This window comes from Streptomyces sp. NPDC002776 (assembly GCF_053592195.1).
The window spans coordinates 1-57671 of the sequence record NZ_JBSFVG010000021.1; the positions used below are offsets into that span (position 1 = coordinate 1).

At 70.9% G+C, this 57671-nt stretch carries 43 protein-coding genes and 2 tRNA genes; 12 read left to right on the top strand and 33 right to left on the bottom strand.

The window, feature by feature from the left end; all coding sequences use genetic code 11:
* Positions 1-68: 68 nt before the first annotated feature.
* The 14 genes from ACWD11_RS30585 to ACWD11_RS30650 all read right to left on the bottom strand — a co-directional run bounded on the left by ACWD11_RS30585 (position 69) and on the right by ACWD11_RS30650 (position 21784).
* Entirely contained in the window at positions 69-4085 is a 4017-nt protein-coding gene (locus ACWD11_RS30585) for an Rne/Rng family ribonuclease (protein ID WP_451286860.1), read from the bottom strand.
* 262 nt (positions 4086-4347) lie between these two features.
* Positions 4348-5109: a TIGR03936 family radical SAM-associated protein gene (locus ACWD11_RS30590; RefSeq protein ID WP_389416048.1), complete on the bottom strand. Its 762-nt coding sequence runs from the start codon at positions 5107-5109 to the stop codon at positions 4348-4350.
* Positions 5110-5155: 46 nt separating this feature from the next.
* Positions 5156-6235, bottom strand: coding sequence for a hypothetical protein (locus ACWD11_RS30595; RefSeq protein WP_451286862.1), 1080 nt, complete (start codon positions 6233-6235; stop codon positions 5156-5158).
* 137 nt (positions 6236-6372) lie between these two features.
* Positions 6373-8337, bottom strand: a complete 1965-nt coding sequence (locus ACWD11_RS30600) for a TIGR03960 family B12-binding radical SAM protein (protein WP_451286864.1) — start codon at positions 8335-8337, stop codon at positions 6373-6375.
* 88 nt (positions 8338-8425) lie between these two features.
* Positions 8426-9931: a CYTH and CHAD domain-containing protein gene (locus tag ACWD11_RS30605; RefSeq protein WP_451286866.1), complete on the bottom strand. Its 1506-nt coding sequence runs from the start codon at positions 9929-9931 to the stop codon at positions 8426-8428.
* Between the two features lie 81 nt (positions 9932-10012).
* Positions 10013-11212, bottom strand: coding sequence for a rod shape-determining protein RodA (rodA, locus tag ACWD11_RS30610; RefSeq protein ID WP_389416044.1), 1200 nt, complete (start codon positions 11210-11212; stop codon positions 10013-10015).
* Complete coding sequence (gene mrdA, locus ACWD11_RS30615; RefSeq protein ID WP_451286868.1) at positions 11209-13464, bottom strand: penicillin-binding protein 2; 2256 nt, start codon at positions 13462-13464, stop codon at positions 11209-11211. The genes rodA and mrdA overlap by 4 nt, the downstream gene beginning before the upstream one ends.
* A 122-nt stretch (positions 13465-13586) precedes the next feature.
* Complete coding sequence (gene mreD / locus ACWD11_RS30620) at positions 13587-14264, bottom strand: rod shape-determining protein MreD (protein ID WP_389416042.1); 678 nt, start codon at positions 14262-14264, stop codon at positions 13587-13589.
* A 12-nt stretch (positions 14265-14276) separates the two neighbouring features.
* Positions 14277-15227 (bottom strand): rod shape-determining protein MreC, encoded by a 951-nt coding sequence (gene mreC, locus ACWD11_RS30625; RefSeq protein ID WP_389416041.1) that lies wholly within the window; start codon positions 15225-15227, stop codon positions 14277-14279.
* 159 nt (positions 15228-15386) lie between these two features.
* On the bottom strand, positions 15387-16406 hold the full coding sequence (locus ACWD11_RS30630) for a rod shape-determining protein (protein ID WP_004001297.1): 1020 nt from the start codon (positions 16404-16406) through the stop codon (positions 15387-15389).
* 266 nt (positions 16407-16672) lie between these two features.
* Positions 16673-17086 carry a nucleoside-diphosphate kinase gene (gene ndk / locus ACWD11_RS30635; protein ID WP_389416040.1) on the bottom strand — a complete coding sequence of 138 codons (414 nt, stop codon included), beginning with the start codon at positions 17084-17086 and terminating at the stop codon, positions 16673-16675.
* 129 nt (positions 17087-17215) lie between these two features.
* Positions 17216-17572, bottom strand: a complete 357-nt coding sequence (locus ACWD11_RS30640; protein ID WP_451122738.1) for a DUF4233 domain-containing protein — start codon at positions 17570-17572, stop codon at positions 17216-17218.
* An 11-nt stretch (positions 17573-17583) separates the two neighbouring features.
* Entirely contained in the window at positions 17584-19068 is a 1485-nt protein-coding gene (gene folC, locus ACWD11_RS30645) for a bifunctional tetrahydrofolate synthase/dihydrofolate synthase (protein ID WP_451286871.1), read from the bottom strand.
* Positions 19069-19159: 91 nt separating this feature from the next.
* Entirely contained in the window at positions 19160-21784 is a 2625-nt protein-coding gene (locus tag ACWD11_RS30650) for a valine--tRNA ligase (protein WP_451286873.1), read from the bottom strand.
* A 136-nt stretch (positions 21785-21920) separates the two neighbouring features.
* Between ACWD11_RS30650 and ACWD11_RS30655 the strand changes: the two genes are divergently transcribed.
* The gene (locus tag ACWD11_RS30655) at positions 21921-22841 is read left to right on the top strand and encodes a hypothetical protein (protein WP_451286875.1); all 921 of its coding nucleotides are present in this window, start codon (positions 21921-21923) and stop codon (positions 22839-22841) included.
* A gap of 75 nt (positions 22842-22916) precedes the next feature.
* On the opposite strand, the gene clpX is transcribed toward ACWD11_RS30655, so the two are convergent.
* From clpX to ACWD11_RS30680, 5 genes are all read right to left on the bottom strand, one after another.
* Complete coding sequence (clpX, locus tag ACWD11_RS30660; protein WP_250079212.1) at positions 22917-24206, bottom strand: ATP-dependent Clp protease ATP-binding subunit ClpX; 1290 nt, start codon at positions 24204-24206, stop codon at positions 22917-22919.
* A gap of 160 nt (positions 24207-24366) precedes the next feature.
* The gene (locus ACWD11_RS30665) at positions 24367-25047 is read right to left on the bottom strand and encodes an ATP-dependent Clp protease proteolytic subunit (protein ID WP_389416035.1); all 681 of its coding nucleotides are present in this window, start codon (positions 25045-25047) and stop codon (positions 24367-24369) included.
* Between the two features lie 87 nt (positions 25048-25134).
* On the bottom strand, positions 25135-25743 hold the full coding sequence (locus ACWD11_RS30670; RefSeq protein WP_250079236.1) for an ATP-dependent Clp protease proteolytic subunit: 609 nt from the start codon (positions 25741-25743) through the stop codon (positions 25135-25137).
* Positions 25744-26050: 307 nt separating this feature from the next.
* The gene (gene tig, locus ACWD11_RS30675; RefSeq protein WP_389416034.1) at positions 26051-27445 is read right to left on the bottom strand and encodes a trigger factor; all 1395 of its coding nucleotides are present in this window, start codon (positions 27443-27445) and stop codon (positions 26051-26053) included.
* 167 nt (positions 27446-27612) lie between these two features.
* A tRNA-Pro gene (locus ACWD11_RS30680) sits at positions 27613-27689 on the bottom strand.
* 130 nt (positions 27690-27819) lie between these two features.
* Here ACWD11_RS30680 and ACWD11_RS30685 point away from each other — a divergent pair.
* Positions 27820-27893: transfer RNA gene (locus ACWD11_RS30685), tRNA-Gly, on the top strand.
* Positions 27894-27953: 60 nt separating this feature from the next.
* On the opposite strand, the gene ACWD11_RS30690 is transcribed toward ACWD11_RS30685, so the two are convergent.
* Entirely contained in the window at positions 27954-28148 is a 195-nt protein-coding gene (locus ACWD11_RS30690) for a hypothetical protein (RefSeq protein WP_150949237.1), read from the bottom strand.
* Positions 28149-28558: 410 nt separating this feature from the next.
* On the opposite strand from ACWD11_RS30690, the gene ACWD11_RS30695 reads away from it, so the two are divergent.
* A complete protein-coding gene (locus tag ACWD11_RS30695) occupies positions 28559-29695 on the top strand; it encodes an acyltransferase family protein (RefSeq protein ID WP_451286878.1) in 1137 nt (378 codons plus the stop codon).
* A gap of 21 nt (positions 29696-29716) precedes the next feature.
* Here the strand turns inward: ACWD11_RS30695 and ACWD11_RS30700 are convergent, their stop codons facing one another.
* Positions 29717-30160 (bottom strand): HD domain-containing protein, encoded by a 444-nt coding sequence (locus ACWD11_RS30700; protein WP_389416032.1) that lies wholly within the window; start codon positions 30158-30160, stop codon positions 29717-29719.
* Positions 30157-31347: a PP2C family protein-serine/threonine phosphatase gene (locus ACWD11_RS30705; protein WP_389416031.1), complete on the bottom strand. Its 1191-nt coding sequence runs from the start codon at positions 31345-31347 to the stop codon at positions 30157-30159. Before ACWD11_RS30705 ends, ACWD11_RS30700 begins: the two co-directional genes overlap by 4 nt.
* A 162-nt stretch (positions 31348-31509) precedes the next feature.
* Between ACWD11_RS30705 and ACWD11_RS30710 the strand changes: the two genes are divergently transcribed.
* Positions 31510-32766, top strand: a complete 1257-nt coding sequence (locus tag ACWD11_RS30710) for a GNAT family N-acetyltransferase (RefSeq protein WP_451286880.1) — start codon at positions 31510-31512, stop codon at positions 32764-32766.
* Positions 32767-32858: 92 nt separating this feature from the next.
* On the opposite strand, the gene ACWD11_RS30715 is transcribed toward ACWD11_RS30710, so the two are convergent.
* Both ACWD11_RS30715 and ACWD11_RS30720 read right to left on the bottom strand, forming a co-directional pair.
* Positions 32859-33668 (bottom strand): Fpg/Nei family DNA glycosylase, encoded by an 810-nt coding sequence (locus ACWD11_RS30715; protein ID WP_451286882.1) that lies wholly within the window; start codon positions 33666-33668, stop codon positions 32859-32861.
* 73 nt (positions 33669-33741) lie between these two features.
* A complete protein-coding gene (locus tag ACWD11_RS30720; RefSeq protein ID WP_389416028.1) occupies positions 33742-34227 on the bottom strand; it encodes a ribose-5-phosphate isomerase in 486 nt (161 codons plus the stop codon).
* Positions 34228-34411: 184 nt separating this feature from the next.
* On the opposite strand from ACWD11_RS30720, the gene ACWD11_RS30725 reads away from it, so the two are divergent.
* Positions 34412-35872, top strand: a complete 1461-nt coding sequence (locus ACWD11_RS30725) for an amino acid permease (RefSeq protein ID WP_451286884.1) — start codon at positions 34412-34414, stop codon at positions 35870-35872.
* A 49-nt stretch (positions 35873-35921) separates the two neighbouring features.
* Here ACWD11_RS30725 and ACWD11_RS30730 read toward each other — a convergent pair whose 3' ends face one another.
* The gene (locus tag ACWD11_RS30730; RefSeq protein ID WP_451286886.1) at positions 35922-38492 is read right to left on the bottom strand and encodes a protein kinase domain-containing protein; all 2571 of its coding nucleotides are present in this window, start codon (positions 38490-38492) and stop codon (positions 35922-35924) included.
* A gap of 250 nt (positions 38493-38742) precedes the next feature.
* On the opposite strand from ACWD11_RS30730, the gene ACWD11_RS30735 reads away from it, so the two are divergent.
* On the top strand, positions 38743-39468 hold the full coding sequence (locus tag ACWD11_RS30735) for a hypothetical protein (RefSeq protein WP_451286888.1): 726 nt from the start codon (positions 38743-38745) through the stop codon (positions 39466-39468).
* An 82-nt stretch (positions 39469-39550) separates the two neighbouring features.
* Here the strand turns inward: ACWD11_RS30735 and ACWD11_RS30740 are convergent, their stop codons facing one another.
* Positions 39551-40132, bottom strand: coding sequence for a biotin transporter BioY (locus tag ACWD11_RS30740; protein ID WP_451286890.1), 582 nt, complete (start codon positions 40130-40132; stop codon positions 39551-39553).
* 354 nt (positions 40133-40486) lie between these two features.
* Here ACWD11_RS30740 and ACWD11_RS30745 point away from each other — a divergent pair, with 354 nt between their 5' ends.
* Both ACWD11_RS30745 and ACWD11_RS30750 read left to right on the top strand, forming a co-directional pair.
* Positions 40487-41869 (top strand): amino acid permease, encoded by a 1383-nt coding sequence (locus ACWD11_RS30745; RefSeq protein ID WP_389416023.1) that lies wholly within the window; start codon positions 40487-40489, stop codon positions 41867-41869.
* 192 nt (positions 41870-42061) lie between these two features.
* Positions 42062-42703: a superoxide dismutase gene (locus ACWD11_RS30750; RefSeq protein ID WP_451286892.1), complete on the top strand. Its 642-nt coding sequence runs from the start codon at positions 42062-42064 to the stop codon at positions 42701-42703.
* Positions 42704-42822: 119 nt separating this feature from the next.
* Here ACWD11_RS30750 and ACWD11_RS30755 read toward each other — a convergent pair whose 3' ends face one another.
* Positions 42823-43473 carry a mycothiol-dependent nitroreductase Rv2466c family protein gene (locus tag ACWD11_RS30755; RefSeq protein ID WP_389416021.1) on the bottom strand — a complete coding sequence of 217 codons (651 nt, stop codon included), beginning with the start codon at positions 43471-43473 and terminating at the stop codon, positions 42823-42825.
* A gap of 136 nt (positions 43474-43609) precedes the next feature.
* On the opposite strand from ACWD11_RS30755, the gene pepN reads away from it, so the two are divergent.
* Positions 43610-46186: an aminopeptidase N gene (pepN, locus tag ACWD11_RS30760; RefSeq protein WP_451286894.1), complete on the top strand. Its 2577-nt coding sequence runs from the start codon at positions 43610-43612 to the stop codon at positions 46184-46186.
* Positions 46187-46392: 206 nt separating this feature from the next.
* Complete coding sequence (locus ACWD11_RS30765) at positions 46393-47454, top strand: hypothetical protein (protein WP_451286896.1); 1062 nt, start codon at positions 46393-46395, stop codon at positions 47452-47454.
* 86 nt (positions 47455-47540) lie between these two features.
* Here ACWD11_RS30765 and ACWD11_RS30770 read toward each other — a convergent pair whose 3' ends face one another.
* The 4 genes from ACWD11_RS30770 to ACWD11_RS30785 form a co-directional block, all read right to left on the bottom strand.
* A complete protein-coding gene (locus tag ACWD11_RS30770; RefSeq protein ID WP_451286898.1) occupies positions 47541-48683 on the bottom strand; it encodes a serine hydrolase domain-containing protein in 1143 nt (380 codons plus the stop codon).
* A gap of 134 nt (positions 48684-48817) precedes the next feature.
* The gene (locus tag ACWD11_RS30775) at positions 48818-50590 is read right to left on the bottom strand and encodes a TIGR03767 family metallophosphoesterase (RefSeq protein ID WP_451286900.1); all 1773 of its coding nucleotides are present in this window, start codon (positions 50588-50590) and stop codon (positions 48818-48820) included.
* A 248-nt stretch (positions 50591-50838) separates the two neighbouring features.
* The gene (locus ACWD11_RS30780) at positions 50839-51717 is read right to left on the bottom strand and encodes a pyridoxamine 5'-phosphate oxidase family protein (protein ID WP_389416016.1); all 879 of its coding nucleotides are present in this window, start codon (positions 51715-51717) and stop codon (positions 50839-50841) included.
* A 2-nt stretch (positions 51718-51719) separates the two neighbouring features.
* Positions 51720-52163 (bottom strand): VOC family protein, encoded by a 444-nt coding sequence (locus ACWD11_RS30785; RefSeq protein WP_451286902.1) that lies wholly within the window; start codon positions 52161-52163, stop codon positions 51720-51722.
* 110 nt (positions 52164-52273) lie between these two features.
* Between ACWD11_RS30785 and ACWD11_RS30790 the strand changes: the two genes are divergently transcribed.
* Both ACWD11_RS30790 and ACWD11_RS30795 read left to right on the top strand, forming a co-directional pair.
* The gene (locus ACWD11_RS30790) at positions 52274-52822 is read left to right on the top strand and encodes a CGNR zinc finger domain-containing protein (RefSeq protein WP_451286904.1); all 549 of its coding nucleotides are present in this window, start codon (positions 52274-52276) and stop codon (positions 52820-52822) included.
* Between the two features lie 166 nt (positions 52823-52988).
* Complete coding sequence (locus ACWD11_RS30795; RefSeq protein ID WP_451286906.1) at positions 52989-56279, top strand: S8 family serine peptidase; 3291 nt, start codon at positions 52989-52991, stop codon at positions 56277-56279.
* Between the two features lie 49 nt (positions 56280-56328).
* Here ACWD11_RS30795 and ACWD11_RS30800 read toward each other — a convergent pair whose 3' ends face one another.
* The gene (locus tag ACWD11_RS30800; protein ID WP_451286908.1) at positions 56329-57063 is read right to left on the bottom strand and encodes a hypothetical protein; all 735 of its coding nucleotides are present in this window, start codon (positions 57061-57063) and stop codon (positions 56329-56331) included.
* 1 nt (position 57064) lies between these two features.
* Positions 57065-57604, bottom strand: a complete 540-nt coding sequence (locus ACWD11_RS30805) for an RNA polymerase sigma factor (protein WP_389416430.1) — start codon at positions 57602-57604, stop codon at positions 57065-57067.
* Positions 57605-57671: the final 67 nt, after the last annotated feature.

The window sequence follows — 57671 nt, forward strand, 5'->3', positions numbered from 1 at the left end:
CCGCTCCAAACCGGGCCCGGCCCCGGGGTTGGTGCGCCGGTACCCGCGCCCCCCCCACCCCCGAGGGGTCAGTCCTCGTCGGTGGAGGCCGAGACGGAGGGCGGCGTCTGCTGCGCCGCCGCCGCGGTCTTCTTCGACGTCGCCTTCTTGGCGGCCGTGGCGGTCTTGGCCGCCTTCTTGGCCGTCGTCTTCTTGGCCGCCGTCTTCGTGGCCGCGGTCTTCTTGGTGGCGGCCTTCTTGGCCGTCGCCTTCTTCGCCGTCTTGCGCGCCGCGGTCTTCTTGGCCGGGGCGGGCTCCTCCTCAGCCGCCGGGGCCTGCTCGGCCGCCACGGTCTCCGTCGCCGCGGGGACGACCACGACGGCCGCCTCCTCGGACGCGGTGGGCGCGGTGGCCTTGCGGACGGCACGGCGGCGCGGACGGGCCGGGGCGGCGCTCTCGGCGGGCGCCTCGGCGACCGGCACCGGCTCGGGGGCCGGGGCCTCCTCCGCCTTCGGCTCGGGCGCCGTCTCGCTGACGGTCACCACGGCCGCCTCCGCCCCCGCGGGGGAACCGGCGGGCGCGGTCGCCTTACGGGTCGCACGCCGACGCGTACGGCCCTTGGGCGCGGCCTCCTCGGCCGGGGCGGCCGGGGTCTCGACGACCGCGTCCTCCACGGCGGCGGGCGCGGCCTTCGCCTCGGCGGCCGACTCCGGCTGCACCGGACGCTCGACCTCCTCCTCGACGGTCACGTCCTGAGCGGTGGGCGCCTCGGCCTCGAACGCCTCCGCCTTCGGCGCACCGGCCGGGGCCGACGCACGACGGCTCGCCCGGCGCCGGCTGCGGCCGCCGCGGGTGACCGCGGCCTCCGCCTCGGCGACGCTGCTGTACAGCTCCTCGTCCACCGCGAAGGCGGGCTCCGGGAGCGCGACCGGCTCGGCGGCCTCGGCGGCCACCTCGGCGGCGCTCTCCGTCTCCGGCTCCACCGGCTCGACGGCCGCCGCGGTCTCGTGCTCGTGCACGTCGCCGCCCCGCCCGCGCTTCTTGCGCTTGCCGCCGCCACCGGCGGAGGTCGGCTGCTCCATGTGCACGATGACACCGCGGCCGTTGCAGTGGACGCACGTCTCGGAGAACGACTCCAGCAGACCCTGGCCGACCCGCTTGCGGGTCATCTGGACGAGCCCCAGCGAGGTCACCTCGGCGACCTGGTGCTTCGTACGGTCCCGGCCCAGGCACTCCAGCAGGCGCCGCAGCACCAGGTCCCGGTTGGACTCCAGCACCATGTCGATGAAGTCGATCACGATGATGCCGCCGAGGTCGCGCAGCCGGAGCTGACGCACGATCTCCTCGGCCGCCTCCAGGTTGTTCCTGGTGACCGTCTCCTCCAGGTTGCCGCCCTGGCCGGTGAACTTGCCGGTGTTGACATCGACGACGACCATCGCCTCGGTCCGGTCGATCACCAGCGAACCGCCGCTGGGCAGCCAGACCTTGCGGTCCAGCGCCTTGGCGAGCTGCTCGTCGATCCGGTAGGTGGCGAAGACGTCGACCTCGGAGGTCCACCGCTGCAGCCGCTCGGCGAGGTCGGGCGCGACATGCGCGACGTAGCCGTGGATGGTCGACCACGCCTCGTCGCCGCTGACGACGACCTTGGAGAAGTCCTCGTTGAAGATGTCCCGGACGACCCGGACGGTCATGTCCGGCTCGCCGTAGAGCAGCGTCGGGGCGTTGCCGCTCTTGGCCTTCTTCTGGATGTCCTCCCACTGCGCCTGCAGCCGCTCCACGTCACGGCGCAGCTCGTCCTCGCTCGCGCCCTCGGCGGCGGTGCGCACGATGACGCCCGCGTCCTCGGGGACGATCTTCTTGAGGATGGTCTTCAGCCGCGCCCGCTCGGTGTCGGGCAGCTTGCGGCTGATGCCGGTCATGGAGCCCTCGGGGACGTACACGAGGTAGCGGCCCGGCAGGGAGACCTGGCTGGTCAGACGCGCGCCCTTGTGCCCGATCGGGTCCTTGGTGACCTGGACGAGGACGGACTGGCCGGACTTCAGCGCGGACTCGATGCGCCGCGGCCCGTTGGCCATGCCCAGCGCCTCGAAGTTGACCTCACCGGCGTACAGGACGGCGTTGCGCCCCTTGCCGATGTCGATGAACGCGGCCTCCATCGAGGGGAGCACGTTCTGGACCTTGCCCAGGTAGACGTTGCCGACGTACGAGGTCGACTGCTCCTTGTTGACGTAGTGCTCCACGAGCACGTTGTCCTCGAGGACGCCGATCTGCGTACGGTCGCCGTGCTGGCGGACGACCATCACGCGCTCGACGGCCTCGCGGCGGGCCAGGAACTCGGCCTCGGTGATGATCGGGACGCGCCGGCGGCCCTGCTCCCGGCCCTCCCGGCGGCGCTGCTTCTTGGCCTCCAGACGGGTCGAGCCCTTGATGGACTGCACCTCGTCGGACGGCTCGGCCTTGGCCCGCGGCTCGCGCACCTTGACGACGGTGCGCTCCGGGTCGTCGGCGGACGGCTCGGCCTCGGGGGAGGCGTCTCCGGCCCTACGGCGACGGCGGCGCCGGCGACGGCTGCTGGAGCTCGAACCACCGGAGTCGTCACCGCCGTCCTCGGCGTCCTCTTCCTCCTGCTCGGCGGTGTCCTCGGCGTCCTGCGCGGCCTGCGCGGCGACGGCCTCGTCGGAGTCGGCGTCCGCGGAGTCGCCGCCCTCGTCGGAGTCGGCGGACTCACCGCGGCGACGGCGGCGGCCGCCCCGGCGACGGCGGCGGCGCGACCCGGTCTCCTCGGTCTCGTCGCCGTCGACGGAGTCCTCGGCCTCGTCCTCCTCGTCCTCCTCGTCGACGGTCTCGTCGCTGAGGGCCTCGGCGCCGCGCGTCTCGGCGGTCCGGGCCTCGGCGGTACGGGTCTCCGCCTCGTCGGCTGCCGCACCCCGGCGGCGACGACGGCGACGGGCGCCGACCGGCTCCTCCGGGAGCTCCTCGGCCTCTTCGACCTCTTCGACCTCGTCGACCTCTTCGGGCTCGTCCAACGGCCCGGCGGCGGCCGCGGCGGCGGCGCGCTCGGGGGTCTGGAACCTCGGCTCGGTGAAGACGGGCGGCTGGAAGACGGCGACGGCGGGCCGCGCCGGACGACGCGGGGCGTCGGCCTCCTCGGCCTCCTCCTCCACGGCGGGCCGCGCGGGCTCGGAGAACCCGGTGGCGGCCTTGCGGGCGACCCGGCGACGGCGACGCGGGGCGGCGTCCTCGGCGGGCCGGTCGGTCTCGACGGCTTCGACGGTCTCGGCGGGGGTCACGGCCTCGGCCGCCCCGCTCTCCTCGGCAGTGGTCACGGGCGCCTCCACGTTCTCGGGCGCCCCGGCGGGCGCGGACACGCGACGCGTGGCACGCCGGCGGGTACGACGGGGGGCGACGTCCTCGGACGCGTCCGGGGTCACTTCGGCCGGGGCCGGGGCCTGCTCGACCGGGACCTCTTCGGCCGGGGTCTCGGCGATGGGCTCGGTGACCTCGGCGGGCGCGGCCACCTTGCGGGTCGCACGGCGACGCGTACGGGGCTTCGGCTCGGCGTCCTCGGCCGCCGGCACCTCGACGGCCTGCTCGACCGGCGCGGCCTCCACGGGGGCGACGACCTCCGCGGCCTCGGGCGCCCCGGCGGGGGCCGACACCTTGCGGGTGGCACGGCGGCGGGCGCGGCGCGGGGCGGCGTCCTCGACGGCACCGGCGGACGAGGCGGTCTCCACGCTCTCGGTGGCGGGCGCCTGCTCCTCCGCGGAGTTCGTGGCGGGCACGATGGTCTCGGCCGCCTCGGCGGGCGTGGCTGCCCCGGCGGGCGCGGACGCCCGGCGCACCACACGGCGACGCGTACGGCCGGCGGGGGCCTCCTCGACGACGGCGGCCGGGGCCTCGGCCTCGGCGGTCTCCGCAGTCACCGCGACCACGGTCTCCTCGGCCTCGGCCTCGGTCTTCTCGACCTCGGTCGCGGGTCCGGCGGACGCCTTGCCGACGGGGGGACCCGCCGGCCGGGAAGCGGCCCGGCGCCGACGACGCGGCGGCAGGGTGTCGCTGGGGGTATTCGGTTCGGAACCCTCTGTGGGTTCGATCGGCTCGAGCATGCGGGCGTTTCTCCCGTCAGGCTCCCGGGCGCCGCGCCTGGTCCGGCGGTGTGCCGGTGACGTCCGCGGCTCGCGTCGTGCGCGACTGCCGCCGTCCGGGGCGCGGGCGCCGCACGGGAGCTCTCTGTGTCCTGTCTCGCCGGTTCCGTACACCGAATGCGTACGGCCTGGCGAAAGTCTTGTGGTCGGTGCGCTGCCCGACCCAGGTGGCTCCCGAGTACGAGGGCGGCGCTTCGACGTCCGTCCCTTCGCGGGACCTTCCTTACGCCGACGCCTTCGCGGTGGCAGCGGATTCGGCCGTTAGGGCCGCCGCCGCCTCGCGGTCGGGCGCGAGCGGGTCGGTCACCGTGCCGCTCTCTGCATCGAACAGCCCCTGCGCCAGCCTGGTCACCGCTGCGGGGACCGGCGGCGCCAGGTCGGCCACGGCGCGGAGACCGGACAGGACGTCGTCGGGTCGTACGGCAGGCGTCACGTGCCGAACAACCAGCCGCAGTATCGCACAGGGCTGGTCGGTCGGCCTATCAGCCGTCGAACTGTGCGTTTCAAGATCTGCGACCGCGGGGCGGGCGTCGAAGGTCCGGACGCCGTTCTTGGTCATGCGCTGGACCTCGACGGACTCGGCGGCCTTGAAGGCGGCGACGGCCTGTTCGGCCTGGGCCGGCTCCACGCCGTCCAGCCGCAGCTCCCACACGGAAGCGGTCAGCCGGTCGGCGAGCCCGGAGGTCCGGGCCTCGACCGCGTCGATGACGTCGAGCCCGGCGGGCAGCGATTCATCGAGCGTCCGCCTGAGCTGCTCAGGGTCCCGCGCCGCGGTGAGCGCGATCTCCAGGTACTCCGCCTCACTGCCCGTGCCGGTGGGTGCGGCATTGGCGTACGACACCTTCGGATGCGGCGTGAACCCCGCCGAGTACGCCATCGGTACGTCGGCACGGCGCAGCGCACGCTCGAAGGCGCGCTGGAAGTCTCGGTGGCTGGTGAACCTCAGGCGGCCGCGCTTGGTGTAGCGCAGTCGGATGCGCTGCACCGCAGGTGCGGGCGGCGGGCCTTCGGGCTGTCGCTTGCCCAGTGTCCTAGTCCTTCGTGAGAGCGGTCGTACTCCTACCAAGAGTACGTGCCTCGGCGCCGAGAGGTTCCCGCCGGGCCACCGCGGCCCGCTCACGGGGCTCCCCGAACACCATCCGCCGGATGTCGGCACGGGCCTGACGCGCGGACTCCCGCGCCGCGGCGAGCGCCTGTCGGCCGATCCGCCCCGCACCGCGCGCGGCCTCGGCACAGGGCCGCAGCACCGCGTCCCGCACGACGTGCCCGACAGGTGTGAGAACCGTCCGGTAGGCCCATCGCACCGGTTCCACGAAGATCCACCGGAAGAGGGTCCCGAGGAACCGTCCGACGGCCGACGAGATCCGCCCGGCCACCCGCCAGGCATGCCCGAGCGCGCCCCAGGTCTCCCGCCCGAGCACGGCGAGCACCCGCCCGACGGGCACCAGCACCCAGCGCCACAGGGCCAGCGCGGGCAGCACGAACAGCACCCGGGTGATCCAGTACAGCGCGAGCCCGATCCCCCGCACGACCCACAGGAAGGCGTGCCCGACCGGCGTGAGCACCCACTGATAGACCCACAGCGCGGGCACGACGAGCAGGTACCGCACCAGCCAGGCGACCGCGGTGTACAACCCGATGCCGAGGGCGGCGAGCCCGGCGCCGATCCCCCGCAGCACCCCCATGCAGCCCTGCCCGATCGGCGTGAGCACGCGCGCGTAGACCCATGCCAGCCCGGCCCAGATCCACCGCCCGGCCCAGGCGAGCGCATGCCCGACCGGGGTCAGCACCCAGCGGTACGTCCAGACGAGCGGTACGACGACGAGCACCTTCCCGAGCCAGGCCAGCCCGCGCCCGAGCGGCACCAGCGCGTACCGCCACAGCCCCACGAAGGGCCACACGAACAGCGCCCGCCCGATCCACAGCAGCGCCCGCCCCGCGGGCCGGAACACGGTGTCGGTCAGGAACCGCCCGGCGACGACCAGCGCGTCCCACACCATGCGCACGGGCACGACCAGCACCAGCACGACGATCCGCACCGGGAGGCGGATCGCCGCGACGAGGCAGCCTTCCGGCTGCCGGGGCTCGGGCAGTGACTTCTGCGGCTCCATACCGCCCAAGACGCCACGGCCCGCGAGGGGGATGCGCCCCGTGGGTTGCGATGCCGTCACAACGCCGGTGCTCCACGAGTCCCCGACGAGCGGCAGAGGGGACGCCCGCCCACCCGCGTCCGCCGCTGCCGCCTGCCTCAGTGCGCGTGCCCGCCAGGCGTCGGCGCCGCGTTCTTGACCGCCAGGGGCAGCAGCTTCTTGCCCGTGGGGCCGATCTGGATGTGGGTGTCCATCTGCGGGCACACCCCGCAGTCGAAGCACGGCGTCCAGCGGCAGTCCTCGACCTCCGTCTCGTCGAGGGCGTCCTGCCAGTCCTCCCAGAGCCAGTCCTTGTCGAGGCCCGAGTCCAGGTGGTCCCAGGGGAGGACTTCCTCGTACGTCTTCTCGCGGGTGGTGTACCAGTCGACGTCCACGCCGAAGGGGGCCAGCGCCTTGTCGGCGCACCGCATCCAGCGGTCGTAGGAGAAGTGCTCGCGCCAGCCGTCGAAGCGGCCGCCGTCGTCGTAGACCGCGCGGATGACCGCGCCGATCCTGCGGTCACCGCGCGAGAGCAGGCCCTCGACGATGCCGGGCTTGCCGTCGTGGTAGCGGAAGCCGATGGAGCGGCCGTACTTCTTGTCGCCGCGGATCTTGTCCCGGAGCTTCTCCAGGCGCGCGTCCGTCTCCTCGGCGGAGAGCTGCGGCGCCCACTGGAAGGGGGTGTGGGGCTTGGGGACGAAGCCGCCGATCGAGACCGTGCAGCGGATGTCGTTCGCCCCCGACACCTCGCGGCCCTTGGCGATCACCTTCGTCGCCATGTCCGCGATCTGCAGGACGTCGTCGTCGGTCTCCGTGGGCAGGCCGCACATGAAGTACAGCTTCACCTGGCGCCAGCCGTTGCCGTACGCCGTCGCGACCGTCCTGATCAGGTCGTCCTCGGAGACCATCTTGTTGATGACCTTGCGGATGCGCTCCGAGCCGCCCTCGGGGGCGAAGGTCAGGCCGGAGCGGCGGCCGTTGCGCGTCAGTTCGTTCGCGAGGTCGATGTTGAAGGCGTCCACGCGGGTGGACGGGAGGGACAGGCCGATCTTGTCCGCCTCGTACCGGTCCGCCAGGCCCTTGGCCACGTCGCCGATCTCGGAGTGGTCCGCGGACGACAGGGACAGCAGGCCGACCTCCTCGAAGCCGGTCGCCTTCAGGCCCTTCTCGACCATCTCGCCGATGCCGGTGATCGACCGCTCGCGCACCGGGCGGGTGATCATGCCCGCCTGACAGAAGCGGCAGCCGCGGGTGCAGCCCCGGAAGATCTCGACCGACATGCGCTCGTGGACCGTCTCCGCCAGCGGCACCAGCGGCTGCTTGGGGTAGGGCCACTCGTCCAGGTCCATCACCGTGTGCTTGGACACCCGCCACGGGACACCCGACTTGTTGGGTACGACACGCGCGATCCGGCCGTCGGGCAGGTACTCCACGTCGTAGAAGGCCGGGATGTACACCCCGCCCGTCTTCGCCAGCCGGAAGAGGACCTCCTCGCGGCCGCCGGGGCGGCCCTCGGCCTTCCACTCGCGGATGATCCGGGTCATGTCGAGCACGGCCTGCTCGCCGTCGCCGATGATCGCGGCGTCGATGAAGTCGGCGATCGGCTCGGGGTTGAAGGCCGCGTGGCCGCCGGCCAGCACGATCGGGTCGTCGACCGTGCGGTCCTTGGACTCCAGCGGGATGCCGGCGAGGTCGAGGGCGGTGAGCATGTTGGTGTAGCCGAGCTCGGTGGAGAAGCTCAGGCCCAGCACGTCGAAGTCGCGCACCGGGCGGTGGCTGTCCACCGTGAACTGCGGGACGCCGTGCTCCCGCATCAGGGCCTCCAGGTCCGGCCAGACGCTGTAGGTGCGCTCGGCGAGGACGCCCTGCTGTTCGTTCAGGACCTCGTAGAGGATCATGACGCCCTGGTTGGGCAATCCGACCTCGTAGGCGTCGGGGTACATGAGCGCCCAGCGGACGTCGCAGCTCTCCCACGGCTTGACCGTGGAGTTGAGCTCTCCGCCCACGTACTGGATCGGCTTCTGCACATGCGGGAGGAGGGCTTCGAGCTGCGGGAACACCGACGCAGCGACTTCGGCAGGCATGTCGCGTACCTTCGTGAGCTGGACTGAACGGACAGGGGTGACCATCTAGCCTAACGCGGCGGTGGACACCCCCCGTCCGTCCGAAGGCTCACAGGGCGTCCGCAGCGTCCTTGTTCCCGGCCCAGAACCCGGGCAGCTCGGCCTCCACGGCCGCCGCCCGTTGCTCCTCGCGCCCGTACAGCAGCCCGTAGGTGAAGGCGCTCTCTCCCCCCGCGTGCGCGACGGCGGACAGCTCGCGCAGGGTCTGGCGGGCCATGACGCTGTCCTGGTGTTCGCCGAGCAGGGTCTGCAGCGCCTTCATGGTCTTGATCAGGGACTTCGCGGAGGCGCCCAGGACGGGCTTGGCGGCCTCCGCCGCGTAGCGGGTGCGCTTGGTCTTCTTGCGGGCGTCGTGTAGGGCGGTGTCCCGGTCGGTGCCGGGGTCGAGTTCCAGGGCCTGCTCGACGAGCGCGGACACCTTCCCGAAGTCCTTCCGCACCGCCTTGCCGAGGACCTTGCCCGGCTTCTTCCCGGCCGCCTGCAGCAGCGGCGGATCCTTGAGCACGCCGTCCAGGGCGTCGAGCAGGGCCAGGTAGCGGCGGGAGTCGAGGATCCCGATCAGCCGGCTGCTCGCCCCGCCCGGCCGCTCCCCCGCCCAGCGGTTCAGCCGCTCGGCGACCGGGCCGTAGACCAGCGCGGAGGGCACCTCGTCGAGAGCGGCCGACAGGCGTTCGGTGAGCACCTCCCGGTCCCGGTCCACGCCCAGCTCGCCGGCCAGCCACTTCAGCTCGTCGGCGATCGGGTCGGTGACGTCCCGGTCCAGGATCGTGCGGAAGGACTTGAAGGTGCTGCGCATCCGGCGGGTGGCGACGCGCATGCTGTGCACGGAGTCCTCGACGTCCCGGCGCACGGCGGGGTCGAGCGCGACGATCGCGTCCCGCTGGGTGCGCAGATAGGCGAGGACGTGATCGCCCGCGGTGACGGGTGCCTCGGAGGTCTTCTCCTTGCGCCGCTTCTTCTTCGGGGCGGTCTCCGCCAGGGCCCGGGCCAGCTTCGAGGCCGCTGCCGAGGGGCGTACCCCGGCCTTGCGCAGCCGCTTGTCGAGCGTGGCGAGGAGGGCGGGGTCGCCGCCGTCGGCGAGCTCGACCTCGATCTCGGTCCACTGGGCGCTCGCCCCGGTCCCGAGGCGTTCGGCGCGTACGGCGTCCACGCTCACCTCGGCGAGCAGCAGGCCGTCGGCGTCGACGAGGTGGCGGAGGTCGCGGTCGGAGCGGAGCCGGACCAGGGGGAGCAGTTCGGTGTCACGGACCCGGGAGCGGACCAGGCCGGTGAGGCTGCCGGGGACGGTGCCGGACAGCGGCGCCTGGATCTCGTCGCGGACGCCGGGGGCGACGGGGAACTTCAGGTGCCAGCCCGCGTCGGTTCCTCCGGTGCGGCGGCGCAGCGTGATGGAGGACGCGGCGAGGCGTTCGTCCTCGGTGTCGTAGTAGGTGGCGTCCAGGTGGGCGACGCCCTTGTCGATGACGGCCGCGACACCGGCGACGCCGGTCAGGTCGGGCAGACCGCTCTCGTCGGACTCGTACTTTCGCTCGATCTCACGCTTGGTGTCCGCCATGACCCGAATCTAATCGGAGTCATGGCGGTACAACAGGGCCACCGGTGTCCAACCCCAGGGAAAACGGGGGGTGACCAGCGGCTATGCGGACATCGGGCGTTGCACCCGGATCGACTGCAGCAGCCCGACCGCCACCCACACCGCGAACATCGACGAGCCGCCGTACGACACGAAGGGCAGCGGCAGACCGGTGACCGGCATGATGCCGAGGGTCATGCCGATGTTCTCGAAGGACTGGAAGGCGAACCAGGCCACGATCCCGGCCGCGACGATGGTGCCGTAGAGCTCGGTCGTCTCGCGGGCGATGCGGCAGGCCCGCCAGATCAGGATGCCGAGCAGGACGATGATGAGCCCGCCGCCGACGAAGCCCAGCTCCTCCCCCGCGACCGTGAAGACGAAGTCGGTCTGCTGCTCGGGCACGAACTGGCCGGTGGTCTGCGAGCCGTTGAAGAGGCCGGACCCGGTCAGTCCGCCGGAACCGATGGCGATCCGGGCCTGGTTGGTGTTGTAGCCGACGCCCGACGGGTCGAGGCTGGGGTTGGCGAAGGCGGCGAAGCGGGCGATCTGGTAGTCGTCCAGGATGTGCAGCTGCCACACCGCGATCCCGCCGATCGCGCCGGCCGACAGCAGGCCGAACACCCAGCGGTTCGAGGCGCCGGAGGCGAGCAGCACGCCCAGCACGATGACGACCATCACCATGACCGAGCCGAGGTCGGGCATCAGCATCACGATCAGCATCGGCACGGCGGCGAGCCCCAGCGCCTGGAGCACCGTGCGATGGTCGGGATAGGGCTTGTCGCCCGCGTCGACTCTGGCGGCGAGCAGCATCGCCATGCCGAGGATGATCGTGACCTTCACGAACTCCGAGGGCTGCAGCGAGAAGCCGGCGCCGAGCGCGATCCAGGAGTGCGCGCCGTTGACCGTGGTGCCGAGCGGGGTGAGCACCAGCAGGATCAGGAACAGCGAGGCGCCGTACAGGATCGGTACCGCGGTGCGCAGGGTGCGGTGGCCGAGCCAGACCGTGCCGATCATCAGCGCGAGGCCGATGCCGGTGTTCAGGATGTGCCGGACCAGGAAGAAGTACGGGTCGCCCTGGTTGATCTCGGTGCGGTTGCGGGTCGCGGAGTAGACCAGGACCGAGCCGATCAGCGACAGCGCGAGCGCCGCGAACAGTATCGGCCAGTCCAGCCGGCGGGCGAGCGAGTCCCGGGCGAACAGCCGGGTCCAGCCCGCCCGCTCGGGGCCGTACCCGGATACCTGGAAGCTGTTGGCGCCGGTCACGTCAGCCTCCTCGGGCCGCGTCGGCGCTGCCGCCGGCGACGCGTCTCACGGTTCTCCGTCGTGGGTGCCCCCACGGTCGCCGCCTGTCCGTCCTCGCCGGGGACGCCTCCCTCGGGGACGCCCTCCTGGCTGGCCCGCTGGTCCTTCGCCGGGTCCTTGGCAACCTTCGGGGAGAGGATCGACCCGTCGGTCTGGATCTTGGGCAGGTTCTTCTGCGGGGTCGGCAGCAGCGCGTTCTTCTTGTTGATGGCGCCGTCGTCGGAGACGCCGTACAGCGCGTCGTAGACGTTGCGGACGGCGGGGCCGGAGGCGCCGGAGCCCGTACCGCCCTGGGAGATCGTCATGACGATGGCGTAGTCCTTGGTGTACGTGGCGAACCAGGACGTCGTCTGCTTGCCGTAGACCTCGGCGGTACCGGTCTTGGCGTGCATCGGGATCTCGTCCTGCGGCCAGCCCTCGAACCGCCAGGCGGCGGTGCCGCGGGTGGCGACGCCGGCCAGGGCCTCGTCCATCTGGGCCAGGGTCTGTTTGCTGACCGGCAGCTTGCCGTGCGCCTTGGGCTCGATCCCGGAGACCTGCTTGCCGTCGGCGCTGACGATGGCCTTGCCGACCGTCGGGTCGTAGAGGGTGCCGCCGTTGGCGATGGCCGCGTAGATGGTGGCCATCTGGATCGGGGTCACCAGGGTGTCGCCCTGGCCGATGGAGTAGTTGATCTCGTCACCGGCGCGCATCTTGTTGCCTTCGAGGCAGTTCTCGTAGGCGATCTTCTCGACGTAGTCGCCGTCCTTCTTGCCGGTCTTGCACCAGGCGTCCTTGTTGGCCTTCCAGTAGGACTGCTTCCACTCGCGGTCGGGGACCCGGCCGGTGACCTCGTTGGGCAGGTCGATGCCGGTCTCCGCGCCGAGACCGAACTGGTGGGCGGCCTTGTAGAAGTAGTCCTTCGGCTTGCCCTTGGGGTTGATGCCGCCGTCCTTCTTCCACTCGCTGTGCGCGAGTTGGTAGTAGACGGTGTCGCAGGAGACCTCCAGGGCGCGGCCGAGGTCGATCGGGCCGTGGTTCTGGGACTCGAAGTTCTTGAAGACCTGTCCGCCGACGGAGTAGGAGCTGGAGCAGTTGTAGCGGCCGTCGAAGTCGTAGCCCGCCTGGACCGCGGCGGCGGTGGAGACCACCTTGAAGATGGAGCCGGGTGCCGCCTGACCCTGTATGGCGCGGTTCAGCAGCGGGTAGTTGGACGCCTTGCCGGTGAGCTGCTTGTAGTCCTTGGCGGAGATGCCGCCCACCCAGGCGTTCGGGTCGTAGGTCGGGTTGGAGGCCATGGCGACGACCCGGCCGGTCTTGGCCTCCATCACCACGATCGCGCCCGCGTCGGCCTTGTAGCGCTCCTGGGTGTTGCGGTCCCACTCCTTGCGGGCCGCCTTCATCGCCTCGTTCAGCTCGTACTCGGCGACCCGCTGGACGCGGGCGTCGATGCTGGTGACGAGGTTGGATCCGGGCTGGGCGGGGTCGGCCTCGGCCTCGCCGATGACCCGGCCGAGCTTGTCGACCTCGTAGCGGGTGACGCCGGCCTTGCCGCGCAGCTCCTTGTCGTACTGGCGCTCGACGCCGGAGCGGCCGACCTGGTCGGACCGGAGGTAGGGCGAGTCGGTGTTCTGCGCCTTGGTGATCTCCTCGTCGGTGACCGGGGAGAGATAGCCGAGGACCTGGGCGGTGTTGGAGCCGCCGGGGCCGGGGTAGCGGCGGACGGCCTGCGGTTCGGCGGTGATGCCGGGGAAGTCCTCGGCGCGCTCGCGGATCTGGAGGGCCTGCCGGGGGGTCGCCTCGGCGGTGACGGGGATCGGCTGGTACGGCGAGCCGTTCCAGCAGGGCTGGGGGGTCTCGGCGTCGCACAGCCGGACCTTCTCCCGCACTTCCTTGGGCGTCATCCCGAGGACACCGGCGAGCTTGGTGAGGACGCCCTTGCCGTCGTCCTTCATCTTCAGCAGTTCGGTGCGGGAGGCGGAGACGACCAGCCGGGTCTCGTTGTCGGCCAGCGGTACGCCGCGGGCGTCCAGGATCGAGCCGCGCACCGCCGGGTCGACGACCTGCTGGACGTGGTTGCCGGAGGCCTCCTCGGCGTACTCGTCGCCTTCCCGGATCTGGAGGTACCACAGCCGCCCGCCGAGGGTGCCGAGGAGGGACAGGACAAGGATCTGGATCACGATGAGCCGGATCTGGACCCGTGGGGTCCGCCCGGTCTCGGGGATGTTGGTCACTGCGGCTGCCGCCCCCTCTCAGTGCGCCGGAGTGTGTGCGCGTACGAATGATGAACGGCCGGCCGGTGAGGCCGCGTTCCGCCTCGGCGAACCCGTTCGGGTGAACTCGAACCCGCGTGCCCTCACAGTCGCTTGACCCCCTTGATGCGGCCGGCGCGGGCGGTGCGCGCCCGCGCCGCCTTCACCCTCAGACCGCCGAGGCCGCCGCGCTGGCCGCCGATGCGCAGTCCGGTGCCGCCGGCGAGCCAGCCGGTGGAGATGTCGGCCTTCGCCGCGGAGTTGGTCTCGACGAGCGGATCGTTGTCCGCGCGCCGCGCCAGGGCCATGATCCCGGGGACCACGAAGGGGGCGAGCAGCAGGTCGTAGAGCAGCGCCGTGAACAGCAGGCTGCCGAGGCCCACATGGCGGGCGGCGGTGTCGCCGACGAGGGCGCCGACCCCGGCGTAGAGCAGCGTGGAGCCGACCGCCGCGGCGGCGACCACGACCATGGGTCCGGTCGCCGATTTCAGCCGGCCGTTGTCCGGCTTGATGAGCCCGGCGAGGTAGCCGATGACGCACAGCACCAGGGCGTAACGGCCGGCCGCGTGGTCGGCGGGCGGGGCGAGGTCGGCGAGGAGTCCGGCGCCGAAGCCGACGAGGGCGCCGCCGACATGGCCGTAGACCATGGCGAGGGCCAGGACCGTCAGCAGGAGCAGGTCGGGGACGGCGCCGGGAAGGTGGAGCCGGGCGAGGACGCTGACCTGGAGCACCAGGGCGACGACGACCAGCGAGGAGGAGAGCAGGATCCGGTTGACGCGCATGGGCTTCAGCTCCTACTGCTCTTCTTGCGGGTACTGGCCGTCGACCGGTGCCTGGGCGGACGGGGTGACCGTCACCGTCACCGTCGGTCTGGGGGTCGGCTTGGGCTTGTCGGGGAGCACCGTGTCGCGCGGGTCCTTCTTCGGGGCCTCGACGACGACGCCGACGATGTCGAGCTTGGTGAAGCTGACGAACGGCGTGACGTAGAGGGTGCGGGTCAGGTCGCCGCCGGAGGGGTCGACGCGGTTGACCACGCCGACCGGGACACCCGGCACGAAGGGCCGGTCGGCCTGCGAGCCGAAGGTGACCAGGCGGTCGCCCTTCTTGATCTGCGCCTTGCCGTTGAGGAGTTCGACGCGCAGCGGGCGGTCGCCCTGTCCCGAGGCGAAGCCGAGTTCGTCGTTGCCCTCCATCCGGGTGCCGACGGTGAAGTCGGGGTCGCTGGCGAGCAGCACGGTCGCGGTGTCGGGGCCGACGGTGGTGACGCGGCCGACCAGGCCGTCGCCGTTGAGGACCGTCATGTCGCGCTTGAGGCCGTCGTTGGCGCCGGCGTCGATGGTGATGGTCCAGGAGAAGCCCTGGGCCGCTCCTATCGCGATGACCTCGGCGCCCTTGATGCCGTACTGGCCCCGGCCCGCGATCTTCATCATCTTGTCGAGCTGCGCGAGTCTGCTGCGGTTGCGGTCGTCGCTGCCGAGCTTCGCCTTGAGAGCGGCGTTCTCCTTCTCCAGCTCGGCGATGCGGTCGTGCCGTTCGCCCGAGTCGCGGATCGCGGAGACCGCGTTGCCGACGGGGTCGACCGCGCTCGAGACGCCGTTCTCGATCGGCCCGAAGACGGTGGCCGCGGTCTGCCGGGCACCGTCGACCGGGGAGTCCTCCCCGCCGCGGATGTCCACCGTGATCAGCGCGAACGCGACGGCGATCAGCAGCACCAGGAGCAGCCGGCTCTCTCGTGTGTCCCTCACGTGCGGCGGCCGTGCCCTTCCTCATAGGAATTCGGGAAGCCCCAGGGAGGCCCGGGGGCTGCTTTTGCGGGAGCTTGTGTCTCTGGATCGACTGTCTCTATATCAACGATCCGCCGCACGAGAGGAGATCGTCTCGTACGGCGGAATCGAAGGGTTGCGTCATCTGCGCGGCTGGGCGTCGAGGACCTGCTGGAGCGCCTCGAACTCCTCGACGCACTTGCCGGAGCCGAGCGCCACGCTGTCCAGCGGGTCCTCGGCGATGTGGATCGGCATGCCGGTCTCCCGGCGCAGCCGCTCGTCCAGGCCGCGCAGCAGGGCGCCGCCGCCGGTCAGCACGATGCCGCGGTCCATGATGTCGCCGGACAGCTCCGGCGGGCACTTGTCGAGGGTCGTCTTGACGGCGTCGACGATGGCGTTGACGGGTTCCTCGATCGCCTTGCGCACTTCGGCGGCCGAGATGACCACGGTCTTGGGCAGCCCGGAGACCAGGTCCCGGCCGCGGATTTCGGTGTGCTCGTCGGAGTCGAGGTCGTACGCCGAACCGATCGTGATCTTGATCTGCTCGGCCGTGCGCTCACCCAGCAGGAGCGAGTACTCCTTCTTGATGTGCTGGATGATCGCGTTGTCCAGTTCGTCGCCCGCCACGCGGATGGACTGCGCGGTGACGATGCCGCCGAGGGAGATGACCGCGACCTCCGTGGTGCCGCCGCCGATGTCGACCACCATGTTGCCCGTGGCCTCGTGGACCGGCAGGCCGGAACCGATGGCCGCGGCCATGGGCTCCTCGATGATGTGCACCTGACGGGCGCCGGCCTGGGACGACGCCTCGATGACGGCGCGGCGCTCGACGCCCGTGATGCCCGAGGGCACACAGACGACGACCCGCGGACGAGCCAGATACCGCCGCTTGTGGATCTTCAGGATGAAGTAGCGGAGCATCCGCTCGGTGATCTCGAAGTCGGCGATCACGCCGTCCTTCAGCGGGCGTACGGCAACGATGTTGCCCGGCGTGCGCCCGATCATCTTCTTCGCTTCGGCGCCGACCGCGAGGATGCCACCGGTGTTGGTGTTGATCGCGACGACGGACGGCTCGTTGAGTACGATCCCGCGACCCCTGACGTACACCAGCGTGTTGGCGGTCCCGAGGTCGACAGCCATGTCACGGCCGATGAACGACATTGAGTTCCCCATCAGGATTCGTCTGGCCTTCCCACGAGCTTTTGAGGGCTTTTCAGGTCGGCGAGGTGGGTGCTGTGACGTGAAGGGTTCCATCGTAGACGCGCCTTCGCGAACACGGCGTGAGGGTCCTTCGCCATTGTCAGCAGATGATGTGCGGGTTCGCTCTCGGAGACGAGCGTTTGGGGCCTGTCGTTCCCCCGAACGCCCGGCATGTGCCGGAAAGTCCGGGGGCGGCGCCCCCGGGCTCTCCGAACCGCCGCTGAACGTCAGGCGCGACCGGGGAAGAAGATCTTCACCTCGCGCTCGGCCGACTCCTCGGAGTCGGAGGCGTGGATGAGGTTCTCACGGACGATCACACCGAAGTCGCCGCGGATGGAGCCGGGCGCGGCGGCGATCGGGTCGGTCGGGCCAGCCAGCGCGCGCACGCCCTCGATGACCCGCTCGCCCTCAACGATCAGCGCGACGACCGGCCCGGAGGACATGAACGCGAGCAGCGGCTCGTAGAACGGCTTGCCCTTGTGCTCGCCGTAGTGCTGCTCCAGCGTGTCCTGGTCCAGGGAGCGCAGCTCCAGCGCGGTGATCTGCCAGCCCGCCTTGCGCTCGATGCGGCTGATGATCTCGCCGGTCAGGCCACGACGGACGGCGTCGGGCTTGAGGAGGACGAGGGTGCGCTGGGTCACGACGGGCTCCTTAGTGCATCACGTGTGCGGGAAGAGCAGGTTACCCGGCGTGTCCGGGCGTCTGTTACGCAGCGTCAGGTGTAGAGGATCAGCCGCGCCCGGTACAGAGGCCGCCTCAGACGGAGAGGATCAGGCCGCGTCCGGGGCGGAGGCGTCGGCCTGCGCCGCGAACCTCGCCTTCGCCTCGTCGATCTTCCTCCCGTAGTGCACCGACGCCCACCACAGGGCCGCGAAGGCCGCGCCCAGGACGAACATCGACGGCACGACGAACCCGGAGGCGATCAGCACGACCTGGAGCGCCCAGCCGAGGGCGATGCCGCCGGGCCGGGTGACCAGACCGCACAGCAGCAGGCACGCGAACATCGCGATCCCGCAGACCGTCCACACCGTCGACATGGACAGATCGGGGTCCTTCATGGCGACCAGACCGGCGAACCCGATGACGAAGAACTCGCCGATCAGCGTCGACGCACAGAGCGTACGCATCCTTGAAAACCTCAGCCCTTCCCCAGCAGCAGCCGGGCCTCTCCCACGGTGATGACGGAACCGGTGACCAGCACCCCGCCGCCCGCGAACTCGCCCTCGTCCTCGGCCAGCGTGATCGCGGCCTCCAGCGCGTCCGGCAGCCGCGGCTCGACCTGCACCCGCTCGTCGCCGAACACCTCGACGGCGATGGCGGCCAGCTCGTCGGCGTCCATCGCGCGGTGGCTGGAGTTCTGCGTGATGACGACCTCGGCGAAGATCGGCTCGAAGGCCTCCAGCAGCCCGCGTACGTTCTTGTCGCCGCTGGCCCCGACCACGCCGATCAGCCGGCTGAAGTCGAAGGCCTCCCCGATCGCCTCGGCGGTCACCCGGGCGCCCGCCGGGTTGTGCGCGGCGTCCAGCACGACGGTCGGCGAACGCCGTACGACCTCCATGCGGCCCGGCGAGGAGACGGCCGCGAAGGCCTTGCGGACGGTGTCGAGGTCGAGCGGCTCGGCACGCTGGGCGCCGACCCCGAAGAACGCCTCCACCGCGGCCAGCGCCACGGCGGCGTTGTGCGCCTGGTGGGCGCCGTGCAGCGGGAGGTAGACCTCGCCGTACTCGCCGCCCAGGCCCCGCAGGGTGACCAGCTGGCCGCCGACCGCGACCTGCCGGGAGACCACCCCGAACTCCAGGCCCTCGCGGGCGACCGTCGCGTCGACCTCCACGGCCTTCTTCAGCAGCACCTGCGCCGCGTCCACCGGCTGCTGCGCCAGGATCACGGTGGCGCCCTGCTTGACGATCCCGGACTTCTCCACGGCGATCTCGGCGGGCGTCCCGCCGAGCCGGTCGGTGTGGTCCAGGTCGATGGGGGTGACGACGGCGACGTCACCGTCGATGACGTTCGTGGCGTCCCAGGTGCCGCCCATGCCGACCTCCACGACGGCCACGTCGACGGGCGCGTCCGCGAAGGCGGCGTACGCCATGCCGGTCAGCACCTCGAAGAAGGACAGCCGGTACTCCTGCTGGGCGTCGACCATCTCCACGTACGGCTTGATGTCGTGGTACGTCTCGATGAACCGCTCGGCGGAGATCGCGGCGCCGTCCAGGCTGATCCGCTCGGTGACCGACTGGACGTGCGGGCTCGTGTACCGGCCGGTGCGCAGTTCGAAGGCGCCGAGGAGCGCCTCGATCATGCGGGCGGTGGTGGTCTTGCCGTTGGTCCCCGTGATGTGGATCGAGGGGTACGAGCGCTGCGGCTCCCCAAGGACGTCCATCAGCGCGGCGATACGGCTGACCGAGGGCTCCAGCTTGGTCTCGCCCCAGCGGGTGGCGAGCTCCGCCTCGACGTCGCGCAGGGCCTTGTCGACCTCGGGGTCCTCGGGGCGCGTCGGTACATCCGCCTGCGGCGGGCCGCCCTGGGTGCGCAGGGTACGGCTGCCGGCCTCGATGACCGCGAGATCGGGGTCGCGGTCGGTCTCTTCCGCGATGATCTCGTCGAAGGGGTCGCTGTCACTCACGGGGCCAGTCTACGGAGGGGGACCGGCAGACGGAGGCCAAGGCCCCCGGAGCCGGGTGGCTGCGGGGGCCTTGGCACGCGCCTACTACGGCTTACGCCTCGGGGAGACGGTCCAGCTGGGCCTGGATGCGGGCGATGTCCTCGTCCGCCTTCGCCAGCCGGCCGCGGATCTTGTCCACGACGTTGTCCGGGGCCTTCGCCAGGAAGGCGTCGTTGCCGAGCTTGGCCGTGGCCTGGGCCTTCTCCTTCTCGGCGGCGGCCAGGTCCTTCGCGAGGCGCTTGCGCTCCGCCGCCACGTCGATCGTGCCGGAGAGGTCCAGCGCGACCTCCGCGCCCGCGACCGGCAGGGTCGCCGTGGCCGTGAAGGCGTCGCCCTCCGGCTGCAGGCGCAGGAGCTGGCGGATGGCGGCCTCGTGCGGGGCCAGTGCCGTGCCGTCCAGGCTCAGCCGGGCGGGGACCCGCTGGCCCGGCTGCAGGCCCTGGTCGGCTCGGAAGCGGCGGACCTCGGTGATGACCGACTGGAGGCTCTCGATCTCCCGCTCGGCCGCCTCGTCCCGGAAGCCACTGTCTTCGGGCCACTCGGCGATGACGACCGACTCGCCGCCCGTGAGGGTGGTCCACAGGGTCTCCGTGACGAACGGGACCACCGGGTGCAGCAGCCTGAGGGTGACGTCCAGGACCTCGCCCAGGACCCGCTGGGAGACCGCGGCCGGCTCGCCGCCCGCCTGGAAGGTGGTCTTGGACAGCTCGACGTACCAGTCGAAGACCTCGTCCCACGCGAAGTGGAACAGCGCGTCGGAGAGCTTCGCGAACTGGAAGTCCTCGTAGAGCGCGTCGACTTCGGCGACGACGGAGTTGAGGCGCGAAAGGATCCAGCGGTCGGTCGCCGACATGCGGGAGGCGTCCGGGAGTTCACCTTCGAGCGTCGCGCCGTTCATCAGCGCGAAGCGGGTGGCGTTCCAGATCTTGTTGGCGAAGTTGCGCGAACCCTGGACCCAGTCCTCGCCGATGGGGACGTCGACGCCGGGGTTGGCGCCGCGGGCCAGCGTGAACCGGAGTGCGTCGGAGCCGTACTTGTCCATCCAGTCCAGCGGGTTGACCGCGTTGCCGAAGGACTTCGACATCTTCTTGCCGAACTGGTCGCGGACCATGCCGTGCAGGGCGATGGTGTGGAACGGCGGGGTGCCGTCCATCGCGTACAGGCCGAACATCATCATCCGGGCGACCCAGAAGAAGAGGATGTCGTAGCCGGTGACCAGGACGGAGTTCGGGTAGAACTTCGCGAGCGAGTCGGTCTGTTCGGGCCAGCCGAGGGTGGAGAAGGGCCACAGGCCGGAGGAGAACCAGGTGTCGAGGACGTCGGTGTCCTGGTGCCAGCCCTCGCCGGTGGGCGCCTCGTCGTCCGGACCGACGCAGACGACCTCGCCGTTCGGGCCGTACCAGACCGGGATGCGGTGGCCCCACCACAACTGCCGCGAGATGCACCAGTCGTGGAGGTTGTCGACCCAGTCGAAGTAGCGCTTCTCCATCTCCTGGGGGTGGATCTTGACGCGGCCGTCGCGGACCGCGTCGCCGGCCGCCTTGGCCAGCGGGCCGACCTTGACCCACCACTGCATGGACAGCCGCGGCTCGATGGTGGTCTTGCAGCGCGAGCAGTGGCCCACCGAGTGGACGTACGGCCGCTTCTCGGCGACGATCCGGCCCTCGGCGCGCAGGGCGGCGACGATGGCGGAGCGGGCCTCGAGCCGGTCCAGGCCCTGGAAGGGGCCGTGGGCGGTGATGACGGCGTGCTCGTCCATGATCGTGACGGCGGGCAGGTCGTGCCGCTGGCCGATCTCGAAGTCGTTCGGGTCGTGGGCCGGGGTGACCTTGACGGCGCCGGTGCCGAACTCGGGGTCGACGTGCTCGTCGGCGACGACGGGGATACGGCGGCCGGTGAGCGGCAGCTCGATCTCACGGCCGACGAGGTGGCGGTACCGCTCGTCCTCGGGGTGGACGGCGACGGCGGTGTCGCCGAGCATCGTCTCGGCGCGGGTGGTGGCCACGACGATGGCGTCGTCGCCCTCGCCGTACCGGATGGAGACGAGCTCGCCCTCGTCGTCCTGGTACTCGACCTCGATGTCGGAGATGGCGGTCAGACAGCGCGGGCACCAGTTGATGATGCGCTCGGCGCGGTAGATGAGCTCGTCGTCGTAGAGCCGCTTGAAGATGGTCTGGACGGCCTGCGAGAGCCCCTCGTCCATGGTGAAGCGCTCGCGGGACCAGGCGACGCCGTCGCCGAGCCGCCGCATCTGCCCGGAGATCTGGCCGCCGGACTCGCCCTTCCACTGCCAGACGCGCTCGACGAAGGCCTCGCGGCCGAGGTCGTGCCGGGATTTGCCTTCCTTGCCCAGCTCGCGCTCGACGACGTTCTGCGTGGCGATGCCGGCGTGGTCCATGCCGGGCTGCCACAGCGTCTCGTAGCCCTGCATGCGCTTACGGCGGGTCAGGGCGTCGATGAGCGTGTGCTCGAAGGCGTGCCCGAGATGGAGGCTGCCGGTGACGTTCGGCGGCGGGATGACGATGGTGTACGGCGGCTTGTCGCTCTTCTCGTCCGCCTCGAAGTAACCCCGCTCCACCCAGCGCTCGTACAGCGGCCCCTCTACGTCGGCCGGCGCGTACTGGGTCGGCAGTTCGGTGTGGGGCGCTGGTGGCTGCTGCTGAGCGTTCTCGGTCACGGAGTCAGTTTAGGGGTGTCGCGGCGGTGTCCCGAAACGGCTTTGTTCTGTAACGGTGGGGGCCCCGATGCACCGCGCGCCCCCCGGCTGGGCCAGGATGTCAGGACCACATAAGCATCTGGAGGGGAACCCAGTAATGAGCTACAACCAGCCGGGCCCGTACGGCGGGCAGCCCCAGCAGCCCGGACCGTACGGCCAGCCGGGTCCGTACGGCCAGCAGCCGCAGGCTCCGCAGCCCGGCTATGGCTACCCCCAGCAGCCGCAGGCCCCGCAGCCGGGTTACGGCTACCCCCAGCAGGGCGGCGTCCCGCCCCAGCAGCCCCCTTACGGCCAGCAGCCCCCCTACGGCGCCCCGATGCCCCCGGCCCCGAGCGGCGGCAAGAAGAAGACGGGCCTCATCCTGGGCGCGGTAGCGGTCGTGGCGGCGATCGGCGTGGGCGTGTATTTCGTGGTGGGTGGGAGTGGGGGCAGCGGTGATGCCGCCGGGGACGACGGCCCGCACAAGCTGACCACGCCGGCCACGGTCCTCACGGAGTACAAGAAGGCCGAGGACAACGGCTCGGACAGCGCGATGACGAAGGACGACCTCCAGAACGCCGAGGACTGGGGCGTCAAGAACCCCAAGGACGTCAGCGCGAACTACCAGTCGGGCGACGAGAGCAACCCGCTGGCGGGCAAGCTGGTGACCTTCGGCGGCGTGTACGGCGAGATCGAGGACCCCGAGAAGGCTGTCGACGGACTCCTCGCGTACATGAAGAAGGACGCCGAGAAGGAAGACGTCACCATGAAGGGCGAGCCGAAGGCGTACACCCCCGAGGGGTTCGACGGCACGGTCCTGAAGTGCCAGCAGGCCAACATGCAGAACCCCGACGCCACCGCGGGTTCGGGTGAGCCGTCCGAGATGAACATGACGTACTGCGTCTGGGGCGACTACAGCACGATCGGCTTCGTGATGCCGATGGAGATCGCCGACATCGCGGCCGGCAAGGAGACCGACCCGACCCAGGCGGCGGCCCTCACCGCCAAGTTCCGCAAGGACGTCCGCGTCAAGATCTGACGCCTGCCGTCGGACAGCAACCACGACAGGGGCCCCGGTCGACCGACCGGGGCCCCTGTCGTACGTCTGATGCTGTTACGCCGTCTTCTGCTCCCCCGGCCCCCGGCCGTTCCGGGCGTCCCTCGGGATCAGGGTGGGGTTGACGTTCGAGTGGACGACGTCGGCCGTGATGACGACACGGGCCACGTCCTTGCGGGACGGGACCTCGTACATCACCGACATCAGGACCTCCTCCATGATGGCGCGCAGGCCGCGCGCGCCGGTCTGGCGGAGGATCGCCTGGTCGGCGATGGCTTCCAGCGCCTCGCGCTCGAAGTCCAGCTCCACTCCGTCGAGTTCGAAGAGGCGCTGGTACTGCTTGACCAGGGCGTTGCGCGGCTCCACCAGGATCTGCAGGAGCGCCTCGCGGTCGAGGTTGTGGACCGAGGTGATCACCGGCAGACGCCCGATGAACTCGGGGATCATGCCGAACTTGACCAGGTCCTCGGGCATGACGTCCTCGAACTGGTCCTTCGCCTCCAGCTCCCGCTTGGAGCGGATCGTCGCGCCGAACCCGATGCCCTTCGCACCGGCCCGCGACTCGATGATCTTCTCGAGACCGGCGAAGGCACCGCCCACGATGAACAGCACGTTCGTCGTGTCGATCTGGATGAACTCCTGGTGGGGGTGCTTGCGCCCGCCCTGCGGCGGCACCGAGGCCGTCGTGCCCTCCAGGATCTTCAGCAGCGCCTGCTGGACGCCCTCGCCCGAGACGTCTCGCGTGATCGACGGGTTTTCACTCTTCCGCGCGACCTTGTCGATCTCATCGATGTAGATGATCCCGGTCTCGGCCTTCTTGACGTCGTAGTCCGCCGCCTGGATCAGCTTCAGCAGGATGTTCTCGACGTCCTCGCCGACATAGCCCGCCTCCGTCAGCGCCGTCGCGTCCGCGATCGCGAACGGGACGTTCAGCATCCGGGCGAGCGTCTGCGCCAGCAGGGTCTTCCCGGAGCCGGTGGGGCCCAGCAGCAGGATGTTGGACTTCGCCAACTCGATGGCGTCCTCGCGGCTTTGACCACCGCCGTGCTCGCCGGCCTGGACCCGCTTGTAGTGGTTGTACACCGCGACCGACAGGGCCTTCTTGGCGGCCTCCTGGCCGACCACGTACCCCTCGAGGAACTCGTAGATCTCGCGCGGCTTCGGGAGCTCCTCCCAGCGCACCTCGCTGGTCTCCGCGAGTTCTTCCTCGATGATCTCGTTGCAGAGATCGATGCACTCGTCGCAGATGTACACACCGGGCCCTGCGATGAGCTTCTTGACCTGCTTCTGGCTCTTGCCGCAGAACGAGCACTTGAGCAGATCGCCGCCGTCACCGATGCGTGCCACGGTGTGCTTCCCCTTCGCCTGGGAGACGCCTAGGTCCAGCGGCTCCTGGTGCTGCCTTCATCCGACGGTACCTTGCCGGGGCCCTTGTTCGGGCCCCCCTTGGCACGGTTCACTTTGTCGTGCACCGTGCCAAGGAGCGGCCGACGATACAGCCTCCGGCTCAGCGCACCTCTGCGTTGTTCATCTTCCGGGTGGAGATGATCTGGTCGATCAGGCCGTACGACAGGGCGTCCTCGGCCGTGAGGATCTTGTCGCGCTCGATGTCCTCGCGGATCTTCTCGATCGGCGTGGTGGAGTGCTTGGCCAGCATCTCCTCCAGCTGCGCACGCATCCGGAGGATCTCGTTCGCGGCGATTTCCAGGTCCGAGACCTGACCTCGGCCCGTCTCGCTGTACGGCTGGTGGATCAGCACGCGCGCGTTCGGCAGCGCCATGCGCTTGCCGGGCGTACCGGCGGCCAGCAGGATCGCGGCGGCGGAGGCCGCCTGGCCCATGCAGACCGTCTGGACGTCCGGCTTCACGAACTGCATCGTGTCGTAGATGGCCGTCAGCGCGGTGAAGGAGCCACCGGGGCTGTTGATGTAGACCGAGATGTCCCGGTCGGGGTCCATCGACTCCAGGCACAGCAGCTGCGCCATGACGTCGTTGGCGGAGGCGTCGTCGATCTGCACGCCGAGGAAGATCACGCGCTCCTCGAAGAGCTTCGCGTACGGGTCGTACTCACGAATGCCCTGCGACGTGCGCTCGACGAAGCGCGGGATGACGTAGCGGGACTCGGCGACAGGGCCGGTGTACTCGGCCTGCGGGCGGTCCTGGAAGCCGCTGCCGGGGAAGGTGTTCACGGTGTCTCCAAAAAGGGGCTGTAGCGGGGGCTGGGGGCGGGTGGAGGCTCGTACGGCCCTGGGGTGTCCCGGGGGCCGGTACCGGCCCTACGCCGCTCCGGTACCGCCGCCGCCCGGCATACCGGCGGCCGTGGGGATGACGTCGTCGATGAGGCCGTACTCCTTGGCCTCGAAGGCGTCGAACCAGCGGTCGCGGTCCGAGTCGCGGGTGATCTGCTCGATCGTCTGGCCCGTGTGCTGGGCGGTGAGCTCGGCCATGCGCTTCTTGGTGTGCAGCAGCCGCTCGGCGTGGATCTTGATGTCCGAGGCCGAGCCGGCGAGGCCGGCGGACGGCTGGTGGATCAGGATCTCGGCGTTCGGCAGCGCGAAGCGCTTGCCGGGGGTGCCCGCACTGAGCAGGAACTGGCCCATCGAGGCGGCGAGGCCCATGGCGATGGTGACCACGTCGTTCTTGATGAACTGCATGGTGTCGTAGATCGCCATACCGGCCGTGATCGAACCGCCCGGGCTGTTGATGTAGAGGTAGATGTCCTTGTCCGGGTCAGCGGCAAGGAGCAGCAGCTGTGCGGTGATCTTGTTCGCGATGTCGTCGTCGACCGGCTGGCCGAGGAAGATGATCCGCTCGTTGAGCAGCCGGTTGTAGACCTGGTCGCCGAGGCCACCACCGATGGAAGGCTCGCCGGCGGCGGAGGGCATCAGATTCGTCACGTATCCACCTGCTCGTCTTACGACGGCGCCGGGCCGTCTTCACGTTTCCCTGCCGGGGGCCTCCGGCGGTTTCGCCGACTCCCCTGCCCCCGTACTCATGGACCCTAACGCGCTGGTCCCTTCAGGGAATCCCGGAGCGGGGGGTGTTCGCCGGGGGCGTAGAGCCTGCGGCGGGTGGGCCGCCGCCTACGCCCCGTGACCGCCCGCGAGCGCCCCGCCCACCGGATGCCGGAAAGGCCCCGGGGATCGTCCTCCCCGGGGCCTTCCTACGGCGTCACAGGCGCCGAAGGCGTGCTCAGCCCTCGGTCTTCTCGTCGGCCTCGGCCTCGGTGGCGTCGGCCTCCGTGGCCTCGGCGGCGATGTCGGTGGCGGCCTCGTCCTCGTCGTCCAGGTCGATGATCTCGCCGTTGGTGTCCTTGACCGTGGCCTTCTCGACCACGACGGCCAGGGCCTTGCCGCGGGCGACCTCGCCGACCAGGAGCGGAACCTGGCCGCCCTCGACGACGGCCTGGGCGAACTGGTCGGGGGACATGCCGGAGGAGGCCGCGCGCCGCATGAGGTGCTCGGTGAGCTCCTCCTGGTTGACGTTGAGCTTCTCCTGCTTGACGAGCTCGTCCAGGACGAACTGGGTCTTGATGCCCTTGACCGCGGCTTCCTTGGTCTCGGCGTCGAACTCCTCGACCGTCTTGCCCTGGATCTCGAGGTACTTCTCGAGGTCGAGGCCCATCTGGCCGAGCTGGTGGTGCTCCAGGTTGTGCTTGCGGGTGTTGATCTCGTCCTCGAGCAGCTTCTCGGGGACGGGCACCTCGACGAGCTCCAGCAGCTTCTCCAGGACGCGCTCCTGGGCCTGCGTGGCCTGGTCGTACTGCTTCATGTTCTCGAGGCGCTTGCGGCTGTCGGCCTTGAGCTCGTCGAGGGTGTCGAACTCGGAGGCGAGCTGCGCGAAGTCGTCGTCCAGCTCGGGCAGTTCGCGCGCGGCGACCTGGGTGACCTTGACGGTGACCTCGGCCTCCTTGCCGGCCGCCGAGCCGCCCTTGAGCTCGGAGGTGAAGGTGGCCTCGCCACCGGCCTCCAGGCCCTTCACGGCGTCGTCGATGCCCTCGAGGAGCTCACCGGAGCCGATGGTGTAGGCGACACCCTCGGCGACGCCGTCCTCCAGGACCTCGCCCTCGACCTTGGCCTGCAGGTCGATGGTGACGACGTCGCCGTCCTGGGCGGGGCGCTCGACCGGGGAGGTCGAGGCGAAGCGCTCGCGGAGCTGCTCGACCGACTTCTCGATGTCCTCGTCGGTGACCTCGACGGCGTCGACCTCGACCTCGATGCCGGAGTAGTCCGGGATCTCGATGGCCGGGCGGACGTCGACCTCGGCGGTGAAGTTCAGCGTCTCGCCGTCCTTCAGCTCCGTGATGTCGACCTCGGGCTGGCCCAGGACGTTGAGCTCGGCCTCGTTGACCGCCTCCGTGTAGAACTTGGGAAGCGCGTCGTTGACGGCCTCCTCCAGCACGGCGCCACGGCCGAACCGCTGGTCGATGACCCGGGCGGGAATCTTGCCCTTGCGGAAGCCCTTCACCGTGACCTGCTGGTTGATCTTCTTGTACGCCGCGTCGAGGCTGTCCTTGAGCTCCTCGAAGGGCACCTCGACAGTGAGCCGAACCCGAGTCGGGTTCAGGGTCTCCACGGCGCTCTTCACGGTTCGGTCTCCTTGTGGCTGACTTCTTGGGTTTGCCGGGCCAGACTGGTCCGGCGGATTCGCTGCCCGGAGGACTTCGGTAAGTGAGAGACACACGGGCGCGCAGCTTGCATAGTAACCGCAGCCGCTGAACGACCCAAAGGCGATCACCTGGATGATCAGGCAGGTGGTCGGGGTGGCGGGATTTGAACCCACGGCCTTCCGCTCCCAAAGCGGACGCGCTACCAAGCTGCGCCACACCCCGTCTGGTGCGACACGTAGGGTACATGCCCGCAGGCCATGGGGCCGCCGCATTTATGGGGTGTGCGCCGAGGGGGGCCGACCCGCTACGATGCCTTCAGTGCCGCGGTCGGCTGACCTGCGGCGCGTCCTGTGCGGGCGTAGCTCAATGGTAGAGCCCTAGTCTTCCAAACTAGCTACGCGGGTTCGATTCCCGTCGCCCGCTCCAGTTCGGCCGCCGGCCCGGTTCCTCGGAACCGGGCCGGCGTCGTTTGTGCGGTCCGGCGTTCTAGAACTGGATCGAGTTGATCGTCTCGGCTATCGAGTCGAGGAACCGCTGGATGTCGTCGGCCATGCCGGTGGAGGCGAGGAAGAAGCCGAAGAGCACGGCGACCACCGCGGGGCCGGCCTTGAGGGAGCCACCTCGGATCAACACCACCAAGATGATCGCCAACAGCAGCACCACTGACAGCGAAATGGCCACAACTGATCACACCCTCGGTCGGTCCGCTCTCCCGGCCCGGGGGTGCCTGCCCCGCGCACCCCCGCCAGAACCATCGTGCCACCAACAGGGCCGCCGTATGCGGCGGGTGGGGCATCAGTGGTCACAACTCCGGCCGGTGCGGGCGGCTCCGGGCCCCGCGGGGGCCATCCCGCGCACTCCGCACGGGAATTCGAAGTGACACTCGTAAGAGAAATTCGGTGTGATCGTTTCCATGTCCACACAAGGTGTTCGCGGGTAATTCGAATTGTTGTCACAGGTGACCCCAACTCCGGCCCACACCTTGCGTTATGTACGATTTAGCATGGATTAAACATCACAAGGCAGGCACATAAGTGGTAATGGCGTCCCGCGTTTTACTCATCCGCACAGCCGCCGCTAAGGTGCCTCAGATGTTCCACGCTGCCTCGCCACCCGCACAGTCGCAGGCCCCGGGAGTGCCGAGTCCGCGCTCCCCCGAGAAACAGCAGAGACCGAACACAAGAGCAGGCAAGCGCGACGCCTTCTTCGACAACGCGAAGTTCCTGGCGATCGTGCTGGTGGCCGTCGGTCATGCCTGGGAGCCCCTGAAGGGCGACAGCCGGATCCTCGAAGGCCTGTACATGGCCGTGTACGCCTTCCACATGCCGGCGTTCATCATCATCTCCGGCTACTTCTCACGCAGTTTCGACATGCGCCCGGACCGGCTGCGCCGGCTGATCACCGGTGTCGCCGTGCCGTACATCGTCTTCGAGACCGCGTATCCGCTGTTCAAGCGGGTGATCGACGACGACCCGAGCATGCCCGTCAGCCTGCTCGACCCCTGGTATCTCACCTGGTTCCTGGCCGCGCTGTTCGTCTGGCGGCTGACCACCCCGATCTGGAAGTCGATCCGCCGGCCGCTGCCTGTCGCGCTCGGCATCGCGGTGCTGGCGTCCGTCACGCCGGAGATCGGCGACGACCTCGACCTCCAGCGTGTGCTGCAGTTCCTGCCGTTCTTCGTGCTGGGCCTGCACATGAAGGCCGAGCACTTCCAGTGGGTGCGCCGGCGTTCCGTGCGGATCCTGTCCGTGCCGGTGTTCGCGCTGGCGCTCGCCGTCAGCTGGTGGGCGGTGCCGCGCATGAACACCGGCTGGTTCTACCACCGTGACTCCGCGCAGGAGCTGGGCGCGCCGTGGTGGACCGGGCCCGTCATGGTGTTCGCGCTGTTCGGCTGCTCACTGGTGCTGACGGCGTGCTTCTTCGCCTGGGTGCCGCGCCGGCACATGTGGTTCACGGCGCTGGGCGCGGGCACGCTGTACGGCTATCTGCTGCACGGCTTCGTGGTGAAGGCCGGTGACTACCAGGGCTGGTTCGACCACGACTGGCTGCACCGGCCGCTCGGCCAGATCTTCGTCACCGTGCTCGCGGCGGCGGGTGTGACGCTGCTGTGCACCGCGCCGGTGCGGCGGGTCTTCCGGACGGTGATGGAGCCCGAGATGAAGTGGGCGTTCCGGCGGGACCCCGCGGAGGCGGCCCGCGAACGCGAACGTCAGAAGACCGCCGCCTAGTTCAGGGGTGCGGTGCCCGGCTCAGGGCTGCAGGCCGAGAAGTGCGCGCATGCGCGCGTACTTCTCGGTCAGGCGTACGCGCGTCGCCTCGTCCAGGACCGCGAGGCGGGCCGGGTCCGCGTTGTGCGCCAGGTCCGCCTCCTTCACCAGCAGCGCGCCCGGCGTGGCGAGGATCCGCCCGGCGTACGCCTCCGGCGTCTCCCCCGCGCGCTTGGTGAGGGCGAGGACGATGTCCTTCGTACGGCGGCTCAGCGCGGCCTCGTGCAGCCACCGCTCGGTGAGGGCGTCGTCCTCGACGGCGTCGTGCAGCCAGGCCGCCGCGATCTGGTCGTCGTCGCCGCCCCGGGCACGGACGCCGTCGGCCACCGCCTTCAGGTGCTCGGCGTAGGGCCGTCCCGCCTTGTCCGTCTGGCCCTCGTGGGCGGCGCGGGCGAGGGCTTCGACCTCGGGAACGGCGAGCGTCAGGCGTGGCCCCCCGCCTGTGACGTCACCGTAGGGCCCTCGCGGCAGATCAGCAGCAGCGCGCGGTCGTCGTTGACGTCCTTGGCCACCGCCTCGATGAGATGCCAGGCCGCGCCGTGGAAGCCGCCCGCGACATAGCGGTCCGCCTCGCCGGTGAGGCGGTCGATGCCCTCGACGATGTCGCGGTCGGAGGTCTCCACCAGACCGTCTGTGAACAGCATCAACACATCCCCGGGCCGCAACGAGCCCTTCACGGGGTCGAACTGGGCGCCGTCGTACACACCCAGCAGCGGGCCCTCCGCGGCCTTCTCCTCCCAGCGGCCGCTGCCCGCGCTGAGCTGGAGGCCCGGCGGGTGTCCGGCGGAGTAGAGCTCGTAGTCGCCGGAGTCCAGGTCCAGGACCAGGTGGATGGAGGTGGCGAAGCCCTCCTCCCAGTCCTGGCGGAGCAGGTAGCCGTTGGCGGCCGGGAGGAAGGCGTGCGGGGGCAGCGAGCCGAGGAGTCCGCCGAAGGCGCCCGACAGCAGCAGGGCCCGCGAGCCCGCGTCCATGCCCTTGCCCGAGACGTCCGTGAGGACGACCTCCAGGGTCCGGCCGCCGTTCGTGCGGGCCGCGACAACGAAGTCACCGGAGAACGACTGGCCGCCCGCCGGGCGCAGCGCCATCTCGCGGTGCCAGCCGTTGGGCAGCTGCGGCAGCTTGCTCTGCACCCGGATGCGTTCGCGCAGGTCGAACAGCATGGTTCCGCCGCGCCGCCAGGGCACGCCGACGCGGCTGCGGAACTGGGCGATCAGCAGGCCGACGAACCCGCAGGCCGCGACCACCAGGACCACGCCCGGAGTGACCCGGGCGGCGCCCTCGGTGTACGGGCCGAGCTGCACCGACTCCACGATCAGGGCGGTGGCCGCGGCCGCGTACAGGCCGAGCAGGCTGGCCGGGCGCAGCAGCAGACCGCCGGCGACGATGGGCAGGACCAGCGCGGCCGGAGCGCACCAGACCGAGTTGGCCAGGGTGGTGGCGGTGATGAGCGGGACGGTGAGCAGCAGTGCGGCCAGCGCGACCCAGTCGGAGCCGTCGCCGCGGAAGTAGTCCACGGCACTTCTGCGCAGGCCGACGCGGACCCGGTGCCACTGGATACGCAACCGGGCCGCGAGCGTGTCGGCGGCCGCGCGCCGCTGTCGTCCTGCTGCCATTAGTTCGGGACCCTATCCATCGGACCAGCCGCTTGGCACGGGAGGTCCACCTTGTCCCCCGTCCGAGGCTCAACTCCACAGTGAACTTCACGAGAAGCCATCGCGCGGCCCCCCGGCGGAAATTCCGTGGCTCGTCCCGCATCGCCCTGGTAGGCATGGCGCATGGGGACACACTTCACGACCGGTTCCGCGACCGAGCTGCGGCGGCTGGCGCCCGAGCATTGGGACATCTGGTACGACGTGCTGCTGCGCGCCTTCGGCGGGGTGCCGGAGCCCACCGAGGAGCGTGAACTGTACCGGGGACTCACCGAGTTCGACCGGTTCCTCGGCGCCTGGGACGGTGACCTGTGCGTGGGGTCGGCCGGGGCGTTCCGGTTCGGGGTGACCGTGCCCGGCGGGGCCTCGGTGCCCGCGGCGGGGGTGACGATGGTCGGGGTCGCCGGCACGCACCGGCGACGCGGGGTCCTTACGTCGATGATGCGCAGGCAGCTGGACGACGTGCGGTCCTGGGGCGAGCCGCTGGCGGTGCTGACGGCGTCCGAGCCGGCGATCTACGGGCGGTTCGGGTACGGCGTGGCGACCCTTCAGCTCGCCACCGAGATCGACACGACCCGGGTGCGGTTGTCGGTGCCGGCCGGGACGGACGACGTACGGCTGCGGTACGCGGAGCCGGTGGACGTCATCGACGCGTGCGAGCAGGTGTACGCGGCGCTGGTGCCCGTCCGGCCCGGGATGCTGGCCCGGGTGCGGCCCGGCTGGGAGCGGGTGGGGGTGCTCGATCCGGAGGGCGGGCGGGGCGGGGCGTCGCCGTTGCAGTGCGTGCTGGCGGAGCGGGACGGGGAGACCGTCGGGTACGCCCGTTACGCGGTCAAGCCGGAGTGGGGGGTCGCCGGGAACGACGGGGTGGTGCAGCTGCGGGAGCTGGCCGGGGTGGACGCGGCGGCGCAGGCCGCGCTGTGGCGGTTCCTGTTCGACCTGGACCTGACGGCGACGCTGAAGGTGCACGGGCGGCCGATGGACGAGGCATGGCAGCACCAGGTGTCGGACCTGCGGCGGTGCCGGCCGCGGTACCGGGACGGGATGTTCGTCCGGCTGGTCGAGGTCGGGGCGGCGCTCTCGGCCCGGACCTATCAGGCGCCGGTGGATGTGGTGCTGGAGGTCGAGGACGCCTTCTGCCCCTGGAACTCCGGGCGTTGGCGGCTGTCGGGGGACGCGAAGGGGGCGTCCTGCGAGCGGACCCGGGACGCGGCGGATCTGGCCCTGTCCGTACGGGAGTTGGGGTCGGCGTATCTCGGCGGGGTGAGCCTGGTGTCGCTGGGGGCCGCCGGGCGGGTACGCGAGGTCCGGCGGGGGGCGCTGGCGGAGGCGTCGGTGGGGTTCGGCTCGGCCGTCGCGCCCTGGTTGCCGCACGGGTTCTAGAACAGCGGTTCGCGGGGTTCCGGAACGGCGGCTCACGGGTTCTGGAACCGGCCAACAGGTTCTCGAACCGGCTCACAGGTCCTCGAACCGGCTTACCGCTTCTGGCAGTTGGGGCACCAGAAGAGGTTGCGGGCGGCGAGATCGGCGGTGCGGATCTCGCCGCCACAGATGTGGCAGGGCAGGTTGGCCCTGCGGTACACGTAGACCTCCCCGCCGTGGTCGTCCACGCGGGGCGGGCGGCCCATCGCCTCGGGGGTGTGGTCCGGGCGGACGGTGTCGATGCGGTTGTTGCGGACGCCCTCGTGCATGAGGTCCACCAGGTCGGCCCAGATGGCTTCCCACTGCCGGGGCGTGATGTCCTTGCCCGCCCGGTAGGGGTCGATGCCGTGCCGGAAGAGGACCTCCGCGCGGTAGACGTTGCCGACGCCCGCGATGATCTTCTGGTCCATGAGCAGGGCGGCGATCGTGGTGCGGCTGCGGGAGACGCGCCGGTAGGCCGTCTTCGGGTCCGCGTCGTCGCGCAGCGGGTCCGGACCGAGGCGGTCGTGTATGGCCTGCTTCTCGGCGGGGGTGATCAGGGCGCAGGTGGTGGGGCCTCGGAGGTCGACGTACGCGGTGGTGTTCGCGAGGCGGAGGCGGACCGTGTCCGTGGGCGGGGGTGCGGGGGCGGGGCCGAAGGTGACCTTGCCGAAGAGGCCGAGGTGGATGTGGACCCAGTCGCTGTCGCGGAAGCCGAGGAAGAGGTGTTTGCCGTGGGCCTCGGTGGCGGTGAGCTCGGTGCCGGTGATCAGGGCGGCGGCGTCGGAGAACTTGCCCTGGGGGCTGGTGGCCTGGGGGGCGGTACCGGCGAAGGCGGCGGCGTAGTCCTTGGCCAGCCGGTGGATGGTGTGCCCCTCAGGCACGGTGGCTCCTCTGGACGGGCTGGAAGGCGCCGACCGGCGTCGCTGTGCGCGGACGCCGGACGGGCTGAAAGGCTTACTGCTGCGGGTGGTGCGGGGGGATCGGGGGGAGGTCGCCCGTGGTCTCGTAGGACGCCAGCATGTCGATGCGGCGGATGTGGCGCTCGTCGCCCGAGAACGGGGTGGCGAGGAAGGTCTCCACGAACTTCGTCGCCTCGTCCTGGGTGTGCATGCGGGCGCCGACCGCTACGACGTTGGCGTCGTTGTGCTGGCGGCCCAGGGCCGCGGTCTCCTCGCTCCAGGCCAGTGCCGCACGGACACCCTTGACCTTGTTCGCCGCGATCTGCTCGCCGTTGCCGGAGCCGCCGATCACGATGCCGAGGGCGTCGGGGTCGGCGGCGGTGCGCTCTGCGGCGCGGAGGCAGAAGGGCGGGTAGTCGTCCTGGGCGTCGTAGAGGTGAGGGCCGCAGTCGACGGGGTCGTGCCCCGCCGCCTTCAGCCACTCGACGAGGTGGTTCTTGAGTTCGTAGCCCGCATGGTCGGAGCCGAGGTACACGCGCATGCGACGAGTGTGACACGCCTGTTCCCGGGCAGCCGCCCCGGGGGTTGATCCCGAAAAGCCTGAGCAACAGTACAGAACCTCAGGCAAACCTCAAGTAACGATCCGGAATCAAAGGTTCAATTACTCCTTTGCCTCAGATTCACTGGACCAACTTGTTAGGCACCGGCACGAAGGAATTCCCCCTATGACCTCGCAGCCGACCCTGTCGAAGGCTGAAAAGGACCCTGGAGCCCCCGGCGATCCCGGTAACGGCCTCCAGGCAGGGCTCAAGAACCGCCACTTGTCGATGATCGCGATCGGCGGTGTCATCGGCGCCGGACTCTTCGTCGGGTCCTCCTCCGGTATCGCCACCGCGGGCCCCGGCATCCTCCTGTCGTACGCACTCGTCGGCACGCTCGTGGTGCTGGTGATGCGGATGCTCGGTGAGATGTCCGCGGCCAACCCGACCTCGGGTTCGTTCTCGGCGCACGCCGACCGTGCGCTCGGCCGCTGGGCCGGTTTCTCCATCGGCTGGCTGTACTGGTTCTTCTGGGTCGTGGTGCTGGCCGTCGAGGCGACCGCCGGCGCGGTGATCCTCGAAGGCTGGATCCCGGCCGTACCGCAGTGGGCCTGGGCGCTCATCGTGATGGTGGTGCTGACCGCCACCAACCTGGTCTCCGTCGGCTCCTACGGCGAGTTCGAGTTCTGGTTCGCCGGTATCAAGGTCGTCGCGATCGCCGCGTTCATCGTGATCGGCGGGCTCGCCGTCTTCGGCCTGCTGCCGGGCGTCGACAGCGATCAGGCCGGGCTGGGCAACCTCACCGAGCACGGCGGCTTCCTGCCGAACGGGCCCGGCGCGATCCTCACCGGTGTGCTGCTCGTCGTCTTCTCCTTCATGGGCAGTGAGATCGCCACGCTGGCCGCCGGCGAGTCCGAGGACCCGCAGCGGGCCGTCACCAAGGCGACCAACAGCATCATCTGGCGCGTCGCCGTCTTCTACCTCGGCTCGATCTTCGTCGTGGTCACGTTGCTCCCGTGGGACAGCAAGTCGATCGCCGAGGACGGTTCCTACGTCGCTTCCCTCGACTCCCTCGGCATCCCGCACGCCGGTCAGATCATGAACTTCATCGTGCTGACCTCGGTGCTGTCCTGCCTCAACTCGGGTCTGTACACGGCGTCCCGCATGGCCTTCTCCCTCGGCCGGCGCGGGGACGCGCCCAAGGCGTTCGCGAAGACCACCGGCCGGGGGGTGCCGCTCGCGGCGATCCTCTCCTCCGTCGTCTTCGGCTTCGTCGCCGTCTTCTTCAACTACCAGTACCCGGACACCGTCTTCCTCTTCCTGCTCAACTCCAGCGGTGCGGTGGCCCTGTTCGTCTGGCTGGCCATCTGCTTCTCGCAGCTGCGGATGCGGAAGATCATCCAGGCCGAGGCGCCGGAGAAGCTGGTCGTCCGGATGTGGCTGTACCCGTATCTGACCTGGGCCACGGCCGCGATGATCGTGTTCGTCCTGGGATACATGCTCACCGACACCGAGCACGACGGACGCCGGACGGTGCTGTTGTCGCTGCTGGTCGCGGCGATCGTGCTGGCCATCGCGTTCGTCAAGGAGAAGCTCCGGGGCGACGCCGACGAGGTCGACGAGGTCGACGAGGTCAAGGTCGGCTGATCCGCTCGCACATGCGTGAAGGGGGCCCCTCGGGGCCCCCTTTGCGTGTTCAGAGGAGGGTGAAGCTGTCCTTGACCTTCTCGTAGGTGCGCAGGGCCCGGTCCTCGATGTCCGGCTGGTACCAGGTGTTGATCTGGTACGACTTCCCCTTCTCGTTGAAGCCCAGCAGCCTTGCGTGCCAGGGGACTCCCTCCAGCGTGAAGGTGTACTCCCAGACGACCGCGGGAGAGCCGCGGAACGTCGTCTCCTCCAGGCGGATCTTTTGGTACGCCTGCCCCTGGTGGGCGTTCTGTTCCGAGGTCTCCCAGGTCTCCATGAGGTCGCCGCGGGCGAGGGAGGACTTCGTGACGAGTTCCTGTCTGCCGTCGGGCGAGGTGTAGTGCACCTCCGCGCCCGTCTTCACGTCCCGCCGCCAGCCCTCGGGGGGCACCCAGGCGAACCCGCCGGCCTCCGCGCGCGCTCCCGGCGGCAGGGTCTGCGGGCGGGCGGTGCCTTCCACGGTGGGCGAGGGGGAGGTGGGTGAGGGCGAGTACGCGGAGGAGGAGGAAGCCGAGCCGCCGGCCTTGTCGTCCTCGGGGGACCCGCCGGCGTTCATGAGCAGGACGACGGCCACCACGGCTCCGGCGGTGACGAGCCCCGCTGCGGCAAGGAGGGCGGGCCCGCGGCGCCCCGGGCGGGGGCGGACGGGGGCTGCAGGGCCGGGCAGCTCGCCCGGGGGCATGGGGCGGGGGCCGGGCAGCTCGCCCGGGGGCGCGGGGCCCGGGCCGGGGGCGAAGGCGGGGCCCGGCCGCCGTTCCGTCTCGGCCTCGTGGCGCAGGACGGCGGGGGGCTGGGGCTCGTGGCGCGGCACGGCGGGGGGCTGGGGCTCATAGCGCGGCACGGCGGCCGGATCGGCCGCGTGGCGCAGGACCGCGGCCGGGTCGGGCGCCTGCCGCGGCACCGCAGCTGGGTCGGGCTCGTGGCGCGGCACCGCCGCTGACTCGGGCACCTGCCGCAGCACCGCGGCCGGGCCAGCATCGTGGTGCGGCACCGCCGCTGACTCGGGTTGCTGTGGCAGCACGGCGGTGGGCTCGGGCCTGTGGCGCGGCACCCCGGCCGGGTCGGCCTCGTCGCGTGGAACCCCGGCCGAACCAGGCTCCTGCCGCAGCACCGCAGCCGACTCAGGCTCATGGCGCGGCACCCCGGCCGACTCAGACTCCTGCCGCAGCACCGCGGCCGGGCCAGCATCGTGGCGCGGCACCGCCGCCGACTCGGGTTCCTGTGGCAGCACGGCGGCGTGCTCGGACCTGCGGCCCAGCACCCCGGCCGGGCCGGCCTCGTCGCGTGGAACCCCGGCCGAACCAGGCTCCTGCCGCAGCACCGCAGCCGACTCAGGCTCCTGCCGCAGCACCGCGGCCGGGCCGGGCTCGTGGCGCGGCACCGCCGCCGACTCGGGTTCCTGTGGCAGCACGGCGGCGTGCTCGGACCTGTGGCGCCGCGCCCCGGCCGGGCCAGCATCGTGGCGCGGCACCCCGGCCGACTCAGGCTCCTGCCGCAGCACCGCGGCCGGGTCGGGCTCGTGGTGCGGCACCGCCGCTGTCTCGGGTTGCTGTGGCAGCACGGCGGTGGGCTCGGGCCTGTGGCGCGGCACCGCGGCCGGGTCGGCCTCGCGGGGGACCCCGGTCGGCTCGGGCTCCCTGCGGGCGAGGGAGATGCCCGGGGTACGCGAGGTGCCGGGGCTTCGGTGGCCGAAGGTGTGGGTGGGGCGGTGCGCTTCGGCGGGCGGGGTGTCGGTCGGCTCGGGCTTCCTGGGGTCTCGGGCCAGGGACTCCTCCCGTACCGGCTCCGGGGCCTCCCTCGCCGTCGGCACCGCCACCGTGGGCGTGGGAGGCGGGAACGCGATCGGCTGCAGGGCGCTGTCCAGCTCCCCCAGGCTGGGGCGCAGCTCCGGTTCCTTCTCCAGCAGGGCCGCCAGGATGGGGCGCAAGTGACCGGCCGAGGCGGGCAGTTCGGGCTCCTCGTACAGGACCGCGTGCAGGGTGGCCAGGGTGGTGCCCCGGGAGAAGGGGGAGCGGCCGCCCAGGGCCGCGCACAGCGTGGCGCCCAGCGACCAGACGTCCGACGGCGGTCCCTGCGGGCGCCCGGAGATCCGCTCGGGGGCCATGTAGTCGGGCGAGCCGACCAGCATGCCCACCATGGTGAGCGCCGTCGTGTCCTGGATCGCCGCGATGCCGAAGTCCGTGAGGACCACGCGCCGGGCCCGCGCCTCCACCAGGACGTTGCCGGGTTTGATGTCCCGGTGCAGGACGCCCCGTTCGTGCACCTGGCGCAGCGCGGCCACCAGGCCGAGTCCGATGCGGGCCGCCTCCGCCGGGCTCAGCGGGCCCTCCTCGGCGATGATCCGTTCCAGGGAGCGGCCGTCGACCAGCTCCATGACGATCCACAGCCGTTCGCCCTCGTCCACGACGTCGTAGACCCGCACCACGTGGGGGTGGTCGATGCGGGCGGTGGCCCGGGCCTCGCGCAGGGTGCGTTCGCGGCGGGTGCGGGTGTCCTCGGCGTCGAGGCCGTCTATCCGCATCTCCTTGATCGCCACCGGCCGGTCGAGTATTTCGTCGGCGGCCCGCCACACCCGCCCCATTCCCCCCTGCCCGATGCTTTCGACCAGCCGATAGCGCCCGATCACCAGTAGCCCCGGAATCCCGCCGCTCCTCGTGTTTCCCGTATTTCCCGGCAATGCGCTGCACCCCCTCAAAGCCCGTGAATTGGCCACCGAGTCAGTCCGTTTGAAACACGATGGTCACACTTCGCGCCACCCCAGCATAGTGCGGAGAAATCTTGTGGTACCTCTTCAAGTACTGCGAATTCAGGCGCAGCCAAGGGGGACGAACATGAGTTCTCGTCGTACGACGACCATCGCGGGATCGCTGGTTGCAGCATCCTTCTCGGCAGTGATGATCCTTCCGTTCACCGCCGCGGCGGAAGACCAGGGACCTCAGAGCAGCAAGGGGGGAAAGGCCGTTGACGAGGCGCCGGCCGGGGTGGAAATGACCACGACTCTGCCGGAGAAGATCTCGGTCGACAACGCGTCGCGGGAGACGGAGATTACCGCCACCGTGAAAAACGAAGGGACGAAGGAGAGCGGAGAGATCAGGCTTCTGGTCGTCGGATTCGACGGCCTGACGGTCAAGAATGTTCAGGGCTGTTCACAGATTACCAAAAGCGATCTGCCGGAAGGTTCGAACAGCGGATTCGCCTGCGCCGTGGACAATCTCGCGGCCGGCGACTCGAAATCGTACGACGTCGAGGCGACGTACGACCTGGGCAGGACGGGAAAGATCTGCCTGCCCGTCCAGACCGCGTCGGGCGACAAGACGTACTGGCAGCAGGGCCCGGTGCCGTTCGGTACGACGAACCCGTCGCCGAACGCCCCGGCCACCCCGCTGCTGCTGGGCACCGACAACAAGCCGGTGGCGCCCGGCGGTGACGAGCTGGCCGAGACCGGCAGCAAGCGGGACGTGCTGCCGCTGGGGGCGGCCGGGGCGGCGCTGCTGGCGGCGGGCGCGGCCGGGCTGTGGTGGTCCGGGCCGCGGCGGCCGGCCCGGCAGGAGAGCTGAGCCCTGAGACACCTCGGCCGGGCGACCCGACGACAGGTGTCGGGTCGCCCGGCCGATGGGACGAAAGATGCTTCCGGCAGGGCTACTTGTCGAGCAGCTTCCAGGCGGTGGGCAGCAGGCCCATCGCCAGGGCCGCCTTCAGGGCGTCGCCGATGAGGAACGGCGTGAGGCCGGCCGCGATGGCGGCGGAGGCGGACAGGTCGGCCGAGAAGGCCAGGTAGGGGACGCCGATGGCGTAGATGATCGCCTCGCCGAGGAGCATCGTGCCGGCCATGCGCGGCATCGAGCGGTCGGCGCCGCGGCGGGCGAGGGCGCCGACGGCGGCGGAGGCCAGGAGCATGCCGAGGATGTAGCCGAAGGAGGCGCTGAAGCCGTGGCTGCCGCCTGCGAACCACGGCATGCCCGCGAGACCGGCCAGCGCGTACAGGGCCAGCGCCACGACACCGCGGCGGGCGCCGAGCGCGGTGCCGACGAGCAGCGCGGCGAAGGTCTGGCCGGTCACCGGGACCGGGGTGCCCGGCACCGGCACGGCGATCTGGGCGGCGAGACCGGTGAGCGCGGCGCCGCCGGCCACGAGTGCGATGTCCCGGACACGGGAGGCGGGGAGCAGGTCGGCGAGGACCTGTCCGGAGCGGGCGGGGGCGGCGACAGCGGCGGTGCTCATGGGGACTCCGCGAAGGTGGGGGCAGGCTGGGACACGGCGACGCTATCCCAGGGGCCTGGAGCCGATCACCGTCACTGGTCGACAAAGGCCGGATCACCGCCTTGGTGGGCTCTGCACAAAGAGGAGCGGTTACACGGGGTACGGCGTGATGCCGGTCACTGAGGTGAGGACGTGCGGGTCACGAAGGGGGACCGGGGAGGGGCTGTAGGGTTCCCCCAATCCCTCGGCGGTGAAGGGTCCCGTACGCTCTGTGGCGTACCTGTCCGCATACTGGGCGGCCCCTTCGCCTGAGCGGACACGGCCCCCAGACTGTGGGCGATTTTGCCCATCCTCTGCATTGGACGAGCCGCGCCCATGCCCAGCACCACAGTCGAGACGCCGCCGCAGCAGGACGGCGTCTCCCTCTCCCACGGCCTCAAGCAGCGCCATCTGTCGATGATCGCCCTCGGGGGTGTCATCGGCGCCGGACTGTTCGTCGGCTCCGGCGCCGGTATCGCCGCCGCGGGTCCCTCGATCGTCGTCGCCTACGCCCTCTCCGGACTCCTCGTGATGCTGGTGATGCGGATGCTCGGCGAGATGTCCGCCGCGTATCCCTCCTCCGGCTCCTTCTCGGCGCACGCCGAGCGGGCGATCGGGCCCTGGGCCGGGTTCACCGCGGGCTGGTCCTTCTGGGTCCTGCTCTGCACGGCGGTCGGCCTGGAGGGCATCGGTGCCGCGAAGATCGTCACCGGCTGGCTGCCGGGCACGCCGGAGTGGGCGTGGGTGGCGCTGTTCATGGTGGTGTTCTGCGGGGCGAACCTGGCCGCGGTGAAGAACTTCGGTGAGTTCGAGTTCTGGTTCGCCGCCCTGAAGGTCGGTGCGATCAGCCTGTTCCTGGTCCTCGGCGGCCTGGCCATCTTCGGCGTCCTGCCCGGCACGGACGCGCCGGGCACCTCGAACCTGACCGACTTCCTGCCCAACGGCGGCGAGGGCCTGATCATCGGCCTGCTCGCCTCGGTCTTCGCGTACGGCGGCATGGAGACGGTGACCATCGCCGCCGCCGAGTCGGAGAACCCGGTCAAGGGCGTGGCGAGCGCTGTGCGCACCGCGATGTGGCGCATCGCCCTCTTCTACATCGGCTCGATGGCGGTCATCGTGACGCTGGTCCCCTGGGACTCGGCGGCGGTCGTGGAGAAGGGCCCGTACGTCGCGGCCCTCGACGAGCTGGGCATCCCGGGCGCCGGTCAGCTGATGAACGTGGTGGTGCTGGTGGCGCTGCTGTCGGCGATGAACGCCAACATCTACGGCTCCTCGCGCATCGCGTACTCCCTGGTCCAGCGTGGGCAGGGCCCGAAGGCGCTCGGCCGGGTGAGCTCCGGTGTGCCGCGCGTCGCCGTCCTCGCCTCCTCGGTGTTCGGCTTCGTGTGCGTGCTGCTCAGCTACTGGCGGCCGGACGATGTGTTCCCGTGGCTGCTGAACATGATCGGCGCGGTGATCCTGGTGGTGTGGATCTTCATCGCCGTCTCCCAGCTCCGGCTCCGGGCCCGCCTGGAGCGCGAGGAGCCCGAGAAGCTGACGGTGCGCATGTGGGCGTTCCCGGTGCTGACCTGGGTCGCGCTGGCCGGCATGGTGGCGATCTTCGTGCTGATGGCGCGGGAGCCGGACACCCGCGTGCAGCTGTACTCGACCGGTGCGATGACCCTGTTCCTGGCGGGCGTGGGGTACGCGTGGCAGCGGGCCCGGGCGGCCAAGGGCTGATCAGATCTCCGCTTCGGCTGCCCATGCGGCGAGCCGGTCGCGGTCGTAGACGACGAACGGGTGCTCGGGTCCGAGCGCCCGTTCTCGTTTTCGGCCGCCTGCGGGCCATCCGCCTCCCCCACTTCCGCGCTTACTGCTGCTAGCCTGCACTTGCAAGCTACTTGCAATAAGAGGTCGGAGGGGACTTCACCCATGCCCGTCTACACGCTTCCTGAACTGCCGTACGACTACTCCGCGCTCGCTCCCGTGATCAGCCCAGAGATCATCGAGCTGCACCACGACAAGCACCACGCGGCGTATGTGAAGGGGGCCAACGACACGCTGGAGCAGCTCGCCGAGGCGCGGGACAAGGAGCAGTGGGGGACGATCAACGGGCTGGAGAAGAACCTGGCCTTCCATCTGTCCGGGCACATCCTGCACTCGATCTACTGGCAGAACATGACCGGCGAGGGCGGCGGCGAGCCACTCGCGGTGGACGGCGTGGGCGACCTCGCGGACGCCATCACCGAGTCGTTCGGCTCCTTCGCGGGCTTCAAGGCCCAGCTGACCAAGGCCGCCGCCACCACGCAGGGTTCGGGCTGGGGCGTCCTCGCCTACGAGCCGCTGAGCGGGCGGCTGGTCGTGGAGCAGGTCTACGACCACCAGGGCAACGTCGGCCAGGGCTCGGTGCCGATCCTCGTCTTCGACGCCTGGGAGCACGCCTTCTACCTGCAGTACAAGAACCAGAAGGTGGACTTCATCGAGGCCATGTGGCAGGTCGTCAACTGGCAGGACGTGGCCCGGCGTCACACGGCCGCCACGTCCCGCGCGGACGTACTGCTGCTGGGGTCCTGACGCCCCTCGGTCGTCCCGCCTCGTGATCGTCTTCTCACCCTTCACGCAGGCGGGCGGAATGACGGAAGCCCCCGCGAGGACGTGACTCGCGGGGGCTTCCCGTGCGCGGCGCGGCGGGCTTACAGGTTGCTGAAGTCCGGGCCCTTGGTGCGGGTGCGCTTGATCTCGTAGAAGCCGGGAACCGAGGCCACCGCGAGGGTGCCGTCCCACAGGCGGGCGGCCTCCTCGCCCTTGGGAGCCGGGGTGACGACCGGGCCGAAGAAGGCGATCTGCTCGCCGTCGTCACCGGGCAGCGCGATCACCGGAGTGCCGACCTCCTGGCCGACCTTGTCGATGCCCTCCTTGTGGGAGGCGCGCAGCTCGGCGTCGAACTCGAAGTCCTTCTGGTCGAAGTAGTCGATCAGGTCGGCCGGCAGACCGACATCGGCGAGGGCGCCGGCGACAGCCTCCCGGGTCGGGCCCTCGCCGTCGTTGTGGATACGGGTGCCGAGCGCCGTGTACAGCGGGCCGAGGATCTCGGAGCCGTGCTTCTGCCAGGCCGCGGTCACCACCCGGATCGGCTGCCACGCCTTGGTCTCCAGCAGGTCGCGGTACTCCTCGGGCAGTTCGTCCAGCTTCGGCTCGTTCAGCACGGCCAGGCTCATGATGTGCCAGCGGACCTCGATGTCGCGGACCTTCTCCACTTCCAGCACCCAGCGGGAGGTCATCCAGGCCCAGGGGCACAGCGGATCGAACCAGAAGTCGACAGGGGTCTTCGCGGTCTCGGACATGGCTCTCCTAGGGAAGCGGTCTTTGACAGCCGCAACACCGGCCCCCGCCTCCCCCATTCCCGGCTGCCACCGCCCGAGCGCCCATGGCAGGATCGGGCCTGTCCGCATACTGAACACGCCGTGAGGAGCGCCACCCGTGCCCGGTGAGAACCTGACCCGCGACGAGGCCCGGGAACGGGCCGCACTGCTGTCCGTCGACGGGTACGACGTGTCCCTCGACCTGCGTTCCGCGGTCGGCGACGAGCCGGCGGACGGGCCGCGCACCTTCCGCTCGGTCACCACCGTCCGCTTCCGCTGCGCCGAGCCGGGCGCCACCACGTTCGCCGACCTGATCGCGCCGGGCGTCACCGCCCTGTCGCTCAACGGCCGGGACCTCGACCCGAGCGAGGTCTTCGACGGCTCCCGGATCACCTTGGAGGACCTCGCCGCCGACAACGAGCTGATCGTCGACGCGCAGTGCGCCTACTCCCGTACCGGCGAGGGCCTGCACCGCTTCGTCGACCCCGAGGACGGCGAGGTGTACCTGTACACCCAGTACGAGCCGGCCGACTCCCGGCGCGTCCACGCCTGCTTCGAACAGCCCGACCTCAAGGCGCCGTTCCGCTTCGAGGTGCGGGCGCCCGAGGGGTGGACGGTGTGGAGCAACGGCGTGGGCAAGCAGACCGACGGGGTGTGGCGGTTCGCGGAGACCAAGCCGATCTCGACGTACATCACCTGCGTGGTGGCGGGCCCGTACCACTATGTGACGGACTCCTACACCCGCACCTTCGACGACGGTACGACGCTGCGGATCCCGCTCGGCGCGATGTGCCGCAAGGGTCTCGCGCCGCACTTCGACGCCGACGACGTGTTCCTGGTGACCAAGCAGGGCCTGGATTTCTTCCACGACCACTTCGACTACCCGTACCCGTTCGGGAAGTACGACCAGGCCTTCGTGCCCGAGTACAACCTCGGCGCGATGGAGAACCCGGGGCTCGTCACCTTCCGCGAGGAGTACATCTTCCGCGGCAAGGTGACCCAGGCGTCCTACGAGAGCCGGGCCAACGTCATCCTGCACGAGATGGCGCACATGTGGTTCGGCGACCTGGTCACCATGGAGTGGTGGGACGACCTGTGGCTGAAGGAGTCCTTCGCCGACTTCATGGGCTCCTTCGCGACGGTGGGCGCGACCCGCTTCACCGACGGCTGGATCACCTTCGCCAACCGCCGCAAGGCCTGGGCGTACCGCGCCGACCAGCTGCCCTCCACGCACCCGGTCACCGCGGACATCCGCGACCTGCAGGACGCCAAGCTCAACTTCGACGGGATCACCTACGCCAAGGGCGCTTCCGTGCTGAAGCAACTCGTGGCGTACGTCGGCCAGGACGCGTTCCTGGAGGGCGCCCGCCGCTACTTCAAGCGGCACGCCTACGGCAACACCCGGCTCGGCGACCTGCTGTCGGTGCTCGGCGAGACCAGCGGCCGGGACATGGGCGCCTGGGCGCGGTCCTGGCTGCAGACGGCCGGGGTCAACTCCCTCACCCCGCAGGTGCTGCTGGACCCGGACGGCCGGGTCGCGGAGCTGGCGGTGGTGCAGGAGGCGCCCGAGTCCCACCCCGAGCTGCGGCCGCACCGGGTCGCGGTGGGCCTGTACCGCCGTACCGGCGGGGTGCTGGAGCGGTACGCGCGGGCGGAGGTGGACGTCGAAGGACCGCGGACGGTCGTGGCGGAACTGGCCGGGGCCGAGGCGCCGGAGCTGGTGCTGGTCAACGACGACGACCTGACGTACTGCAAGACGCGGTTCGACGAGACCTCGCTGGCGGCGCTTCGCCAGGGCCTGGGCGACATGACCGATCCGCTGGCCCGCGCCCTGTGCTGGTCGGCGCTGTGGAACATGACGCGGGACGCGCTGCTGCCCGCCCGGGAGTTCATCGACCTGGTGCTGCGGTTCGCGGCACGGGAGTCCGACATCGGCGTGCTCCAGATGCTGCACGCGTGGGCGGAGTCGGCGGCGGTGCACTACACGGCCCCCGGCCACCGCGAGCGGACGGACCAGCGGCTCACCGAGAGCGCGGCGCTTCACCTGTCCACCGCCGAGCCGGGCAGCGAGCACCAGCTGGCGTGGGCGCGGTTCTTCGCCCGGGTGGCGAACGCGGCGCCCGCCTTCGAGATGCTGACCGGGCTGCTGGACGGCACGGTGACCCTGCCCGGCCTGGACGTCGACCAGGAGCTGCGCTGGGCGTTCCTGGACGCGCTCGCCGCCCACGACGTCGTCGGCGACGAGGAGCTGGCCGCCGAACTCGCCCGGGACGACACCGCGTCCGGCAAGCGCCACCACGTGCGCTGCCTCGCCGCGCGTCCGCAGGCGTCCGTCAAGGCGCAGGCGTGGGCGCAGGTGGTGGAGTCGGACCAGCTGTCCAACGCGCTGGTGGAGGCGACCCTCGCGGGCTTCGCCCGGCCCTCGCAGCGGGAGCTGACGGCGCCGTACACCGAGAAGTACTTCGCGGCGATCGAGCGGGTGTGGGAGGAGCGGTCCATCCAGATCGGCATGATCGTCGTGCAGGGGCTGTTCCCGTCGCTGCAGGAGTCGCGGGAGACGCTGGACGCGGCGGACGCCTGGCTCCAGGCGCATCCGGAGGCCGCTCCCGCGCTGCGGCGGCTGGTGCTGGAGGCGCGGGACGATCTGGCGCGGGCGCTGCGCGGTCAGGCGTGCGACGCGGCGGCCGACGCCTGACCTTTGGCCACTGCTTAGTGCGTCCGTGACCGTTACGAAATTCGGGCAAACGGAGCCGTAACCCCTGGTCCCACCCGAACGGACCAGGGGTTTTCCGTGCCTTCTCGGCAGCCGAACACCCGTCCTTTAGGACGAGCTTGTCCGGAATTGTCGACGGGCGTGTAACAGGGGTTAAGAGGGGGACCGGACGCGGGCATTCCCCGGTCATGAACCACAACACCCCGCTCTCCCCCCGCCCCCTCCACCAGCTCTCCGACGTCCGGCGGCGCGTGCTGACGGCCGCGCAGCTGCGGGCGCACGGAGTCCCGGCCGCCGAGATCACCGAGCAGTGCCGGGCCGGCGGCCCCTGGCAGCAGGTGCTCCCCGGTGTGTACCTGCTCCACCCCGGTCCCCCGACCAGCGAGGAGCGGCTGCACGCGGTGCTGCTGTACGCGGCGCGGGAGCGGAACGTGCAGGTGCCGCCGCAGCCGGGCGCGCCGGAGCCGCACCGGCCGGTGTACACCGAGTCGATGATCACGGGCCTGGCGGCGCTCACCCTGCACGGTTTCACGGCGACGCCTCCGCTCACCGCCCTGGACACGATCGACGTCCTCGTCCCCCGATTGCGCCGGCTCCGCTCGACGGGCTGCGCCCGCATCGTCCGTACGGCCGCCCTGCCGGCCCCCGAGGAGGTCACGGGCCTGCCCGTGGCGCCGGTTGCCCGCGCCCTGACCGACGCGGTCGCCGGACTCTCGGACGCGGGCGCCGTACGCCGGCTGCTGACCGAGGCCGTCCGCGGCGGCCACTGCGAACCGGCGCCGCTGGTGAAGGAGTTGAGCCAGGCGAAGCTGCTGTCCCGGCCGCATGTCGTGGACGCCGTGGACTCCCTGCTCGCCGAGGGCCGGGCCATCGCGGAGGACCGCCTGTACACGATGGTCCGCGAGTACGGCCTGCCCGACCCGGTGTGGAACATCGACCTGCGCCTGCCCGGCGGCCCGCACCTCGGCGGCCTGGACGCGTACTGGCCGGAGCACGCGGTGGCGCTGGAACTGGACACGCGCGCCCCGCGCCAAGGCCATCGGCAAGGCCATCGGCAAGAGGAGGACGCGCTGTGGTCGGAGTACGCCCGCAAGCGCGAGCACCTGGAGCGCCTCGGCATCACGGTCGTGTACGTCACGCCCAAGAAGCTGAGGGACGCCATGGACCAGCAGGCGACCGTGGTCCGCACGGCGCTGATGGCCTCGGCGGACCGTGACCCGGCCGCCTGTGTCGTGGTGCTGCCCCGGTAGTGACGGACCGGAGAGGCATCAGGAGGGGAGAGGAGGGGCCGCCGGGCCGTGCCGGGCGGCCCCTCCTCATGCGCTCCCCCGGTGGTCTACTCGCCGCAGTACTCCGCCTCCAGGACCGCGTCGGCGTCCCCGGACCAGTCACCGTTGAAGTTGAACGACAGGGCGTGCCGGCCGTCGGCCGTGGTCACCGCCTCCGAGGAGGAGCCATGGATGCCGCCGCCGTGGCCCCAGACGGTGACGCCGCAGGACAGTTCGCGTTCGATCAGGCCCAGGCCGTAACCGGCGTTCGGGATGCCCTCGGCCCTGACCGTGGTCTTCATCTCCTTCAGCTGCTCGGGCGGCAGCAGCCGGCCCTTCAGCAGGGCCGTGTAGAAGCGGTTCAGGTCGGCGGAGCCGGAGATCATCTCGCCCGCCGCGTAGGCCAGGGAGGGGTTGAGCTTCGTGACGTCGTACGTCGGGCCCGTCGTCGACTCGGCGAGCTTGGAGTACGCCCGGCTGCTGGGCTGCGGGACGGTGACCCGGGTGCCGGGGACCGAGGTGGCGCGCAGGTCCAGCGGGGCGAGGATGCGGTCGCGGATCTCCTCGCCGTACCCGCGTCCCGTGGCCTTCTCGATGACCATGCCCGCCAGCACGTAGTTGGTGTTGGAGTAGTACCAGTCCGTGCCCGGCTCGAAGTCCGGCTTGTGGGTCATGGCGATCGCGACCAGGTCCTCGGGCGCCTTGGTGTCGTAGCGGTGCCGGAAGAAGCCGTCCTTGAGGACGTACGTCTCCACGAAGGTCTGGTCGTCGGTGTAGCTGAAGATGCCGCTGGTGTGGTTGAGGAGCCGGCGAAGGGTGATCCTGCGGCCGTCGTGGCCGTTGCCCTCCACCAGGCCCGGCAGCCAGGTGTCGACCGTGTCGTCCAGCGACAACCGGCCTTCCGCCTCCAGCTGGAGCAGCACGGTGGCGACGAAGGTCTTGGTGATGCTGCCGACGCGGTAACGGTCGTCCACGGACCGCGCCTTGCCGGTCCGCAGGTTGCCGACGCCGGCCGTGGCCGACCAGGTGCGGCCGTCGGTGCGCGCGCCGGCGGTCACCCCGGGCACCCCGTCCTTGACCGCCGCCTTCATGGCCTCGCGGGTGGCCGAGTGAGTGCCGCCCTCGCCCTGGGCGGCCGCGGGACCCGCCAGGGCGGCCGAGAGCGCCACGGCCGTGGCCGCCACCAGCATCGCCCGTACTCGTGTGGTCATGTCTTCCCCCTTCGTCGCCCGGCGCCTCGGTGCACCGGGCCGGTACGAAGGGCAGACCTGGGACGGTTGGGGATGGTTGAGCGTGAGTGGGCCGGTTGAGTGAGTCTCAGCCGTTTTTCTGCAGCCTTATCTGATCAGCCCTTTTTGAGCACCAGCTCGGTGTTCCGGTCGGCGCCGCCTCCCGCGAGGTCCGTCCGGGCACCGGGGGCGTTGAAGGAGATCTCGCGGTAGAGGGCGGCGAGGCCGGTCTGGGAGAGGTCGGCGAAGTCCATGCGGTGCGGGGCCGCGGCCTCCACGCAGGTGGTGAACAGGGAGATCGTGCCGTCCTTGTTGTCCGCCAGCTCGATGACCCGGGCGAGCTGCGGGAAGTCGACGTGCGAGGCGGTGGAGATCTCCCAGAAGGAACGCCCGCCGGGTGCCGGGTGCGGGGTGATGGCGTTGCGGTGGATGTGACCGTTGACCCAGGCCAGGACGTTGCTGTGGCCGGCGAGGAGGGCGATGACCTCCTGGCCGTTGTGCCGCCGCTCGTTCGGCCGGGCCGGGTCGCGGCGGGTGTTGTCCATCGTCTTGCTGGTGTGGTGGCTGAAGACGATGGCGTACGAGTCCGCGTTGTCCCGCAGCGTCCGGTCCAGCCAGCGCAGCTGGGCACTGCCGACGGAGCCCTCGTAGTGGCCGCCCGCGTCGGTGGTGTCCAGGCTGATGCCGATGACGTCGCCGGCGATGCGGAAGCTGTAGTACTGGGTGCCCGCGTCGAGGTTCGCCGAGGAGTAGCCGTGCCCGGCCGGGCCGACGCCCTGGAACGCCGGGTCGAGGTGGGCCTTGATGTACTCGGTCGGGGTGTAGGGCGCGCGCCGCTCGTCCGCGGTGACCGAGCGCATGTTCCGGGAGTGCGCCTTGAGCAGCTCGCGGAACTGCACGCCCTCGGGGTCCTTGGCCTTGCGCAGGGCTTCCTGGAGCTTCTTGGCCTCGGCCGCGGGCAGGCTCATCAGCTTCTTCCCGCCGACGGCGAAGTCGGTGAGCCAGGTGTCGCGGTGCGAGGCGTAGCAGCCGAGCGGCATGGCGTCGTGGTTGCCGACCGTGGAGTACCAGGGGATCGACAGGCCGGGGCTGCGCAACTCCCGCATGGCGGCGGCGAGGAAGCCCTCCAGGTACGGGAAGCCGAGCTGCTTGTCGGCGTCGCGGACGGCCGAGTCGGGCTGCCAGTACTGCTTGAGACCGCTGTTGAGGACGCCCTCGTAGTGCCTGGGGTCACCGGAGTTGGGGGTGATCCGGCCGCCGCTCATCACGGTGAGGAACCACTCCAGCTCGGTGCGGGCGTTGTTGTCGGTGTTGTCGCCGGTGGTCATGGCGAACTGGAGCGGGGCGCCGGTGACGGGGGCGCCCCGCAGCGCGTTGACCCGCTCGACCAGCGAGACGGCGCCGTGCACGGTCAGCGCCTCCTGCGGGCGCCAGGCGTGCACGTCGGTGGAGCGCAGGAACTCCAGGCGCATCGGGTGCTGGGCGTCGATGATGTGCAGGTCGGTGAGTTGCACGAACGCGGCGAGCGTCGTACGGCGGTCGGCGCGGCCCGACTTGGGGGCGGCCAGCTCGCCGCGGACCACCCGGGGCCAGCCGCGGCCGCCTGCGAGCCGGCGGTAGCCGGAGGTGCCGCGCGGGGCGGCGACGCTCGCGAGGGTGGTGCCCCGGGTGTAGGGGGCGAGCGGCAGGAAGGGCGCCCGGCGCCCGGAGGCGACCGGCGCCTCCTGGGCGGCGGCGGCCCCGGGGGTGCCGGAGGTGGCGGCCTGGCTGTCGGTGGGCCGCAGGGCGTAGCCGACTCCGGCGGAGAGGGACACCGCCCCGGCGGCGGCGAGGACGGTACGGCGGTGGACGCCCAGCGCGGAGCTGGCGACAGAGCGTATGCGCGACATGGCGCGGTCTCCCCGAGTGCGTGACGCGTCGGCAGTGGTCGCGGGGCGTCGCTGACGCGAACAACCCGCTCTCTCTGGATCGTTGGCACCGGGAATGACCTGCGCGTGAACGAGGCGGCAACGCGCAGCGCCGATCACCGTACGTGGATCTTGGGCTACCCTGCGCGCCCCCGGCCGCTCCTCGGACGGCCGGAGGACGGTTGCTCTGTGTTCATCTTCGCGGGTAACCGGGGGGTGTCGGGGCCCGCTCAGGGCCGCCCCGGGTTCGCGGGAGAGTACTCCGGCGCGGACCAGCGCAGGGGGACCGCGGCCGGGATCTCCGTCGCCTCGGACAGGGTGAACCGGACCCGTCGTTCGGGAGCGAACTCCGTACGGGCCTCGCCGGTGAGGTGCAGTGCCGTGCCCGTCGTCCAGTCCAGGAAGAGCAGCCCGGCGCGCGGGTCGGCGGCGAGGTTGCCGAGGGACAGGTACATGGAGTTGCCCGGGTAGTCCGGCCAGCTCAGTTCGCGCGGTGAGTCGACGCGGACGAAGCCGGGGTTGCCGCCGCGATGGCTGGCGTCGGCGCCGCCCTCGTGGACGCTGGCCAGGAAGAAGGTGTCGGCGGCGGCGAGGAACCGTGCCTGGGCGTCGGACAGTTCGGTGGCCGTCAGGGGCTCCCCCGGCCTGCGGTCGGGCAGGGTCTCGTAGGTCTCCCTCCGCTGGAGGTACTTCGGGCAGTTGGCGAAGACGCGGTCCGCGTCGACGGCGAGCCCGCCGGGGGTGGGCCGGAGCCGTCCGTTGAGCCGCATCCGGCGCCGGGTGCGCGGGTCGAGGGCGATGGTGCCGACCGGGGCGCCCTCGGTGGCGAGGGCCGCCGCGAGCGGGGAGGCCGCGGAGACCTCGCCCGCGACGGAGATCCGCCGGGGCCCGGTGGCCCGGACGAACCCGGGCGGACCGGCCAGCGGCGCCGCCCACACCCTGCCGGTCGCCGGGTCGGCGGCGCCGGCCACCAGCAGCGGCTGGAGTCCGAGGAAGGCGGCGGCCACCGGCTTGATGCCCTCCCCGATGGACCGGCCCACGTGGTCGGCGAGGTCCCGCACGCCGAGCCGGTCCTGCACGGCGAGCGAGCCGGCGTGGTAGACGCTCATGGCTAGAAGAAGCCGCAGGTCGGCGCGGACCCGTAGGGCGCGGGGGCGCCCTCGGCGCCGCTCGGCACCGAGATCTCCAGCCGGACGCCGTCGGGGTCGTGGAAGAAGATGCCGCCGGACCCGGCGCCCTCGGCGTGGGCCACCACCCCCTCGTGGGCGAACCGCACGCCGTACTCGCGCAGGGCGCTCTCGTAGGCGCGGACCCGCTCGATGGAGTCCGCCTGGAAGGCCAGGTGGTGCAGGCCGGAGCGGCTGTCGTCGTACGGTCCCGCGGCCTGCTGCCAGAGCGCGAGGACGAGCGTCTCGCCGTCCCCCAGCAGCGCGAACCGCCGGTCCTCCTCCTTGCCCTCGGCGAGCGGGGTGAAGCCGAGGACGTCCCGGTAGAAGGCGAGCGAGCGGTCGAGGTCGGTGACGTTCAGGCCGGTGTGGCCGGTGCGCAGTGCCATGGGTTTCCCTCCGCTGTGTCTAACCTGTGTAAGTGAGGTTAGTGGTTAGGTTCGGCGAGTGTCAACCAGTCATCTACTCTTGACCGGTTAGCACGGAAGGGAGCCCCCACATGTCCGAGCCCCGCATGCCCGACCCCCGCCCCCACACCGGCGAGCCGCTCGCGCTGGACCTGCTGAACACGCGCTGGATGCAGGACGGAGCCCCCCAGGACCTGCTGACGGACACCGACGGGCTAGCGCTCTGGCTCGCCGCGAACGGCCTCGACGGGACCTTCGCCGCCGACGCGACGACCCTGCGCCACCTCCTCCAGGCCCGGGACGGGGTGAAGGCGGCCGTCGACGGCTCACCGAAGGACGCGGCACCGCTCGTCGACGCCGTCCTCGCGCACGGCCGGATCCGGGCCACGCTCACCGCGGAGGGGCCCGGGGAGCTGCCCGAGTTCCCCTCCCCCGCCTGGGGTCCGGCCTGGCTCGCCGCCCGGAACTACCTGACGCTGCTCACCACCGCGCCGGACCGGATCCGGGCCTGCGCCCACGAGGCCTGCGTCCTGTACTTCTTCGACACCTCGCGCAACGGCACCCGCCGCTGGCACTCCATGGCGACCTGCGGCAACCGCGCCAAGGCCTCCCGGCACTACGCACGGAACAAGGAGGACTGACGCCCATCGGGCGACTTGCACCCTTTATCGGGTATCGCCCCGGAAAGGGATAGCGGGTTTTCCCCATCCCTGAATCTCGATTGGGTCAACTCTCCCCAAACATCCTTGCCTTGGGTAAGGCTGAGCGATCGCTCCACGCTCGTTCCTTTACCTACAAGGGATGCTGATGACCCACACCCCCCAGCGCGAACCCATATCGGGTGCCAGACGCGCGGCCCGGATAGCCGTGGCCGCGGGGCTCGTGGCCGCGCTCTCCGCCGCCGGACCGATCCCCCTGGCCTTCGCCGAGGACGCCCCGGCCGCGGCCGACCCCGCCGTCAAGTCCGCGCACGACAAACTCGGTTCGGACGACGCGGACCTGCTCGCCGACGCCAAGGCGGCCGGCGACAAGAACGTCACGATGATGATCGCGACCGCCCCCGGCCGGACCGAGCAGGTCGCCGCGGACCTGGACGCGGTCAAGGGCGGCTCCGTGGGCCGCGCCTACGACCAGCTCGGCTACGTCCGCGCCACCGTCCCGACGGCCAGGGCGGACGCCGCCATCGCCGCCGCGGCGAAGCTCTCCTCCGTGCACGGCATCGACCTGCGCGAGGAGATCCCGCTGGACGACCCGGCCGTCGACACCAAGGAATCGGCGTCGACCGCGGCCGCCTATCCGGCCCCCGGCAAGAACACCCCGGCCGAGAACCCGTACAACCCCTCCTTCGAGACCGGTGCCGTCGACTTCGTCGACGACCACCCGAAGGCGGACGGCCGCGGGATCACCATCGGTGTCCTGGACTCGGGCGTGGACCTCTCCCACCCGGCGCTCCAGAAGACCACCACCGGCGAGCGCAAGATCGTCGACTGGGTCACCGCGACCGACCCGATCGTGGACAGCGACGCCACCTGGCGCGCGATGACCACCAGCGTCTCCGGGCCCAGCTTCACCTACTCCGGCCGCACCTGGACGGCACCCGCCGGGTCGTACCAGGTCAACGTGTTCCGCGAGTCGGTGACCGCGGGCGGCGACGCCAAGGGCGACGCCAACCGGGACGGGGACACCACCGACGTCTGGGGCGTGCTGTACGACGCCGCGGCCGGCACGGTCCGGGTCGACCTGAACAACAACGCCGACTTCGGTGACGACACCCCGATGAAGCCGTACAAGGACGGCTTCCAGATCGGCTGGTTCGGCACCGACAACCCCGGCACCGACGTCGCCGAGCGCCAGCCGTTCGTCGTGGAGATCCGCAAGGACGTCCCGATGGACCCCTACGGCGGTGACTGGGTCGGGCAGAAGCGCGACTTCGTCAACATCGGTGTCATCGAGTCCGAGCACGGCACCCACGTCGCCGGCATCACCGCCGCCAACGGCCTGTTCGGCGGCGAGATGAACGGCGCCGCGCCCGGCGCGAAGGTCGTCTCCTCGCGCGCCTGCACCTGGACCGGCGGCTGCACCAACGTGGCGCTGACCGAGGGCATGATCGACCTCGTGGTCAACCGCGGTGTCGACATCGTCAACATGTCCATCGGCGGTCTGCCGGCGCTCAACGACGGCAACAACGCGCGCGCCGAGCTCTACACCCGCCTGATCGACACTTACGGCGTCCAGCTGGTGATCTCCGCGGGCAACTCCGGCCCCGGCACCAACACGATCGGCGACCCGGCCCTGGCCGACAAGGTCATCTCGGTCGGCGCGTCCGTCTCCAAGGAGACCTGGGCGTCCAACTACGGCTCGCTGGTGCAGAAGTCGTACGCGATGATGCCGTTCTCCTCCCGCGGCCCGCGCGAGGACGGCGGCTTCGCCCCGACGCTCGTGGCGCCGGGTGCCTCCGTCAACACCATCCAGACCTGGCTGCCGGGCCTCCCGGTCGCCGAGGCGGGCTACTCGCTGCCGGCCGGCTACGGCATGCTCCAGGGCACCTCGATGGCCTCCCCGCAGGCCGCGGGCGCCTCGGCGCTGCTGCTGAGCGCCGCCAAGCAGAAGGGCATCGCGCTCACCCCGGCCAAGCTGCGCACCGCGCTCACCTCGACCGCCGACCACATCAGCGGGGTCCAGGCGTACGAGGAAGGCGCGGGCCTGATCAACGTCGAGGACGCCTGGGACGCCATCAAGGACGGCGCCACCGCGCACACCTACGCGGTGAAGGCGCCGGTCGACACCGCGATCGACCAGTTCCTGAAGACCCCGGGCTTCGGCACCGGTCTGTACGACCGTGAGGGCGGTCTGAAGGCCGGCCAGAAGAAGACGTACGAGATCACCCTGACCCGTACGTCCGGCGCCGACCGCGCGATCCGGCACGAGCTGCACTTCGAGAACAACGCCGGGGACACCTTCCGGATCGTCGGCTCCGACGAGGTGAACCTGCCGCTGAACCAGCCGGTCACCGTCAAGGTGCAGGCCGCGCCGAGGTCCGCCGGGCTGAAGAGCGCGATCCTCGAGGTCGACGACCCGCGTACCGAGGGCATCGACAAGCAGGTCATGTCCACGGTCGTGGTCTCCGCGCCGCTGCAGTACACCTACTCGGCGTCCGGCTCCGTGCAGCGCAACAGCCACAAGTCGTACTACGTGACCGTGCCCGAGGGCGCCAAGTCGCTGGAGGTCGCGATCGGCGGGCTGAAGGCCACCAGCCAGACCCGCTTCATCGCCATCCACCCCTACGGCGTTCCGTCGGACACCACGTCCACGCCGAACTGCTACAACAACTACCTCGACGGCAACGGCTGCCGGCCGGACGTGCGTTCCTACGCCGACCCGCAGCCCGGCGTCTGGGAGATCGAGGTCGAGTCGCGCCGTACGTCGCCGCTGCTCGACAACCCCTACAAGCTGGACGTCACCGTGCTCGGCGCGGTCTTCGACCCGGAGACCGTGACCGTGCCGGAGGCCAAGGTGGGCACCCCGGTCGAGGCGTCCTGGAAGGTGACGAACAAGTTCGCCGCCCTCGACGGCAAGCTGTCCGGCGGTCCGCTCGGCTCCTCCAAGACGGCCCGGCCGACCATCGCCGACCACGAGACGCACACCACCACGGTCGAGGTGCCCGAGGGTGCCGCGTCCCTGGACGTCGCCATCGGCAATGTCTCCGACACGGCCGCCGACCTGGACCTGACGGTCTACGACAAGGACGGCAAGCAGGTCGCCCAGGCCGCGGACGGTGACTCGGAGGAGGCGGTCTCGCTCCCGAAGCCGGCCGCCGGCACGTACACCATCGAGGTCGTGGGCTACGCGGTGCCGTCCGGCTCCACCGCCTACGACTACCTGGACGTGTTCTTCTCCAGCGCGCTCGGCTCGGTCAGCGTCGACGGGTCGGCGCCGGTGAAGCTGGGCACGGGCGACTCCGCCACGGTCTCCGCGAGCGTCACCGTCGCGGCCGCCGCGCCTCAGGGCCGTGAGTTCTTCGGCCAGGTCGAACTGCTCAACGCGCGCGGCACGGTCGCGGGCACCGGCAGCGTGAAGATCGAGAACGTCACGCCGTAGCTCTACGGCTGTACCAGGGGCGGGCGTCCGTACGGGCGCCCGCCCTTTCTCATCCGCAGTCCAGGTCGCGGGCCTCGGGCAGCGAGCCGTTGATCCGGTCCCGTTCGCGGGCGACCTCCGTCCCGCCGATGACCCACATGTCCGGCGGGGCGCCCTTCTCCGGGACGCCGAACAGGACGTGGTCGCCCGCGCGCAGGCCGGGAGCGGTGTTCTCCTCGATCACCCAACTGAGGTCGTCGCCCTTCTCCGGCCCGGGCTTCTCGGGCTTCTCCGGCTGGTAGACCCGGGTCAGCTCCACGCTCACCCGGATCAGCCGCGGGTCGGTGGCGGGCACCGGTTCGGCGGAGCCGACCTCGCCCTCGGCGACCAGGTAGGCGCAGGCGAGATAGCGGGGGCTGCCGAACAGCACGCCCTCGGCGGTGTCCTGCTGCGCCTCCTTCGCGGAGCCGGAGGCCGAGTCGGCGCTGTTCGCACCCGGGTCGGCCTGCACCACCAGCCAGCCGAGCCCCGTCAGCACGGTCGCCGCGGCGGCCACCGCGAGGGAGCCGACGGCGAACCGAAAGGCACGGCGCCGCACCGGCCGTACGGGCACGGGCGCCGGTGCGGGCTTGGGCGGTTCCCCTCCCAGGGTCCGGCCGATGAGGTCCAGTTGCTCGCGCAGCGCGGTGATGTCGGCGGTGGCCGCGCGGTGTTCGGCGCGGTAGGCGGCGTCCGCGTCCTCGGGCAGGGGTTCGCCGGTGAGCGCGGCCATCAGCGCGTCCACGCCGTCGTGTTCGGCGGTCACGTCACACCACCTCGTCCTCGTGCAGGCGGGCGCGCAGAGCCCGTACCGCCGTGTGCAGCCTGCTCTTCACCGTGCCCTCGGGGACGGCGAGTTGCTCGGCGATGTCCCGTACCGGCAGGTCGGCGTAGAAACGCAGGACGACCACCTGGCGCTGGGCGTCGGGCAGTTCGTCCAGGCCCTGGGCCACGGCGAGGGAGAGCAGGCTGGTGTCCTCGCCGGAGGGGTGCTCGCCCTGGCGCAGGGCCGCGAGCCGCTCGCCGAGCCGTTCCTGGCGCTTCTTGGCCCGGTGCCAGTCCATGGCCAGGTTGGAGGCGACCACCGCCGCCCACGCCGAGACGTCCCGCGGCGCCTCCCGGCCGCTCGCGGCGCGCTCCAGCAGCCGCAGGCGGACCTGCTGCACCCCGTCCGGCAGGTCCGCCTGCGGCACCCCGCCGAGCGCGAGCACCGCCCGCACCCTGCGCTCCTGAGCCGCGTCCAGGGGATCGTCCGGTACATCGCGCACCGGGTCCCCCTGGCCGCGGCGGGTCTTTCCGCGCAGCACAGCCACCCCTCCCCTCGCCGCGTTTCCCCTATGACGCCGGTCCGGGCGGAAACGTTCGGCCCGCACT

What these genes read in the sequence shown, in the direction of transcription:
- ACWD11_RS30600 (WP_451286864.1), bottom strand. Translation starts at nt 8,337, where the DNA reads ATGCCTGCCGAAGTCGCTGCGTCGGTGTTCCCGCAGCTCGAAGCCCTC.
- ACWD11_RS30695 (WP_451286878.1), top strand. Translation starts at nt 28,559, where the DNA reads ATGTTCCACGCTGCCTCGCCACCCGCACAGTCGCAGGCCCCGGGAGTG.
- ACWD11_RS30735 (WP_451286888.1), top strand. Translation starts at nt 38,743, where the DNA reads ATGAGTTCTCGTCGTACGACGACCATCGCGGGATCGCTGGTTGCAGCA.
- ACWD11_RS30770 (WP_451286898.1), bottom strand. Translation starts at nt 48,683, where the DNA reads ATGACCACACGAGTACGGGCGATGCTGGTGGCGGCCACGGCCGTGGCG.
- ACWD11_RS30745 (WP_389416023.1), top strand. Translation starts at nt 40,487, where the DNA reads ATGCCCAGCACCACAGTCGAGACGCCGCCGCAGCAGGACGGCGTCTCC.
- ACWD11_RS30630 (WP_004001297.1), bottom strand. Translation starts at nt 16,406, where the DNA reads ATGTCGTTCATCGGCCGTGACATGGCTGTCGACCTCGGGACCGCCAAC.
- ACWD11_RS30780 (WP_389416016.1), bottom strand. Translation starts at nt 51,717, where the DNA reads ATGAGCGTCTACCACGCCGGCTCGCTCGCCGTGCAGGACCGGCTCGGC.
- mreD (WP_389416042.1), bottom strand. Translation starts at nt 14,264, where the DNA reads ATGCGCGTCAACCGGATCCTGCTCTCCTCCTCGCTGGTCGTCGTCGCC.
- ACWD11_RS30585 (WP_451286860.1), bottom strand. Translation starts at nt 4,085, where the DNA reads ATGCTCGAGCCGATCGAACCCACAGAGGGTTCCGAACCGAATACCCCC.
- ACWD11_RS30795 (WP_451286906.1), top strand. Translation starts at nt 52,989, where the DNA reads ATGACCCACACCCCCCAGCGCGAACCCATATCGGGTGCCAGACGCGCG.
- ACWD11_RS30755 (WP_389416021.1), bottom strand. Translation starts at nt 43,473, where the DNA reads ATGTCCGAGACCGCGAAGACCCCTGTCGACTTCTGGTTCGATCCGCTG.
- ACWD11_RS30705 (WP_389416031.1), bottom strand. Translation starts at nt 31,347, where the DNA reads ATGGCAGCAGGACGACAGCGGCGCGCGGCCGCCGACACGCTCGCGGCC.
- ACWD11_RS30640 (WP_451122738.1), bottom strand. Translation starts at nt 17,572, where the DNA reads ATGCGTACGCTCTGTGCGTCGACGCTGATCGGCGAGTTCTTCGTCATC.
- ACWD11_RS30740 (WP_451286890.1), bottom strand. Translation starts at nt 40,132, where the DNA reads ATGAGCACCGCCGCTGTCGCCGCCCCCGCCCGCTCCGGACAGGTCCTC.
- ACWD11_RS30790 (WP_451286904.1), top strand. Translation starts at nt 52,274, where the DNA reads ATGTCCGAGCCCCGCATGCCCGACCCCCGCCCCCACACCGGCGAGCCG.
- ACWD11_RS30670 (WP_250079236.1), bottom strand. Translation starts at nt 25,743, where the DNA reads ATGCCCTCCGCCGCCGGCGAGCCTTCCATCGGTGGTGGCCTCGGCGAC.
- ACWD11_RS30655 (WP_451286875.1), top strand. Translation starts at nt 21,921, where the DNA reads ATGAGCTACAACCAGCCGGGCCCGTACGGCGGGCAGCCCCAGCAGCCC.
- ACWD11_RS30785 (WP_451286902.1), bottom strand. Translation starts at nt 52,163, where the DNA reads ATGGCACTGCGCACCGGCCACACCGGCCTGAACGTCACCGACCTCGAC.
- ACWD11_RS30595 (WP_451286862.1), bottom strand. Translation starts at nt 6,235, where the DNA reads ATGGAGCCGCAGAAGTCACTGCCCGAGCCCCGGCAGCCGGAAGGCTGC.
- ACWD11_RS30725 (WP_451286884.1), top strand. Translation starts at nt 34,412, where the DNA reads ATGACCTCGCAGCCGACCCTGTCGAAGGCTGAAAAGGACCCTGGAGCC.
- ACWD11_RS30730 (WP_451286886.1), bottom strand. Translation starts at nt 38,492, where the DNA reads ATGGGGCGGGTGTGGCGGGCCGCCGACGAAATACTCGACCGGCCGGTG.
- ACWD11_RS30710 (WP_451286880.1), top strand. Translation starts at nt 31,510, where the DNA reads ATGGGGACACACTTCACGACCGGTTCCGCGACCGAGCTGCGGCGGCTG.
- ACWD11_RS30775 (WP_451286900.1), bottom strand. Translation starts at nt 50,590, where the DNA reads ATGTCGCGCATACGCTCTGTCGCCAGCTCCGCGCTGGGCGTCCACCGC.
- ACWD11_RS30765 (WP_451286896.1), top strand. Translation starts at nt 46,393, where the DNA reads ATGAACCACAACACCCCGCTCTCCCCCCGCCCCCTCCACCAGCTCTCC.
- ACWD11_RS30750 (WP_451286892.1), top strand. Translation starts at nt 42,062, where the DNA reads ATGCCCGTCTACACGCTTCCTGAACTGCCGTACGACTACTCCGCGCTC.
- ACWD11_RS30720 (WP_389416028.1), bottom strand. Translation starts at nt 34,227, where the DNA reads ATGCGCGTGTACCTCGGCTCCGACCATGCGGGCTACGAACTCAAGAAC.
- ACWD11_RS30605 (WP_451286866.1), bottom strand. Translation starts at nt 9,931, where the DNA reads ATGGCGGACACCAAGCGTGAGATCGAGCGAAAGTACGAGTCCGACGAG.